General features: G+C 33.4%; 33 protein-coding genes (2 of these 33 cut by a window edge). 23 read left to right on the top strand and 10 right to left on the bottom strand.

All coding sequences use genetic code 11. The features are described 5' to 3' along the window. From GQ47_RS20060 to GQ47_RS20035, 6 genes are all read right to left on the bottom strand, one after another. On the bottom strand, positions 1-515 hold the 5' portion of the coding sequence (locus GQ47_RS20060; protein ID WP_081909392.1) for an alpha/beta fold hydrolase. It extends 502 nt beyond the left edge of the window; only the first 515 of its 1,017 coding nucleotides appear in the window; its start codon is at positions 513-515; its stop codon lies off the left edge, out of view. 51 nt (positions 516-566) lie between these two features. Further along, complete coding sequence (locus tag GQ47_RS20055; protein WP_035652259.1) at positions 567-1,355, bottom strand: alpha/beta hydrolase; 789 nt, start codon at positions 1,353-1,355, stop codon at positions 567-569. A 319-nt stretch (positions 1,356-1,674) separates the two neighbouring features. Continuing rightward, on the bottom strand, positions 1,675-3,624 hold the full coding sequence (locus tag GQ47_RS20050; protein ID WP_035652256.1) for a sigma 54-interacting response regulator: 1,950 nt from the start codon (positions 3,622-3,624) through the stop codon (positions 1,675-1,677). Between the two features lie 14 nt (positions 3,625-3,638). Further along, positions 3,639-5,249 (bottom strand): sensor histidine kinase, encoded by a 1,611-nt coding sequence (locus GQ47_RS23010; RefSeq protein ID WP_051951677.1) that lies wholly within the window; start codon positions 5,247-5,249, stop codon positions 3,639-3,641. 210 nt (positions 5,250-5,459) lie between these two features. Further along, positions 5,460-6,026 carry a YciE/YciF ferroxidase family protein gene (locus GQ47_RS20040; protein ID WP_035652253.1) on the bottom strand — a complete coding sequence of 189 codons (567 nt, stop codon included), beginning with the start codon at positions 6,024-6,026 and terminating at the stop codon, positions 5,460-5,462. A 17-nt stretch (positions 6,027-6,043) separates the two neighbouring features. Continuing rightward, positions 6,044-8,185 (bottom strand): catalase, encoded by a 2,142-nt coding sequence (locus GQ47_RS20035; protein WP_035652251.1) that lies wholly within the window; start codon positions 8,183-8,185, stop codon positions 6,044-6,046. A gap of 501 nt (positions 8,186-8,686) precedes the next feature. Here GQ47_RS20035 and GQ47_RS20030 point away from each other — a divergent pair. Then, positions 8,687-9,709 (top strand): LLM class flavin-dependent oxidoreductase, encoded by a 1,023-nt coding sequence (locus GQ47_RS20030; RefSeq protein WP_035652249.1) that lies wholly within the window; start codon positions 8,687-8,689, stop codon positions 9,707-9,709. Between the two features lie 78 nt (positions 9,710-9,787). On the opposite strand, the gene GQ47_RS20025 is transcribed toward GQ47_RS20030, so the two are convergent. Continuing rightward, complete coding sequence (locus GQ47_RS20025) at positions 9,788-10,690, bottom strand: AraC family transcriptional regulator (protein WP_035652246.1); 903 nt, start codon at positions 10,688-10,690, stop codon at positions 9,788-9,790. A gap of 756 nt (positions 10,691-11,446) precedes the next feature. Between GQ47_RS20025 and GQ47_RS20020 the strand changes: the two genes are divergently transcribed. The 3 genes from GQ47_RS20020 to GQ47_RS20010 all read left to right on the top strand — a co-directional run bounded on the left by GQ47_RS20020 (position 11,447) and on the right by GQ47_RS20010 (position 15,140). Further along, the gene (locus GQ47_RS20020) at positions 11,447-12,433 is read left to right on the top strand and encodes a BstXI family restriction endonuclease (RefSeq protein ID WP_035652245.1); all 987 of its coding nucleotides are present in this window, start codon (positions 11,447-11,449) and stop codon (positions 12,431-12,433) included. 268 nt (positions 12,434-12,701) lie between these two features. Next, positions 12,702-13,973: an MFS transporter gene (locus GQ47_RS20015; protein ID WP_035652363.1), complete on the top strand. Its 1,272-nt coding sequence runs from the start codon at positions 12,702-12,704 to the stop codon at positions 13,971-13,973. Positions 13,974-14,063: 90 nt separating this feature from the next. After that, positions 14,064-15,140, top strand: coding sequence for a Ppx/GppA phosphatase family protein (locus tag GQ47_RS20010; RefSeq protein ID WP_035652243.1), 1,077 nt, complete (start codon positions 14,064-14,066; stop codon positions 15,138-15,140). Positions 15,141-15,325: 185 nt separating this feature from the next. On the opposite strand, the gene GQ47_RS20005 is transcribed toward GQ47_RS20010, so the two are convergent. The 3 genes from GQ47_RS20005 to GQ47_RS19995 form a co-directional block, all read right to left on the bottom strand. Further along, the gene (locus tag GQ47_RS20005) at positions 15,326-16,606 is read right to left on the bottom strand and encodes a hypothetical protein (RefSeq protein WP_035652240.1); all 1,281 of its coding nucleotides are present in this window, start codon (positions 16,604-16,606) and stop codon (positions 15,326-15,328) included. Positions 16,607-16,688: 82 nt separating this feature from the next. Further along, entirely contained in the window at positions 16,689-17,066 is a 378-nt protein-coding gene (locus tag GQ47_RS20000; RefSeq protein WP_035652237.1) for a hypothetical protein, read from the bottom strand. A 602-nt stretch (positions 17,067-17,668) separates the two neighbouring features. Beyond that, a complete protein-coding gene (locus tag GQ47_RS19995) occupies positions 17,669-18,133 on the bottom strand; it encodes a hypothetical protein (RefSeq protein ID WP_035652235.1) in 465 nt (154 codons plus the stop codon). Positions 18,134-18,342: 209 nt separating this feature from the next. Between GQ47_RS19995 and GQ47_RS19990 the strand changes: the two genes are divergently transcribed. The 19 genes from GQ47_RS19990 to GQ47_RS19905 all read left to right on the top strand — a co-directional run. Next, positions 18,343-19,680, top strand: coding sequence for a DUF6734 family protein (locus GQ47_RS19990; RefSeq protein ID WP_035652233.1), 1,338 nt, complete (start codon positions 18,343-18,345; stop codon positions 19,678-19,680). A gap of 352 nt (positions 19,681-20,032) precedes the next feature. Then, on the top strand, positions 20,033-21,601 hold the full coding sequence (locus GQ47_RS19985) for a vitamin K epoxide reductase family protein (protein ID WP_035652230.1): 1,569 nt from the start codon (positions 20,033-20,035) through the stop codon (positions 21,599-21,601). A gap of 88 nt (positions 21,602-21,689) precedes the next feature. Further along, entirely contained in the window at positions 21,690-21,839 is a 150-nt protein-coding gene (locus tag GQ47_RS23500) for a bacteriocin (RefSeq protein ID WP_152561060.1), read from the top strand. A 493-nt stretch (positions 21,840-22,332) separates the two neighbouring features. After that, positions 22,333-22,926: a phage tail protein gene (locus tag GQ47_RS19980; RefSeq protein ID WP_035652228.1), complete on the top strand. Its 594-nt coding sequence runs from the start codon at positions 22,333-22,335 to the stop codon at positions 22,924-22,926. A 54-nt stretch (positions 22,927-22,980) separates the two neighbouring features. Beyond that, complete coding sequence (locus GQ47_RS19975) at positions 22,981-24,114, top strand: ABC transporter substrate-binding protein (protein ID WP_035652225.1); 1,134 nt, start codon at positions 22,981-22,983, stop codon at positions 24,112-24,114. A 15-nt stretch (positions 24,115-24,129) separates the two neighbouring features. Then, on the top strand, positions 24,130-30,339 hold the full coding sequence (locus GQ47_RS23490) for a T9SS type A sorting domain-containing protein (RefSeq protein ID WP_051951675.1): 6,210 nt from the start codon (positions 24,130-24,132) through the stop codon (positions 30,337-30,339). A gap of 52 nt (positions 30,340-30,391) precedes the next feature. After that, positions 30,392-31,231 carry a porin family protein gene (locus GQ47_RS19965; protein ID WP_035652223.1) on the top strand — a complete coding sequence of 280 codons (840 nt, stop codon included), beginning with the start codon at positions 30,392-30,394 and terminating at the stop codon, positions 31,229-31,231. A 232-nt stretch (positions 31,232-31,463) separates the two neighbouring features. Further along, on the top strand, positions 31,464-32,414 hold the full coding sequence (locus GQ47_RS19960; protein WP_035652221.1) for an aldo/keto reductase: 951 nt from the start codon (positions 31,464-31,466) through the stop codon (positions 32,412-32,414). A 790-nt stretch (positions 32,415-33,204) separates the two neighbouring features. Beyond that, positions 33,205-34,878, top strand: a complete 1,674-nt coding sequence (locus tag GQ47_RS19955) for a glycoside hydrolase family 43 protein (protein ID WP_238568016.1) — start codon at positions 33,205-33,207, stop codon at positions 34,876-34,878. Between the two features lie 81 nt (positions 34,879-34,959). After that, positions 34,960-37,677: an alpha/beta hydrolase-fold protein gene (locus GQ47_RS19950; protein ID WP_035652216.1), complete on the top strand. Its 2,718-nt coding sequence runs from the start codon at positions 34,960-34,962 to the stop codon at positions 37,675-37,677. A gap of 42 nt (positions 37,678-37,719) precedes the next feature. Next, positions 37,720-40,185, top strand: coding sequence for a glycoside hydrolase family 95 protein (locus GQ47_RS19945; RefSeq protein ID WP_035652213.1), 2,466 nt, complete (start codon positions 37,720-37,722; stop codon positions 40,183-40,185). A gap of 85 nt (positions 40,186-40,270) precedes the next feature. Further along, on the top strand, positions 40,271-42,865 hold the full coding sequence (gene xyl3A / locus GQ47_RS19940) for a xylan 1,4-beta-xylosidase (RefSeq protein ID WP_035652211.1): 2,595 nt from the start codon (positions 40,271-40,273) through the stop codon (positions 42,863-42,865). 142 nt (positions 42,866-43,007) lie between these two features. Then, positions 43,008-47,147 carry a hybrid sensor histidine kinase/response regulator transcription factor gene (locus GQ47_RS19935; RefSeq protein ID WP_035652209.1) on the top strand — a complete coding sequence of 1,380 codons (4,140 nt, stop codon included), beginning with the start codon at positions 43,008-43,010 and terminating at the stop codon, positions 47,145-47,147. 620 nt (positions 47,148-47,767) lie between these two features. After that, entirely contained in the window at positions 47,768-50,776 is a 3,009-nt protein-coding gene (locus GQ47_RS19930) for a SusC/RagA family TonB-linked outer membrane protein (protein ID WP_035652207.1), read from the top strand. 9 nt (positions 50,777-50,785) lie between these two features. Then, positions 50,786-52,273: a RagB/SusD family nutrient uptake outer membrane protein gene (locus GQ47_RS19925; protein WP_035652204.1), complete on the top strand. Its 1,488-nt coding sequence runs from the start codon at positions 50,786-50,788 to the stop codon at positions 52,271-52,273. A gap of 178 nt (positions 52,274-52,451) precedes the next feature. Further along, positions 52,452-52,997 (top strand): hypothetical protein, encoded by a 546-nt coding sequence (locus tag GQ47_RS19920; protein WP_035652202.1) that lies wholly within the window; start codon positions 52,452-52,454, stop codon positions 52,995-52,997. A gap of 165 nt (positions 52,998-53,162) precedes the next feature. Further along, positions 53,163-54,659 (top strand): vanadium-dependent haloperoxidase, encoded by a 1,497-nt coding sequence (locus tag GQ47_RS19915; RefSeq protein WP_035652201.1) that lies wholly within the window; start codon positions 53,163-53,165, stop codon positions 54,657-54,659. Positions 54,660-54,708: 49 nt separating this feature from the next. Continuing rightward, on the top strand, positions 54,709-56,919 hold the full coding sequence (locus tag GQ47_RS19910) for a CRTAC1 family protein (protein ID WP_051951673.1): 2,211 nt from the start codon (positions 54,709-54,711) through the stop codon (positions 56,917-56,919). A 63-nt stretch (positions 56,920-56,982) separates the two neighbouring features. Next, positions 56,983-57,671, top strand: the 5' portion of a protein-coding gene (locus GQ47_RS19905) for a VCBS repeat-containing protein (RefSeq protein ID WP_035652200.1). The gene runs 2,605 nt beyond the window's last position; only the first 689 of its 3,294 coding nucleotides appear in the window; it begins with the start codon at positions 56,983-56,985; its stop codon lies off the right edge, out of view.

Genomic DNA, 57,671 nt, shown 5'->3' with positions numbered 1-57,671 from the left:
TCACCATATTGCGCTGCATAAGCATACGCCACCATAAGTCCGATGTCATGTCCGGCCAAATTGATTTTTTTATACCCAAGCTGATTCACTAATTCATGAATATCAGATGCCATTGTTTTTTTATCATAACCGCCTTCTGGTTTGTCAGATTCTCCGACACCTCTTAAATCAGGAGCGATTACAGTAAAATGTTTAGAAAGTTCTGGCAATAAACGATTCCACATGTACCAGTTTTGCCCAAAACCGTGAACCAAAACCAAAGGATCGCCTTGTCCGCCAATCACGTAATGAATTTTGATTCCGTTTACAGTTGCTGTTGCATGTTTAAAATTGGATGGTGGGTTTGCAGGAGCAACTTCGGGAGTTTCTGTTGTTGGTGTAGATGCTACGGCAGGAGTTTCTTCTGCTTTTTTGTTGCATGAAATTAAAGTCAATAGTGTAAATCCTAAAAGTAAAAACTGTGTAGTTTTACTTTTGAAGTTTAAATAAGTGCTGTTTACTAAATTCGTTTTCATAATCTTAAATTTTATTGGAATAATTGGTTAATAAATAATTGGTTTTAAATTTTATGGATGTTGTTTTGCAATCCAGTCTTGTATGTAAACTGCAATTTCCTGCCAGCCAGGCTGATTCAGAACAAAATGGTTTCTGTCTGGAAAAACCTTGAAGTCTGTAACAGAATCTTTATCAGTGTATTTTTTATAATTGGAATAATTGAGCGATTCGGGAATAGTATGATCTGCAGATCCTGCAATTAGTAATAATGGTTTGTGAGGCGCTTTAAAATCTACTTTTGCAGCTGAGGTTATAGTATCGCGAACAATTAATTTAGATTCCGGAATTACAGATTCGCAATAGGCTTTATCTTGCCATTCTTCGGGCATTCCGTTTGTAAAGGCGTATTGCCATTGCGGAAAACTCATTAAGAAAGTTTTTTTTGTTGAGGTGAAAAAACCAAGAGGTCCCCAACCAGCTTTCAAAAAAGAAAATTTAAAAGTCATAATTCCTTGAGGAGGAACAGAATGTATAGCAATTGCAGCCGATGCTAAGTTGCGCTGTAAAAGTATCTGTGCTACCAGTCCGCCAATAGAATGGCCAATTATAATAGGTTTGTGCGGCAGATTTTTAGCAATATTTTCAAAATGTTCAATAAGATGCGTTAATCGTAATCCCGCAATTTGAGGATCAGGATGACGATCACGTAAAACACTCGCAGGAGCATCTTTATAGGGCCACGCCGGTGCAAGAGTTTTAAAGCCTTTACTTTCAAAAAAGTCTTTCCACTCATCCCAACATTTATTACTGACAAAAGCGCCCGTGATAAAAAGAATTGTAGTAGGGTTTTCAGTTAGCATAATACATTGTTTTAATGTTATGCCAAGCTATAAACTAAAACCGAACCTTTTATTTAAGTTATTGATTTTTAGTTATTTATATATTTTAAAGAAAGCTATACCAAACTATATATCGTTGAAAAACGGAAAACGAGTAACTTAATATCGTTTTTTTAATTATTAATTGTTAATGGTGAATTGTAAATTATTGATAGTGTAAAAAGAGAAATGAATTGAAATGTCTAATTGATTTTCATTAAAAGTAAAATCAATAGATATTTCACAATATCAGTAAAATTAATAATTCACCATTAACAATTAACCATTAACAATTAACAATTTAAAAGTGACTTCTCTTAATACCCAATTTCTGCATTCTTGAAGCCAAAGTAGTAGGAGGAAGGCCTAATATTTCAGATGCTCCGCCTGCGCCTCTGATTCTTCCGTTGCATTTTTCTAAAACATTAATAATATGCTCTCTTTCGTTTTCCTGAATAGTTTTAAAATACCATTCATTTGCCGAATTGCTTATTTTAATTTCATCAAAAGCAGGAAGTGGAATATGTTCAATGGTATTCGTTTTTGCCAAAAGAATACTTCTTTCGATAAGATTTTCGAGTTCGCGAATATTTCCGGGCCATTGATATGATAAAAGGCTTTTTAAAGCATTTTCAGCTATTTCGGTTACATTTTTTCCCGTTTTAACGCTATACACAGCAATAAAATGACGAGCTAAAAGACCGATATCTTCTTTGCGTTCTCTAAGTGGTGGCAATTGAATTGGAAAAACATTTAATCGATAATATAAATCAAGTCGGAAGCGACCATCTGCGACTTCTTTTTCAAGATTACAATTTGTTGCAGCAATTATTCTAACGTTTACTTTTATGGGAACATTTCCGCCAACACGTTCAATTTCTTTTTCCTGAATGGCGCGAAGTAATTTTGCCTGCATTTCAAGCGGCATATCTCCAATTTCATCTAAAAATAATGTTCCGTTGTTGGCTTGTTCAAACTTGCCAATTCGTTTTTCTGTGGCTCCTGTAAAAGATCCTTTTTCATGACCAAATAGTTCAGATTCTATTAAACTTGGAGGTAATGCAGAGCAATTAATTTTTACAAAAGGCTGATTTTTTCTATCCGATAATTGCTGAATGCTATTAGCAATACTTTCTTTTCCCGTTCCGCTTTCTCCGGTAATTAAAACAGTTGTATCTGCCGGAGCGACTTGTAAAATATGATCAAATAATTTTAATAAAGCCGGACTTTTACCCACAATGGATTCAAAGCCAGATATTTTTACATTTTTGCCTGTATTTGTACTTACGGCTGAATTTGTTTTTTGGACTAATTTTTTGTCGGCATTGATTAAATTTTCAATAGCATAAATTAAAGGTTCCTGAAGTCTGTCGCATAATGTAAGATGGTTTTTGTTGTAATTATCAGCTTGTTTGCTGAAAAATGACAAATATAATCCGCCATTTTCATGCAGTGTCAAAGGAACTGGCAGCATTAGATTGGATTTCATATTCATAGAATTCGCAATCATTTTTTTGATAGGCGTTTTATCGCATATTTTTGTAAAATCCTGATTGTTATAAAAAGTGGCTACAGTTTCTACTTGGCTTCTGTTTCTTAAATCATTTATTTCAGATTCTTTTAAAGCGGTAATATTCTGCAACTCTTCAATTCCAATTTTTTGATATTCATGCAAACCTGTTCGGGCGTAGCCTAAAACTCTGTTGGATAATTTGCTATCGACATAAAAAACAGCCATTACAAGATCAAACGAAATGAGCGATTGTAAAGAAGTGACAATATTAAGAACTCTGTCATCCCAAGTACCGCTTTTTTTGACAATCGCTTTGAGTTGTTTCTGAAATAAAAGCTCTCTGCGAATAGAAGATTCTATTCCGTGTTCCTGATGATATTTGGCAATTTCAATTGTAACCAATAAATCCTGTTCTCTAAAAGGCTTTACCAAAAAACCATACGGATGCGTTAATTTTGCTTTACTAAGCACTTGTTCATTTGAATTTGCAGAAAGATAAATAAATGGAATATTATCATCTTTTAATATTTCGGCAAGGTCAATACCTGTTTCTTTTCCTGATAGAAAAATATCCAATAAAACCAATTCTGGTCTTTCCTGGGCAATATAATATTTGGCATCTGCCACTGAACGCGCCATTCCGGTAACAGAATGACCTGCTTTTTTCAGCATCAATCGCAAATGATTTGCTTCTACAAATTGATCTTCAACAATAAGAATTTTTAATGATTTTGACATTTTATAGATTTAAATTAATGAAGATTATTTTCTTTGAAAGTAAATTCCAATGATATTTTAGTACCATTTGAATTCGTAATTAAAAACTTTCCTTCGATATCTGCAGATAATCCATGCATTAATTTTATACCTAAAGAAGGATTGTTGTAAGGATCAAAATCGGGTGGAAGCCCAATACCATTGTCGTGAACAATTAATTTATAGTTTTCGTCGTCAGTTACTTTAAGCGAAATTGTAATAATATTATTTGTGCGATTTGGAAAGGCATATTTTATAGCATTCGTAACAGCTTCATTAAAAATAAGTCCAATTGGAATTGAATGTGACAGCGGCAGACTGAAACTATCAATATCAAGAATGAAACGAATGTTGTTTCTAATTTCGAAAGAATCTTTTAGATATTCCGTTAATTCAAAAATATAAGAAGGCATATCAATAATAGATAAATTTTCCGATTGATATAATTTTTGATGAATCAAAGACATGGCCTGAATTCTGTTATGACTACTGTTGATAGCCTGAATCGCTTCTTCATTTTTTAGAAATTCAGCCTGACTCGCCAATAAACCAACAACCATATGCAGATTGTTTTTTACGCGATGATGAATTTCTCGCAACAGCCATTCCTTTTCGACAACCAGATTTTGTAGTGTATTATTTTTTTTATTTATTTCATCTTGTTGTGTTTCCAGAATTATATTTGTTTTTTTCTTGAACCTATAGCTTTTGTAAAGCAATCCAAGAATTATAAGTAAGAGTACCACAAAAGTTATCATCGAATTACGCAAAAACACCTCATTTTTAAGTCTGCTTTCCTGCAAAAGTGTTGTGTTTTTAAGTCTTATAATATCCCGATTTCTTTTATCGGCTTCGTAAATAATATTCAGTCTGGAAGAAATAGGTAAAATTTCGTCTTCTTTTAGATGCGCTGCTTTATAAAAAAATACGGCTTTATTTAGAAAATTTAGCGATTTATTAAAATCCGAATAAGAAAAATAGAGTTCGCTAATTTCTCGATAGCAATCACCAATTCTTTGATTGTTTCCTGATTTTTCAAATATGGCTGCAGCTTTGAAAATAGGAACCAATCTTTCAGGTATTGGTTTTCTTGTTCTCATTTTTGCCGACCAAACCATGACCCAGGATTCTGCCAAATCATCTAACTGATTTGTTTTGCTCAATGCCGCGATTGCTTTTCTGGCGGTAACTTCAATCATCGAATCCTTATTTCTCAACTGATACACCATTGAAAGTTGCAGATAACATTTTCCAATATAAATATTAGAATGCAAGGCTTGACTTATTCTAAGGGCATCTTCGGCATAGTGAAATGCTTTTTCTAATGTTTTAGGATTGTCGTAAGAAGCTTCATACCAGTCGCTTATTTGCAACAGGATTTTGACTTTATCGATGTTTTCGTGAAGCCTATTTAATGATTTTTCGGCTTTTTTTACTTGTTGTTCTGTATAAGCAGGTTCTTCATCAATATTATTCTCAGGAACAAGCAACGTCATTTCAGACGTTTCAACTTGCTTTAAATCTTTTAAAAAAGGCGAGGCATTTAAGTCTCCAATTGCAAATAATACAAGGAGGAACAAAATTATTTTTGTTTGATTAGAGAACATTTTTCGTAGAATTAAACTGGTTATACGAAGGTATTGATAATAATGTACTTAAGATTGAATTATCATAAAAACAATAGCCAACGATATTTCGTTGGCTATTGTTTTGTTAAATGCTCTAATAGAACTTCGGCAGTTCGATTAATTACATGAGATTCGCTGCATTTATTATAATTTCTGATGGCATAAATGGTGATTCATTTATTTTAGATATTATTCGGCAGCCATTACGTTTACTGTATTTAATGCAATATCATTTAACAGACAATCAGCTTCTTTTTCTTCTGCCAATGTTTGGGTCAATAATTTTGCAGCATCATTTTCGCCTAATGTTTTTGCAAAGGCGCACAAAGTTCCATAAGTAGCAATTTCATAATGTTCGATTTTTTGTGATGCTGCAATAATTCCTGCATCTCTTACTGGGCCAGGTGTTGTTTCAACTAAAATATTATCACCTTCTTTGAGTAAACCGGCCATAGCTTCACATTTTTTTCCTTCAGCTTTTTCTTTTAAAAGATCAAATACCTGATCAAGCCTTGCTATTTGATTTTTTGTGACCAAATGATGCTCCAAAATACTTTTTGAAAGTACTGGAGATGTTGCATTTTCAGCCATTTTAGGAAGCGCATTTACAAGTGCGTTTTCAGCCCAGTAAATATCTTTCAGATTATCAATAAAGAATTCTCTTAACTCTTTGGCGGCGTCTGCGGCTGGCGAAACTACGTTATTAGTTTTGGATTTAGGAGCTTTATTTTCAGTTGGTTTTTCAAGATTTTTCATGTTCAAAATTTTTTAGATTAGTTGTATAAGTTTTCTTCTCGTTGCCAAAAACGATGCATGGTCATTGCTGTTATAAAATCCTGCGTAAATTCTGCGGTAGCAATTTCACTTGAAATTATAATACCCGGATCATAATCAGTAATTTGAGAAACGAAAGCGGCCGAGCTTACTATTTTTGAAGCATCACCATCTGCTCCAATTACTTTACAATGTTTGTAAGCATCATTTAAAAATTCGATAACATCTTTGTTTTCTGAAAGAGTCTTTACATCAAGTCCGTGGGGAATATAAACGGCATCAAATAAAACGGAGGAAACAGTAAGAAGACTGAAATCTACCGGAATTTCACTATTAGAATCGGTCGAAATCGAGCCTAAATGCGACGCAATAACGCAACCTTTGGCATCTTCTTTTTTGAGTGCATTTTTCATATTTGCAACAGCAGTTTCTGAAACTCCATCTGAACAAATAATAGCGACTTTTCGTGAAGCAATTGTGGGTGAATTAGTTGGATTATTAATCATGCTCAATGCATCAGATGTTTTTATTGTTTGGTTTCTGGTTTGTGGTTCATGTTTTCCTCCTTCATTTTCTGGTGAAACGCCATGGTTAATTGGGATTTCAAGAATAGGAGGAACTTTTGCACCAAGTCCAATCGCTACTTTTTCGGCTAATTGTTGGTCAATTTGCGATAACAAACCGAGCATTCTGTTTCGTATAGCCGTTGTCTGTACTTTTCCAAGTTCAAAACGCAAAGCTTTAACAATATGGCTTTTCTCTTCGGAGGTTTGACTATTGAAGAATAATTTGGCCTGACCAAAATGATCATTGAAACTTTCGCTTCTTTCTCGAATTTTATGCGCGTCAATACGTTCATTAAAACTTGAAAAGCCACCTTCAGCAATTTTTGCCTGATACGGACAGCCTCCGCCAAGTGAATTAGGATGATAACTTACACGTCCTTTATTAATTTCCTGACGCATATGTCCGTCACGCTGATTGTTGTGAACCGGTGCAATACTTCTGTTAATTGGAATTTCATGAAAGTTTGGACTTCCTAATCTGGAAAGTTGCGTATCGGTATAGGAGAATAATCTTCCCTGAAGCAACGGATCATTTGTAAAATCAATTCCAGGGACAACATGTCCGGGATGAAAAGCAATTTGTTCGGTTTCTGCAAAGAAATTATCAGGGTTTTTGTTGAGAACCATTCGACCGACGATAGTAACTGGAACAAGTTCTTCTGGAACAAGTTTTGTTGGATCGAGCAAATCAAACTCGTAATTATTTTCATCTGCTGATGGAATAATTTGAACACCTAATTCCCATTCAGGAAAATTTCCCATTTCTATGGCTTCCCATAAATCTTCTCTGTGAAAGTCAGCATTTTTTCCTGATATTTTTTGCGCTTCATCCCAAGCAACGGCATGCGTTCCTAGTTTAGGTTTCCAATGAAATTTTACAAAAACTGATTCTTCTTCAGCATTAACTAATCGGAAAGTATGAACTCCAAATCCTTCCATCATTCTATAGCTTCTCGGAATAGCACGATCTGACATTACCCACATAATCATGTGCATAGACTCGGGCATTAGCGAAATGAAATCCCAAAAAGTATCGTGTGCCGACGCAGCTTGAGGCATTTCGTTGTGCGGTTCCGGTTTAACGGCGTGAACAAGATCTGGAAATTTTGATGCGTCCTGAATAAAAAATACGGGAATATTATTGGCAACTAAATCATAATTTCCTTCCTGAGTGTAGAATTTAACGGCAAATCCTCTTGCATCTCTAGCCAAATCTGTTGATCCTCTTGATCCTGCAACGGTTGAAAATCGGACAAAAACGGGAGTTTTTAAACCTTTTTCCTGTAAAAAGCCCGCTTTTGTAAGTTCTGGAATTGGATTGGTTACTTCAAAAAAACCATGTGCTCCAGATCCACGCGCATGAACAATTCTTTCTGGAATTCTTTCATGATCAAAATGCGTTATTTTTTCTCTTAAAATAAAGTCTTCCAGTAATGAAGGCCCTCTTTCGCCACTTTTGAGCGAATTGTTATCATCATTGATTTTAACGCCCTGATCAGTGGTTAAAAATTTATTTGTTCCGTCTGATTTGTTTGTGGATAAATCACGTTGTTTATCGTCTTGAAAATTTTTCATAAATATATTTTTTAGGTTAATTCCTGAATGCAGCAACTTGAAGAAACTGACTTTTTTGATAAGCTGTAAATTGTGGTTACCTTATTATGAAGTCATTTCAAAGCTAGTAAGAGAATATTTAAAATATTTATAGGTTTAATAGTGTTGTTTTATAGGATTACCATTTAATTGTTTTGTAAATCAGGTAGTTATTTTTGGAAGAATGATTTTGAAGATCAGTTAAATAATGAAAAAGAAATAAAAATTAAAAGCGAATAGATTTTGTTCGAGGCGCTTTTTTGATTTTCTGCTAGGGTTTTGTGAAATCAGTTGGAGAAATATGAAAAGTATCCCTCAAGTTAAAAATCTGATTTTATAATTTATATAGAATTGTTTTTATATTAATGCTAAGAAATTTTTTCAATCAAAAGACAAGGAAGTTAAGCACTTTCTATACATGGATTTTAGATTCCTTCAATAATGATGCTTATATTTGGGAGTATAATATTAATACTGCTATCAATGAAGAAAATTGGATTTTTATCTTTTGGGCATTGGGCAAATCATCCTTCATATAAAGCTCGTACAGCAAGCGACACATTGCTTCAATCCATTGATTTAGCCGTTGCGGCGGAAGAAATTGGTTTGGATGGCGCTTATTTCCGTGTGCATCATTTTGCACGACAGTTGGCATCGCCATTTCCTTTACTTTCTGCCATCGGTGCTAAAACAAGCAAAATTGAAATTGGGACAGGAGTTATCGATATGCGATATGAGAACCCATTGTATATGGTTGAAGATGCCAGTGCTGCTGATTTAATTTCAGAAGGACGTTTACAATTAGGAATAAGCAGAGGATCACCGGAACAAGTTATTGACGGTTGGCGCTCGTTCGGATATGAACCCGAACAAGGAGAAACAGATGCCGATATGGGACGAAAAAAAGCTTTAGAATTCCTAGATAAACTTAGTGGTGAGGGATTTGCAGAGCCAAATCCGTATCCTATGTTTCCAAATCCGCCTGGCTTGTTGCGTTTGGAACCCTATTCTGAAGGATTACGAGAAAGAATTTGGTGGGGAGCAGCATCTAATGCTACTGCTGTCTGGGCTGCTGAAAACGGAATGCATCTGCAAAGTTCTACTCTGAAATATGATGAAAACGGGAAACCTTTTCATATTCAGCAGGCAGAACAAATCAGACTGTATAAAGAAGCCTGGAAAAAAGCTGGACATGATCGTGAACCAAGAGTTTCTGTCAGCCGTTCCATTTTTGCGCTAGTCACAGATCAGGACAAATATTACTTTGGCGATCAAGGAAAAGGCTCAGATAGTTTTGGAAATATTGAAAGCGACAAACGAGCCATTTTCGGAAAGAGTTATGCAGCTGAACCGGATAAACTTATTGAAGAGTTAAAACAAGATGAGGCCATTCAGGAAGCTGATACACTGCTTTTAACAATCCCAAATACATTAGGCGTTGACTATAATGTACATATACTTTCTTCGATATTAAAATATATTGCTCCAGAGATGGGTTGGCGATAGTTTTTAAAATTCATGATTATTAAAATGCCCCAAAAAGTTAAATACTATTTTGGGGCATTTTAAAATCGCTATAAAATCTTATGATGACTTTGATTGCGGGGAAAAACGATATTGCAATGGAGACATTTTCATGTGTTTTTTAAATAGACGCGAAAAATAATAAGGATCATCATATCCCAAATCAGCGGCAATAATTTTTACTTTAACCTCAGAGGTTATTAATAATAAACAGGCCTGTTGTAATTTTAAGTGAATAAAATAATCCAACGGAGCCATTCCGGTGCTTTTTTTGAAAAGCAGTGAGAAATGTGAAGGCGATAAATTGTTTATTAGAGCCAAATCTTCTAAAGTGATTTTTCCGCCCAGATTGTTTCTCATGTAAGCAATAGTGTTGCTTATCGAGTCTTTTTCGTCCTGTTTTTTTTCATTGACATTGACATCAGGATATAAAAAAGAGGAAAGAAAATGATATAAGCATAAATTTGCCTTGGTAATATTTTCTTTTCCATAACCCATTTCAAGACTATGATACATGGTATTCCATAGTTCTATTCCTTTTTCGTTATAGGCGATTTGTCGCGGGCCGTCGAATAAACCAATATTGAAGCTTTTATTAAAAACGTCTATTTTCCGACTGCTAAAATGCACCCAATATATTGTCCAGGGATCGTCTTCATCGGCTCCATAAATTATATGTTGATTTGTTGCAGGAATTATAAAAAATTGATTTGGCCGAATTTCAAAACGAATGCCATTTACAATATGCCAGCCTTTTCCACGTACACAGTAAATTAGAATATTATCTGTGCATCCTTTTTTTCGTTCCCTGTAATAATAAGTGGCGTTAGGGAAATATCCAATATGAGTAATATACAAATTACCTAAGACAGGATTTTCTTCAATTGCTTTTTGCCAAATATTATTAGGCAAGGATATTAATTTTTCCGTCCGAAATTCATCGTGTTGTTTAAAACTTTCCATGATAATTTAATATGAACAAAAAAGCATTTACTGCTAAAATACGATTTTATTTTTTTCTGTTTTAATTTTAAAATGATTTTTGAATGAGCTGTAAATTATAATTTTAATCGTCTTAGTTATTTCTTCGGGCGTAAATGTTTTTAATCTAGTTTAGGTTTTATGGTATTGTAAATTAAGTTGTTACGCTGTATTTTTGGTAATTTATTTAAAAATTAAAAAGACTTTTTTATTTTCAGATTTTAAGAAATAATTTTTTGTATGAAAAATATTAGGTTATTTTTTTCTTTAATAACCTAATAATAAGATAATCCATTACGGTAATTTCTTGAACTCATCCTAGTAATTTTATAGACATATAAAAGTATTTTCTTAAAATAAGCAAATGAGATAATAATAAGATTGTCCATCATAATAATAAAATAGTCCATTTATTTTAACATGCGAATAAAATAGATTTGTTTATATTTAACAAGTGTTTAAGTGTAAGAAAAATGCTGAATTTTACACGTTTGCTTGAAAACTATTACTTTTTGAAAAATAACTTTATGTTAAATTATTGATATTTAGTTTTTTATAAAATTACAAAAATATATTGTCAAATATTTAAAAAGAACCCTGAATGAAAAAATAATACCTAAAAGTTAATCAAAAAAAAGCTCGACATTTTACTATGAATTTTTAAAGTTAAATTAAAGAATGTAAAGAAGATAATGCTGCCAAATCTATAATAAAACTAATCAACCAACTACTTAACCTATGGCAAAAAGACTACCCAAACTACCTCCTTTACTGCAAAGTAAAATTTACAAAACCGGACAAACAAGAAGCGCGAATGATGATGTGATTTTTCAAAATAGAGCCAATAGAAATGGCACCGTTTTGATTCCTTTTGAATCCATTGATTTATTCGATATTTCCGTTCTAACTTCTCAAAAATTTGAAAGCGGATTTATTGTAATTATGAGTCCTGAAGATTACTACTCAAATCCGGATGCATTAATTACAATGAAAGCCAAGAAACTAAAACTTGGTGTGAATACTATTTTATTTTATGAGACAAGATCTCAATGGAATAATTTTAATCCTTATAAAAATAAGCTCTCTGTAGCTGAGAAAAGGGCAGTTCCTATTGATGGTCATTTTGTTGCAAGAATAGTATCATCAGGAATAAAAGGCGAGGAGAAAATTATTCTCGGTTTTAATACCAGTAACTGCAAAGGTGCCGGAATTAGAGTTGCAGAATATGCTCCACTTTCAACAATCAAATCCTGTCATTTGCAATTAGAATATTTATTCTGGCTTTGCTACGATTCTGATGAAGTAGCGCTCAACGCTGGCATGACGGAAAGTGATATTGAAAATCGAAAGGCCGCTATTATTACAGCCTGTAATAATCAAAAACTATCCAATACCGACCGACTTTACAAGACGCGAATTATTGACAATGTAAAAAACACGATTTGCCCTCTTTGTTTAAAAAAATTAAGCGCAGGGGCTTTTATGATCAATTTTTTTGAATCATCTGAGAAATCATCAGATATTGACAAAGAAATTAGTCAGATCAACCTTTTTTACATTAATCAGTTGAAAATCGGAGAATTTAACCATTCGCCATATAATTTGGCTTGGGGACACCAAAGCTGCAACATGATTTGTAAAGAAACCGGGGTAATTGAAACTATTAAATGGATGAAAGAAGTGGTAGTAAATACCATTATTTTCAATAAAGATTCATCCAATTAAAAGTATAGAATATGCTGAGATATATTTTATTGAAAATATATACTCTAAAAACAGCATAATTCTATAAAATCATAAATCCACTATTTAATAAAAAGAAAGGCCATTTGTCAAAATGCTAGCCATGCTCATTTGCAGTAATTGCGGTTTATATTTTTGTGTCTAAAGTCAAAAAAATATAAACCTTGATTAGTGATTTGCAAAGCTTCCCTTTGAATTTATTTAAAAAGTGGTATCAAAAAAAATTAAAAATCATCAAAAAAGTAAAGAAATGATCAGCGACTTAAGAAAAAAATACATGGAAAATTATAGTGGTTTTCCAAAAGAAATTTGGATTTTGACATTAATAACCTTTATAAACAGAACAGGAACAATGGTAATTCCGTTCCTCTCAAAATATATGCGAGAGAATCTGCATTTTGAATATAATCAGATTGGATGGGTTATGGTTTGTTTTGGTGTGGGTTCTTTTATTGGAACTTGGCTAAGCGGTATTTTGTCTGATAAAATAGGATTTTATAAAGTAATGATAGGCAGCCTTTTTGGAAGCGGTATCATCTTTTTTATGTTGCAGTATATAACATCATTCGAAGGATTTTGTTTTTCAATTTTGCTTTTAACAACTATAGCAGATATGTTCAGGCCTGCAATGTTGGTATCCTTAAATACCTATACTCGTAAAGAAAATAAAACAAGGGCACTGGCTTTGGTAAGATCAGCAACAAGTCTGGGCTTTTTATTTGGTCCTCCTTTAGGCGGTGTTATAATTATGCTTATTGGATATAAATATCTGTTTTATGTAGATTCAGCTACTTGTATACTTGCGGTTTTAGTTTTTGTTCTTTTAGTGAAAGAAAGAAAACTGCCTTTTAAACTCAAAAAAAACAATATTGGAGTAGACAAATATGCGATATTAAAAGATAGAGCTTTTTTAACACATATGTTCATTTCGCTGATTACTGGAATTATGTATTTTCAAGTATTTACGACATTGACTCTGTATCACAGAGAACAATTTAATTTATCAGAAGTAAACAGTGGTTTAATTTTAAGTTTTAGCGGAATATTGACATTGCTGTTTGAATTGCCGATTGTTAATTATGTAGAAAGAAACAGAATTAATAAGCTGAATGTCATTATGGTAGGTTTGGGCTTTATGGTGCTTAGCTATATCCTTTTATTGATGAATGACAAATGGTACGGAATATTGTATGTAATGATGTTTTTTATGACGCTTGGGGTAATGTTGACTTTTCCTTTTGCAAATTCGTTTGCAATGACGAGATCACATAATAATCAAGAGGGGAGATATATGTCTGTTTTTACAATGAGTTTCAGTCTTGCACATATTTTAAGTGCTAAGACAGGTATGGAAATTGTCGCCTATGCGAGTTATAGAGCAGATTTCATATTTATGAGTTTAATCGGCTTATTTGCTATTTCGCTTTGTTATTGGCTGGTAAAAACGGTTGAAAAAGAAACAATAGAAACTAAAATAAAAATAGTGCAATCCATTTTTGTTGATAAAAACAAGAAGCTATAACCGGCTTTGATTTGAAAATGAACCTATAATTCCTTTTCAATGTTTGAATAAAAATGAGCTTTTCATATTATTAAAAAACACTCAATTAAGATGAAAAAAAATATTGCATTCATAGCCATAATTATTTTTATTTTTTTGATTCCTTCGAACTTGATTTCTCAAGAACTTTATGCAGGAATTGAAATAGGAAGCAAGGGAATAAAAATGTCGGTAATAAATGTCCAAAACATTAAAAAAGGAAAATACGAAGTAGTTGATTTTTGGACAGAAAATATTGCTATCGCGAAAGGAATTTCGATAGACGGAAAATTAGCCGAAAATGATATTGAAACGGCCTTTAATGTGACAGTGAAAAATTACACCAAACTACTAAAGGAATTCAAAATTGAAGAAAAAAACATATTTATAGTTGTATCTTCAGGTGTAGGAATGGCCAAAAATGTAGACGTATTGCTTCAAAAACTATATGTTTTTACAAATATTAATGTAGCCATAATTACTTCCGATACGGAAGCAAAATTATTGCTAAAAGGATGCATTCCACCAAAAGAATATTCTGATTCTTTAATTCTTGATATTGGAGGAGGCAACACTAAGGGCGGATATGTAGAAGAATTTAATGAGGATGATATTTTGGTGTTTTATCCTGTGACTTTAGATTTAGGCACAGTAACTTTTACGGAGAAAATAAATAAAAATGCAAAAACCAATTCAGTTGATGAGTTTAATGAATTGCTCGTTAATGCATTACCTGAATTAAAAGAACAGACCGATCATTTATATCAACAAAGTCCTAAAATCAATAACAAAAAAAATGTATACATGTCTGGAGGCGCAGTTTGGGCATTCTACACATTGTATAAGGGGAAAAGTGCAACAGAAAATTTTAGTCCGTTTGAAATTAAGGAAGTTGCAGATTACAACAATATGATAAAAACAGATTATGCAAAATTTGAAGCATTAGCATCGCAAAATAAGGATGTTGAGAAGGTATTAAAAACGTATTCTCAAAAATACTTAATTGCAGCAAATTCAATATTGCTGACTGTATTAGAGAAAATTCCTGATGTCAAATCTAAAAAAATCTATTTTACGAAACAGGGACAAATGGCATGGTTGCTTTCTTATATCGCTGATTCTGCAAAAAGAGCAAAAAATATTCGCTAAAGATAACTTTTAAACTATAATTCTTTATATAGGTTGAAAACGAGGGATTTTGAAGCTTAGTTTTTAATATTGTGATTTATAAATCAAGCTCCAAATAAGTAGTTTTATAAATATGTGAAGAGAAAGTGAAATGATATAAAAAAGCCAGTAATCTAAAAGATTACTGGCTTTTTTATTGATATTTTTTAATTAGTTAAGTTTTGGCTTTTAATTCTAAAATCAGGCTTTTTTCTCATGGATGAACTGGCAAATAATTCATCGTTTTTGAGTTTTATAAAATCGATTCCGAATTCTTTTCCTTGATACCAATTACTAATGAAGGCATTGGTAGCAGTATTTTGCGTTGTTCCAATAATCTTGGTATCATTAATAAGCAGATCTTTTAAAATTATTTTCCCTAAAAATTCATCAGAAATTGTAACGGTATCTGAAAATATAATGAGGTGGCTAAATCCTGATATTACAGAATTGGTCAATGTTAAAAAAGTATTTTCTCTAATTAATATCGCTTCGTGTTTTAGTCCTTGAATTTCAGTTCCAATATCCTCTGTATGCATCATCGTGATATTGGTAGCATTTACTCGGGTCATTTCTTTTTTGCTGTCTAAAACTTCTCCTTTTCGGGTATCAACCGTTTCCATTTCAAAACAACGAGATCCGTAGCTATCAGATAGAAACGGACTTCGAATGGCAATACTGTTAGAGAGATTGCATTGGACACCTTGTGTAAAATCAAAATCATCATCTGCGGAGCGCAGAGATACTAAATTGTTGGCATTTACATATCCGCCATAGAATTGAAAAGAATCCTCATCGGATGAAGTAACCTGGATATATTCTAATTTTGTTTTACTTCCAACCCCAGCTAGCGATAGGCCATTTATTGGTCTATTACCAGATGTTTTTTTCCCTGAAAACTCAATCCGGACATATTTTAAAATTCCAGAATCAGATTCTTTGTTATCACCACCATATTGTGCTTTTTGTGGATCAAGATCGAAATCCAAAATACCAACTCCTCCAGTTTTGTTTATTGGCGCATCTCCAAAAACAATAATGCCTCCCCAATCACCCGGATTTCGATCTCCTGAGTTCTTGTTAGAGGTAAAAACGATTGGGTCAGTTTCGGTACCTTCAGCGATAATTTTGGCGCCTTTTGTAATTACTAATGTAGTTAAAGTATCAGTATCACACCTTATAAGCGTACCAGGCTGAATGGTCAAAGTTACATTTGGAGCAACATAAACAGTGCCGACTAATACATAAACATTTTCTTTTTTTAATGTCATGTCTGCACTAATAGTACCATTTAGTATTATAGAGGCTTCATTATAATTGGTTGTTTTGGGATTAAAATTTGTCCACATGTTCAGCCAATTGGTATCGCCGTTAATACCTTTGATGTTTTGTGCATTAATTAGGATTGTGAAAGCAAAAAATACAAGCAATATTAATTTATTCTTCATAACGTCTCACTTTTTTAAATTAATTAATATTTTAAAAAAGGCCGACTTTAAAAAAAGTCAGCCATTTCACAATTTCAAATCATTATAATTTAGAAGCAATCTCTTTTTTGTATTTGTTCAGAATTGCTTTTGTCATTCCTAAGTTTGCTTTAGTGGAATCAACTGCAAGATAGATCATATATAAGTTGTTCTCAGAAACATCAATAATATGAATTTGGGAGGTTAACGTAATCATGATATCTGAAACAACCTGATTTTTAAGCCCTAAAGCACTAACAGCGTTCATTTTTGCTTTTACAACTTCAAGGTTAAAAGCAGATGCTAATTCTGGATCAAATTCTGGAACTACTGAAAGTGAAAAGTAGGACATTCCTGTTTGAATTTCTGCAATTGAAACTGCGATAAATCCTGGTACATTTTTTTCTAGATCGTCTCCGAATTGTTTTAAAAAGTCTGACATAATTGGGTGTATTTAATTGGTTAATATTTGTTTTTTTCTTTAGCTGTTGTCGACTTTACAAATATATTTTTAAAAATATCCAGCTATCAATTTTCGATAAATTGATTTCTTCTTTTTTCCTACTTTTTTTTGGAGTTCTAACTTTTTCTTGGAATGTTTTCTAAAAAAATACTGACAATGAGGCGTTTATATTTTATTTTTTTATCACCATTTAGTGGTTGTTTTTTAGAATATTGTAATTTTCATTATTTTAGGCTTAAGTGTCTGATAATTAGCTATTTGTGCTTTTTATTTTTTACCATATGATGGTGGAAGAATTTTAATTTTGTTTTTCTTGTTTTTTGTAAGGTTTTGTTTTTGTGGTAATTATAGTTTTAAGCTTATAATTTTAGCCTTTACATGGTATTGGAATTATAAAAAAACTTTTTTGAGAATTAAAATTGTAGGAAAAATTAAAAATAAGCTTAACAAACCAAGTATATTTACGTAAGGTAAAATAGTGGCTTATTCTTGGTTTTATCTATTTTTTGAAATCAGAAGGAAAAAAACTAAAATTTAGGTATCAAAATCTTATCGGTAAATCATTAATTTGATGGATATATTTATTCTTTTGAATTCTCAAGTTGTACTTTAAATTTACCCCAATACGGATTATCTGCCATTTGTGAATGTCCAACTATAATAATATGATTTCCTTTTTGAGTGAGTTGTATTTGCAAGTCTTTTCCAAAAGGGCCGTCTGAAGAGTTATCTGGAAAAATAATTTGGTTAAAACGTATGTTTCCATTGTCTGTTGCCAAAATAATCTTTCCGTTCAATTCACCCAGAATTTCATTTTTGAATTTTATAAATACGCGAGGGTGAATTGAATCTAATTGACCTTCGGCTGTGTATAAACCTTTGGCATTTTTAAAATTCATGAAAATAGTGTCATCAATTTGTTTGTTTTCCTTTCTGTTTTTTTGGATTGTGATTGTATCTTGAACCTTTGCAGAATTGTTTTTGATTTCTTTTTGTTGACATGAATAAAAGAAAACTGAGATCATAATAAATATAACATTTTTCATAATCTATTTTTTAAGTTAAGTATCTCAAATTTAAATTTCTTTGGAAAATTTTGGTTATAAAATAATGTATTAGATTTTATAGGATTTAGATCTAAATCTAATACTGAAATAAATACCTTATTTATAGTATTGTTAAATGCGGAAACCCGTAACAAATATTCTAATTCCTTTTGTTTATTTGAGTGTCATTAATTTAGCAAGATTTTTAAATGAAAATAGTACAAAGTTTTTGGTCAGGAAATTTGACAGATTTTAGAAACAGTTATGGATGGCTTTCATATAAATATAATTGGATGAGCTGGCTATTAAGCTGCCATCAATTAGTTAAATATCATAAAGAGGTTGAACTTTATACAGATCGTTTTGGATATGAAATATTAATTACAAAATTACAATTGCCATATACTAAAGTTCATGTGATTTTAGATGATTTAAATGATTACCATAAAGATCTTTGGGCAATTTCAAAGATTAAGGTTTATGAAATGCAAAATGAACCGTTTTTGCATATCGACGGCGATGTTTTTGTATGGGAATCTTTAGAAAACAAATTTAAAGATGCTGCTTTAATCACTCAAAATTTAGAAATTACAGCAGATTGTTATATTAAAATGTGGAATGAAATTTCGCCGAATCTTTCATACATGCCAATTGAAATTGAAAACTATCATAAGCACACAAAAAATTTTGCTTGTAATATGGGAGTTGTTGGCGGAAATGATATTGACTTTTTTAAAGAATACACAAAAAGAAGCATTGACTTTGTAGATAAAAATAGAAGCTCTTTACCTGAAAATAATTTCCATAATTTTAATCTTTTCTTTGAACAGGTATTGTTTTATCAATTTGCTAAAATTCAGAATAAGGAGATAAATTTTTTGTTTGATGAAGTATTCGACGATGGTGAATATATAGGTTTTGCTGAATTTCAGGAAGTACCCGATAAAACGTATTTACATTTATTAGGAGTTTATAAAAGAAATCCTCATGTATGTAAAGCCATGGAAGTATATATAATGAAGAATTATCCGGAAAGTTATTCAAAAATCACCCGATTAATTAATGAAGCTGAAGGCAATCAAAATGAAATTGAGTTTCTAACAAAAAAGAAGGTTGATGAATTGATTTCAGATTTTGATTTAGAGTTGAGAAATAATGTGTCTACATCTGACAATTATTTATTGAAAAGAGACTTATATACAGAAGGCTTGCCACGTTATCTACAGAGACTGCTGCTTAATAAAGAAGATTTTAATATAGTATTGCTCGATGGTTTTGAGCAAGTATTTACTACTCTCGATGATCAGGAACTTTCCTTTTTAGAAATTAAAGAACTCAATTCTGTATCCAGAAAATACGATTTAGATGATTTAGATGAAGTCATTTTATCTGAAATATCAGAGGGAATTGGATATTTTGATCTTATAGCTAAAATGTACACTCATTTTGACGATGATTCTCAAGAGGCAAAAAATGACTTTTTAATGCTAATCAATAGAATGTTAACAAATTATATCGTTTTTAAAATAATTGCCATCTATAAATAATTTTGAAAATTCTAAAACCTACATTGACTAAAAACGCCTAATCATAAATTAAAATTAGCAGTTAATATCAGAGGTTGCTGTATTTAGTATAGATTAAGATTTGTGTTTTTCTTGAGTTAAATTTTCATCAATTAATAGTGTTGTTTAACATATTTGTTCGCATTTGTTTTAAATGAATTATGTTAAAGTTTTAAAATATGCGGTTTCCCGTAATAAAATGTTGGTATAAAAAATCATATTTGTAAGTAGAATTTTGCTTTTGTAAACTCAGAATGTGACTTTCTAATTACAAAATATTGGATAATTTTTCTTGTATACTTATAAAAAGTATAATTAACGGATTGGAAATTCTATGGTACATTTAGTTCAAAAGTATTTAAGCATAAACAATTTTGCAGATCAAAAATTTGCATTCAAAGATTTGTTTGAATCTCATCCTGACTTTCCTAGTTTATTTGCAATTACAGATAGTTTAGAGTTACTGGATATAGAAAATTCAGCACTTAAAATTTCAAAAGATGAGCTGTCCGAATTACCAGATTCTTTTTTGGCAATTTATAATAAAGATTTAGTTTTAGTTACAAAGAGCAAAACTTCAATAAAAATTGAATTTGAAAAAACAGGAGGGAAGAGTTTGTCGTTTGATGATTTTATCAAAGGCTGGAATGGAATTATTTTAGTTATTGAATCCAATCCTACTTCTATAGGCAAAACTTTAAAAACTGCTTTAAAATGGTTCTTTTTTAGTTTGCCAGTTTTTGCCTTATTAATTATTTCAATTTTTAATAATAATTATGATGAGAATGGAATTATTTTCTTTTCAACTTCGGCGGTGGGATTAGTTTTCAGCATTCTAATTGTTAAAGAAAAATTAGGGTTAAAAAATGAAATCGTTTCTCAGTTATGTAATAGAAGTTCAAACACATCATGCGAATCTGTTATTAGCTCAGATAAAGCTAAAATTAACGAATGGCTTAGTTTTTCAGATTTGCCAATCCTCTTTTTTGGAATCAATCTGATATCATTGTTACTTAATCCATCTTACTCAAATAATATAATAGGTTTAGTGAGCTTGCTTTCTTTACCAATAATTGGATATTCAATTTGGATTCAAAAAATGCAATTGAAAAAATGGTGTTTGCTATGTTTAGGAGTATCTTTTCTAATTATGTTTCAAGGTGCTGTATGGGTTTTTATGAAAGATTCATTTATTCCTATTACATTTTCCAATTTGTTTTTTTATCTGTTTTCAATGGTATTGATTAGTTCTTTCTGGTTGATTCAGAGCAAAACATTGGAAAATAAAATTAAAGCAGAAAAAGAAGTAAGTAAATTAAAGAAGTTTAAAAGAAATTATAAAATAGTAAACTTCTTATCTAATGATATACCTGTTTTAAAAGGGCTTGATGAATTAAAAGCTTTAAAATTTGGTGACAACAATGCAGCTGTTCGTATAATTCTTATAGTAAGTCCGAAGTGTAAATATTGCTATAAAGTTTTTGCAGAAGCTTTCGAATTGATTACGAAATATCCTGAAAAAATTTCTCTAAATATTATATTCAACATCAATCCAGATAATAATGATAATCCTTATAAGGTTGTTGCAGAGCATTTGTTGGAAATCAATTTTTTAAACGAAGATTTGGCAAAAGAAGCGATCATAGATTGGTATATGCAGGAAATCAGTTTGAAAAAATGGATAGAAAAGTGGAAAGTGGATTTTATTAGTCCAAAAGTGTACCAACAAATTGAACAGCAATATAATTGGTGTACTGCAAATGAATTCAATTATACACCAGTGAAAATTGTGAATAATAAATTGTTTCCTAACGAATATGAAATTTCTGAACTGAAATATTTTCTAAATGATTATGCTGAGGATAAAGAAGTGTTTAAAAAAAATGATTTAGTTCAAATATAAAAATATATAAAAAATTCTTGCGCAGGATAGACATAAATTCCAAGTGTCTCTAAATGATTGGAATATAAATTAACCCAAATAACATATTATGAAATTTTTAAAAACAAAAGAAGTTAAAAAATTTATTGCTAAAGATGTTCAGAAATTGAATGAAAAACAATTGAAAACAATTGTTGGTGGATATCGTGAAGATGAAATTTGCGAAGACCCAATTAGAGATAGATGGGTTCCTTGTTAATAGGAGCTTTTGATTAAGTCATTATTAATAGTGATTTGACTCAAAAATTAAACTGTCTGCAATTTTATTTGCAGACAGTTTTTTTTATATTAATAGTTTAGGGATAAACAATTTTTTGCATAAAATCTTCCCCATAATGCATACATAAAATCAGCTTTCTCTTTGCTGATATCGGCACAAAATCCTACATGATATTTTGCCTGATGATAATAAACAATTCCTTTGATTATTAGTTTTTTTAGTACCAAATTTCCTGTGTTTTTGTCTCCATTTTAGGTTTTTCTCAATTAATTTAAGATAAGTACAATTTTCAAAGCATTATTGTTCAAATGTTTATGTGTATGTTCTGTAAAAAACAGGTATAAACACCTGTTCCAAAACTCTTTATATAAATTAATTTAGCGATGTAATAAAAAACTGTCAGAACTATTTTTTTATCTGACAAATTATTTACAAATCAAAAAACAAATATTAACCAATTAATTAAAAAATTATGAATGACATTTTTTTAGGATCAATTATGGCTTTTGGTTTTGATTTTGCACCAAGAGGTTGGGCAACATGCAGTGGACAATTAATATCTATAGCTCAAAATACTGCGCTTTTTTCATTACTAGGAACTACTTACGGTGGAAATGGACAAACTACATTTGCTTTACCAGATTTAAGAAGCCGCAGCATGGTAGGTGTTGGTCAGGGACCTGGTTTAAGTCTTATTACTTTGGGAGAAGTTAGCGGAACAGAAAGTGTTACGTTAACAATCAACAATATGCCTATGCACAATCACCAAATCAATGCTGGAACTGGTGCTAATCAGGTAAATTTAGCTACTAGCGCACTTGCTTATAGTGGTGGAACAAATTCTAATGAAACGGATAGTGGTTCTAATTATTTAGGGGCAGCTGGTGCTACACCAAATATTTATTGTGAGCCTACTGGAACTACAGTTAAGGTTGGAGGTATAACTTCTAGTATAGCTGGTTCTACATCTATAGCTGGAGGCAGTCAGCCATTTGGACTTAGAAATCCATATTTGGGTACTAATTTTTGTATTGCTATGGAAGGAGTTTTTCCTCCACGTAGCTAATATTAAGTATAAAACAGAGGTAAAATATTTGCCTCTGTTTTTTAATCTTATTTTATGGATAACGAAATCAAAATAGGAATTTTAATTCCAAAGTCACAACAGTATCCCGGTTTAGATAAAGATTTTATGAGAGGATTAAAGCTTAATGCTCTTAATGTAAAGTTCTTTGTTGAAAGCATTGGTATTGGTGCAGACGAGAACATGATAATTGAGAAAATTCAAAAAATGAATTTTCAGGAAGATATCTCAATTATTATCGGCTTTTTTGGACATTATAATATAACGGAAGTATATAATTATGCTTCAAAAAGTGATATTTTATTACTAGCCGCAGACCTTGGGGCAACTGTACCTTATGAAGCCAAAGCTCAAAAAGGAGTATACATTAATTCATTTGGGCTAAGTGAATCGTGCTTTCATTTAGGTATCTATTTTTCAAACAAGAATTATCAAAAAATTGTTACTTCAACTTCTTTTTATGATTCCGGTTATGGTATGCTTACCGCTATTGAGCAAGCATTAACAGAAAAATCTAATTTTTCAGGGCATTATATAACTCCTTTTTTGCCAAGAGAAAACGAAGCTTTATATATGGATTATACCATTAGCAATCACAAACCCGATGCTGTTTTTGCATTTTACAGTGGTTTATATGCCGAAGAGAATGCCAATTTTATAACTCAAAATAAAATTACCCAAAAATATCCTTTTTATGTTACTCCGTTTTTTATTAATGATAAAATTCTGGAAGAGTATAAAAGCAATCCTTACAATCTTTACGTAGTCAGTTCATGGATGCAAAATGATACTGAAACATTAGATTTTACAAACGAATATTTCAATACTTATTCAGAGAATCCATCTGTTTTTTCGATCCTAGGATATGAAAACGGACTGATATTAAAGAGCATACTTCATAACGCAAGTAATTTTACTAAAAACTCTTTAATTGATGCTATTACAGAATTAAATATTGCCGGACCCAGAGGAACTATTCGCTTTGACAAGGAAACAAACAGAACAATATTTAATCATCATATCTATGAAATAAATCTGGACTCTCCTGATACTATAAGCTTTAGAAAAATTGAAACATTGATAAATGACGGACATTTTATTAAGGCTTTTACCTCAACTACAAAACCTGAAAAATTAGGCGGTTGGCAGAATGCTTATCTGTGTCATTAAACTAAATTGTATGTTATGAAAAAAAAATTACTCTTATTTATTATGCTTTTGTGTTCGTTTTTTGTAGAGCAAAAAATAAATGCACAAGTCAGCGCTGGAGATATTGCCTTTATAGGTTATCAAACCGGAGCGCCTGCCCAAGATGGTTTTACTTTTATTACCTTAAAAGCAATACCAGCCGGTACCACTATCTATTTTACTGATCGTGGTTGGAATCGAACTACTTCGACATGGGTAACAGGAAGTACTGAAATGCATTTGCAATGGAATGTACCAGGTACAGTTCCCGCCGGAACTATTGTTTCGGTAATAGAAACAACAACAGCTGACGTGCTTACTGTTACCGGTACAACAGGTCTTGGTTTAGCATCTGGTTTTACTGGTTTTAACCTGAGCGGGGGAGATCAAATGCTTGCCTATTTATCTTCTGCTGGTGTACAGCCTGTTTCTCCAAACGCACCTACATTTATTGCAGGTGTACATGCAGATTATAATTCTTCAGATTATGATCCTGTTACAACTTGGAATACTGACAATACAAGTGGAGGGAATTCAAGTGCTCTTCCTATGGGATTAACTAATGGTGTAAATTGTATTTCATTATATCCCGGAGTAACTGAAATGGCAAATGCTAAATATACAGGCACCTTAACCGGCACTTCTGCTGATTTATTGGCAAGTATTAATAATCAAGCAAACTGGAGTAAGAGCAATACTGTAGATTTAGGAATTTTACCATCAAACTTTTCTGTTCCTAATGTATCTACGGCTGTAGTGGCAACAGTAAGTTCTGCTGCAGCATCAAATATAAAATCAGTTTCAGCTACGCTCGGAGGTTCCGTATCTGCTGATGGAGGTGATTCATCTGTGGTTAGAGGAATTGTTTGGTCTACATCAGCAAATCCGGTTGTTACCACTAATGCAACAGTTCCAATTGGCAGCGGCACTGGTACATATAGTGCAATAATAACCGGACTTCCAGCAGCTACAACAATACATTTTAGAGCCTATGCCACAAATAGCGCAGGAACGAGTTATGGTAATGATTTAACGTTTACTACTGGAGCAGCATTAACTGCGCCTACTCCTTCAAAAATTGATGTAAGTTGTAATGGAGGCACTACTGGTTCAGCTACAGTATCACCAACAGGAGGAACAACTCCTTATACTTATTCCTGGTCTCCTTCTGGCGGAACTGGTGCAACAGCATCTAATCTTCTTGCTGGAACTTACACCGTGACCGTTACAGATGGTGAATCAACACAAATAACAAGAAGCGTTACTATTAATCAGCCAAATGTATTATCAGGCATAGTTTCTAAAGTTTCGGTTTCATGTAACGGAGATACAAATGGTTCTGCAACCGTTGCTCCATCTGGAGGTACAACTCCATATACTTATTTATGGTCAAATGGTGTTATAACCGCAACCGCATCAAATCTTGTAGCTGGAACATATAGTGTAACAATTACTGATGCGAATTCTTGCACTAAAACAATCAATAATATTGTAATTGATCAGCCACCTGTATTATCGGGTACAGCTAGTACAACTTCAGTTTCATGTTTTGGAGGAACAAATGGTACGGCAACTGTTACAGCTTCTGGTGGTATAGCTCCTTATACCTATTCATGGTCGCCTTCTGGAGGAACGGCTGCAACTGCAAGTGGATTAGCTGCCGGAACTTATAGTATAACAATCACAGATGCTAATTCGTGTTCAACAACGGTAAGCAATATTGTTGTGGGAGGCCCAACGAATGCTTTAGTAGCTTCAGCTGGAGCTCAAACCAATATTTTATGTAATGGATCTGCAACAGGGTCTGCAACAGTAAATGTTACAGGAGGAACTGGCGCTTACACTTATTCTTGGTCACCTTCTGGTGGAACTGCAGCTACAGCTACAGGATTAACAGCTGGAACATACACTGTTACTGTCACTGATGCAAACTCTTGTCAAACTACTCAAAGTTTTACTATTAGCGAGCCGAGTGCTTTAATTGCTTCACCTGTAGCCCAAACAAATATTGCATGCTACGGTGATGCTACTGGATCTGCAACTATTTCAGCTAGTGGAGGAACTGGCTCATATACCTATTCATGGGCACCATCCGGCGGAACTGCAGCTACAGCTACAGGATTAGCGGCTGGAACATATATAGTTACTGTTACGGATGCAAATTTATGTCAATCAACTCAAGCCTTTACGATCACTCAACCTGCTGCTGCGCTATCAGCAACAACTGCGGCAATAGGCGTAAGTTGTTATGGAGGAAGTAATGGCTCTGCAAGTGTAACAGTATCTGGTGGTACTCCGGGATATACTTATCTTTGGGCTCCATTGGGGGGTACAACAAGCTCAGTTAATGGCAGACCAGCAGGAAATTATACTTGTACTATTACAGATGCTAACGGTTGTACTCTTATAAAAAATCTTACAATTAATACTCCCGCAGCATTATCACCAACAATTACAAAAACTGATGTTTCTTGCAATGGAGGAGCGAATGGAACTGCAACAGTAGCCGTAACAGGCGGAACAGGTGCCTATACTTACTCATGGTCTCCTACCGGAGGAACTGCTGCTACTGCTAGTGGGCTTGTAGCTGGTACTTATACCGTAACAATCGCAGATGCTAATATATGTCAGGTTGTTCAAAGCGTTACTATAAATCAACCTGCTCTTCTTACAGCAACACAATCACAAACAAATGTCCTTTGTAATGGTGGTGCTACAGGTACAGCTACAGTAAATGTTTCTGGTGGATCCGGTTCTTATACTTATCTATGGTCGCCTTCTGGTGGAACTGCTGCTACAGCTACAGGGCTAACAATTGGTAATTACAGCTGCTTAGTTACTGATGCTAATGGATGTACCATAACACAAAATTTTACAATTACTCAACCATCACTTTTATCAGCAACAACAAGTCAAATCAATGCAACTTGTTCAACTGGTGGTCAAGCAGCGGTGTCTGTTAGTGGAGGAACTACTCCATATACCTATCTATGGTCGCCATCTGGCGCTACAACTTCAAATGTAACTGGATTGTCAGCTGGTAATTATAGTGTCTTGATTACTGATGCCAATGGTTGTACATTAACTAAAAACTTTGTTGTCACTTCTACAAATACTTTAGTCGCTAGTACTTCGCAAACTAATATATTATGTAATGGATCTGCAACAGGATCAGCTTCTGTCGTACCAAGTGGTGCTCCGGGGCCTTTTACATATGTGTGGTCACCATCTGGAGGAAATACCGATACCGCATCTAATCTTAGTGCAGGCAATTATTCCGTAACAATTACTTCTTCTAATGGTTGTTCGATTGTGAAAAACTTTACAATCACGGAACCTTCGGCGCTTGTGGTTACTCCAAATTCTCAAACAAATGTTTCTTGTAATAGTGGAGCTAATGGTTCTGCAAGCGTTACAGTAACAGGCGGAACAGGTGGTTATACTTATTCATGGGCTCCTTCTGGTGGAACTGCTGCAACAGCTTCAGGGCTTTCTGCAGGAACTTATACCGTTACAGTAAAAGATGCCAACTTATGTACAAAAACACAAAGTTTTACTATTACAGAACCTGCTGCACTTGTTGCAACAACAACTCAAGTAAATGTTTCTTGTAATAGTGGTTCAAACGGATCTGCAACAGTTAATGTAACTGGTGGAACTGGAGCTTACACTTATTCATGGTCTCCTTCTGGCGGAACTGCAGCAACTGCAACAGGATTATTAGCCGGAACTTATACAGTAACCGTTAATGATGCAAATTTATGCCAAACAACTGCCAGCGTTACTATTACACAACCTACAGCTCTTGCGGCTACAACATCTAAAACAAATGTTACTTGTAACGGCTCAAATGACGGAACGGCTACTGTAAATGTAACGGGCGGAACCGGCGCTTATACTTATTCCTGGTCACCTTCTGGCGGAACAGCAGCTACGGCTTCTGGCCTTGCGCCGGGGATTTATGTAGTAACGATTAAAGATGCAAATCTATGTCAAACTACTGCTAGCGTTACTATTACAGAACCTACCTTGCTTACTTCAACTGTTACGTCTACAAATATATCTTGTAATGGTGCAAATAACGGATCAGCAACTGTAACTACAACAGGAGGTACAGGTTCTTACACTTACTTATGGTCTCCTTCTGGTGGAACAGCTGCAACGGCAACTGGTCTTGCACCGGGAAATTATAGTATAAAGGTTACAGACGCTAATTTATGTGTGACTTTAACAACCGTAATTATAACTGAACCTGCAGCACTTGTTGCGACAGCAACTCAAGTAAATGTTTCTTGTAATGGTGGTTCAAACGGATCAGCAACAGTAAATGCGACTGGAGGAACTGCTCCTTATACTTATGCATGGTCACCAACTGGCGGAACTGCAGCAACAGCAACAGGATTATTAGCCGGAACATACACAGTTACTGTTACTGACGCAAATGCATGTCAAACAACCGTAAATGTTGTTATAACTCAACCTGCATTACTAACTGCAACAACTTCTAAAACAGATGTTTCTTGTAATGGTGCAAATGACGGAACCGCAACAGTAAATGCAACTGGTGGAACTGGAGCTTACACTTATTCTTGGGCACCATCTGGCGGAACTGCAGCAACTGCAACAGGATTAAGTCCAAACACTTATACCGTAACAATTACTGATGCCAATGGATGTTTTATTACTAAAACAATAAACATAATCACAACTCCAGATGTAACTGCTCCGGTACCGAACGTTGCCAATCTTCCGGTGATTACTAACTATTGTTCTGTTTTAACATCCGAAATTGCTATTCCAACTGCAACAGATAATTGCTCAGGAGTTATTAATGGAACTACAACTGATCCTTTGACTTATAATGTCGTAGGAACTTATGTTATAACATGGAAATATGCAGATGCAAGTGGAAACAATACTACACAAACGCAAACTATAAAAGTACTTGATTCTCCAATTAGTTTGGTTACTCTAAGTGATGCTGAATTTACATATGATGGAAATCCGCATTCTCTTCAGGTTGCGAATTTGCCAACTGGAGCTACTGTGGTTTATTCTGCAAATAATATTTCGACAAATGCCGGAACTTATGTTGTTACTGCTACAATTACACCATCAGTTAGTTCACCAAATTGTTCACCAATAGTACTAACAGCTAATCTTGTAATCAAGAAAGCTTCACAACAAATTACATTCAGTGCTATTCCGGTTAAGACACTTGGAGCAAATAATAATTTTAATCTCGTAGCAACTTCAAGTGCTGGTTTACCAATAACTTTTACATCTACATACAGTTCAGCATTGCCACCAGCTACAGTTTCAACAACTGGTGCTGTTACTATGCTAAGATCTGGTCAAGTCTTAATTACTGCTCAACAAGCTGGAAATAGTAATTATCTTGCTGCAACAGATGTTTCGCAATTATTAGTAATTCTTAACAACAATATCGACGTTAAGAGCATTACAATAGGATCTAAAGTTTTTGTAAACCCAGGAAAAACAATAAACTATTTATTGCCTTGCGGTGACAATAATCCAACAGTTTCAATTGTCAACGAATCAAATGCGACAATTACGCCTTCTGTAAACTTTACTTTGCAAACTCCAAAACCTGGAATTTATACTCAAAACGCAACGATTACATCCGAAGATGGAAGTACATCTGCCACTTATTCTATTACAGTTGAAAAACCATTTGGTTTCTACGATATAGTACATCAAAAGTTCAACAATGTATTGCTTGTAAACAATAATCCACAAACAAACGGAGGTTATGAATTTGTATCGTACCAATGGTTTAAAAACGGACAATTAGTTGGAACTGGTCAATATTATTCAGCAGGTAATGATACAAGTTCAACTTTAGATGCTAATGCCGATTATATGGTAAAAATGACTACCAAAGATGGAAAAGTTTTACAAACGTGTTCAACAAAAATCAAACTTACAAATTCGCTTCAGGCAAAACTTTATCCTAACCCTGTTGAGGTTGGAAAAGTACTTACAGTAGAAGCGGATTTCCCTAAAGAAGAATTAGAGAAAATGCAAATTAGTCTTTATTCTGTCTCAGGCAAATTAATCAAAACTGTACAATCATCTGCAGTCGTTACCGAAATACAATTACCTGAAACAACTGAAAGCAATATGTATCTTGTAGTTCTGGAAACTCCAAATGCAAAAAAATCTTTCAAAGTAATTGTAAAATAAATAAACCCTGCCAATGCTTGATACAAAGGGCATTGGCATAAATTAAGTTAAGATGAAAAAATATATAAAATCACTTCTTGTAATTGTTGCATTTTTAGCGGCATGTTTTAACAATTATGGTCAGGATAAAAAACACGAGTTCTCAATATCAATAGGAGGTCCATTTTCATTTGTAAAAGCTACTACAATTGGTCAGTCTGTTGAAGGAAATGGAATGAACGCGGGTCTTCGTTATTCTTATTATTTAAATAAAGGATTAAGTATTGGTATTGGTGTGGAATATCAGACATATAATTCTGACTTTAAATTTGGCTCACTAGGAGGTCAATATAATGCTGTTGATGCTGAAAATGAGTCATTTGAATTTAGATACAAAGCAGCAAATTATAGAGAGGAACAAAAATTAGGATATATTAATGTTCCTATTGGTATTCAGTTTGAAACTCCCGGTACATCAAAATTATATGTTGCGGCTGCAGCAAAAATTGGTTTCGCATCAAGCGGAAGTTATCAATCGACAATTTCAAATCTAACAACAAGCGGATATTATCCTCAATACAATGTAGAATTATTTGGCCCTGCATTTGCCGGCTTCGCAAGCACAAATAATGTAGAAACGCCAGAACAGGATCTTAATAACAAAGTTTCATATTCAGTAACTTTTGAAACCGGTTTAAAACAGGTAATCAGTACTAGAAATTCGATATATATTGGAGCCTATTTAGATTATGGATTGAATGATATCTATGATAATAACGAAGCTAAAAACCTTGTACAATATAATCCTGAAATACCTGTTGTTTTGCAATATAACAGTGTGTCTAGTTCAGGTTTTGCTACAAATGGAAGATTAGTCTCTTACGGACTTAAATTAAGATTCGCACTACAATAAATTAAATAAAAATCTATTCTAAGAGCTGTTTCAACTAACAGCTCTTTTTTTTGTTCAGTAAACAGAAGGTTTTAAATAAAACAGAAGGAAAAATTTATTCATAATTTTATTGAATAATAGCTTTTTTTACTCTCTTTTAATAATTACGTTATATTAAAAAATTAAGCATTTTATTTAAAATATAATATATACTTTTATTAACTGATATGAATTGACTAATACAAAAAACAACATGAATTCTCAAAACCAAAAAAATGAAATAAACCGACGCAGATTTTTACAAAGCGGTGTAAAACTGGCAGCTGCCGGCATTTACTTAGGCATGTTTGGTATGCCCAATTTATTCGGAAATGTTTTAATGGATAAAGATTCTGCCAACATCCCAGATGTTAAGCTGAATAATGGCGTAAAAATGCCTATGCTTGGATTTGGAACTTATGGACTTAGAGGAGAAGTATGTCAGCAATCTGTAGCCGATGCTATATCAGTAGGATACCGTCTTATTGATACCGCAAAAGTGTATGGAAATGAAGAAGCGGTAGGTAAAGCAATAAAGCAAAGTGGAATTGATAGAAAACAACTTTTTGTTACTTCGAAACTATGGGTTGATGATGCTGGTTATGAGAATGCTAAAAAAGGTTTTGAAGAGACACTTACAAAATTAGGACTCGAATATCTTGATCTGTATCTTATTCATCGTCCAAGAGGTGATGTAAAAGGATCCTGGAAAGCAATGGAAGAACTTTACGCGGCTGGAAAAATCAGAGCTATAGGAATAAGTAACTTCGATTCAGAACAGCTGGCCGATCTTTTGTCTTATGCTCAGGTAAAACCGGTAGTGAATCAGATTGAGACACATGCTTATTTTCAGCAAGGCAATTCATATAATTTGCTGAAGAAACATAATGTTCAGATGGAAGCATGGGCACCTTTTGCTGAAGGTCGAAATGGACTTTTTACAGATGAAGTATTTGCTCAAATTGCGAAAAAGTACAACAAAACAGTTGCTCAGGTCAATTTGAGATGGCATTATCAGCGTGGTATTGTTGCGATTCCAAGATCTTCCCAAAAGGCACATATTGTAGAAAATCTGAATATATTTGATTTCAAACTTAATCATGAAGACATAAGTGCAATTGAAAAGCTGGATTTAAATAAAACCCAGTTTCCGGAATGGAGCTAAAGCAGCGCTGCTAAAACAAGTATGTTGCTATATTTTTATTGTAAAAAAGCCTCTTTTATTGGAGGCTTTTTCTTTTTGCTATTTAGCCTGAAATGAATAATTTTTTATTGAAGAGAGTGGAGGAGTTTTTTTTCAATAGGATAAATAGAATATAATAGTCTTTTTTTATAAAACTAGTTGATTTTACTTTTCCCATTCATTTTCATAGTACAAAAGGTCTTCTTCATATGAAGTAGTATCGGTTCCAAATCCTTCGGGCGCATAATATTGTTTTTCGTATTCCATAAGAGTGTTTGATTTTAATTGTTTCTGACCTTTCTATTATCCAATAGAATAATTTAAAACTAAGTTTTTACCAGAAGAGAAATTTATATGATTTTGATTTAGTGTTTTAAAATTTGCATTCGTCAACCTTCTAATGAAAATCATTTTTTATTATGATAGAATGAGAAAATTGCAACTATTAGGAAGTAAAAGCTTTTGCCGGAATTTTTAATTTTTCTTATATCTTTTTGGCATATTAAATTTAAAACTTTAGTAGTGTTATTGCGTTATGTGTTTTTTATCTGTTATATTTTTATTGATTTAAAAAAATAAATGATAAAACAACCGGTTGTGTATTAAAATGTTTTTCTATATTTGTAAAATATACACTTATTAATTAGAAAGAAATTTGAGGTAAGTGCTCTAATTCAATTGATTTTTTTAATAATTAAGATTTAACAAGATGAACCAAAAACAAATTTATTGCCTGTCGGTATTACTATTTTTTCTTTTCTCTTTTAATGTAATGACAGTTAAAAACAGCTTTAAAAATGGGTCAATTAAAGAAATGCCTATTTTTTCAAATGTCATTTATCAGGGAGATGATCTTATATATAAAAATAACCCTTTAAAACCAGATGAATTTTATACTCCAATTTTACAAGGATGTTATCCTGATCCGGCTTTAACTCGAAAAGGAGATGACTATTATATGGTTTGTTCTTCATTTGCTATGTTTCCCGGAGTGCCAATTTTCCATTCTAAAGATTTAGTGAATTGGACCGACTTGGGTGGAGTATTAAATAAAGTTTCAGAATTTAATCCGCACGATACCGGAATTAGTCAGGGCGTATATGCACCAGGTATAACTTATAATCCACATAATGATACTTTTTATATGATTGTAACCGCCTTTACAGGAGGAATGGGTAACATTATAGTAAAAACTAAAGATCCTATGAAAGGGTGGGGAAGTCCAATAAAATTAGGTTTTGATGGAATTGACCCGTGTATTTTCTTTGATGATAACGGAAAAGGATATATCGTACACAACGATGCTCCAGACAAAGGAAAAGCATTGTACGAAGGTCATCGCGTAATTAAAGTTTGGGAATATGATCTTGTAAATGATAAAGTAATCCCAGGTTCTGATAAAATTATTGTAGACGGAGGTGTAGATCTTTCTAAAAAACCAATTTGGATTGAAGCACCACATTTGTATAAAAAAGACGGACGTTATTATTTAATGTGTGCCGAAGGAGGAACTGGAGATAATCATAGTGAAGTTATTTTTATCAGCGATAATCCAAAAGGGACATTCAAACCCGCATCTAATAATCCAATCTTGACACAACGTTATTTTCCACAAAACAGGACTGATAAAGTGGATTGGGCAGGACATGCCGATTTAGTTCTTGGACCTGATAATAAATATTACGGTGTGTTTCTGGGTATTCGTCCAAATGATAAAAACAGAGTGAACACGGGCCGTGAAACGTTTATGTTGCCTGTAGATTGGTCTGGAATTTTTCCTGTTTTTGAAAACGGATTAGTTCCTCTTGAGCCAAAAATAAAAATGCCGAAAGGAGTTACTGAAAACAAAACAGGCAAAGACGGATTTTTTCCTAATGGAAATTTTACGTTCACTGAAAATTTCACATCTGAAAAATTAGATTACAGATGGATAGGACTTAGAGGGCCTCGAGAAAGTTTTAGTACAGTAACTAAAAAAGGACTACAAATCAAGCCTTTTGAAGTTAATATTAAAGAAGTAAAACCAACTTCGACACTTTTTTACAGACAGCAGCACAATACTTTTTCTTTTGCATCAACAATAGATTATAAACCTGCATCTGAAAAGGATTTGGCAGGAATTGTTTGCCTCCAGAGCGAACGCTTTAACTATGTTTTTGGTATAACCAAAAAAGGAAAAGATACCTATGTAGTATTACAAAGAACAGAAAAGGGGCAATCAAAAATTATTGCAAGCACTAAAATTGAAATCAAAAAGAATATCCGTCTGCAGGTTAAGGCAACAGGTGACAGTTACCAATTTAGCTATGCTCTAAATGGTGTTGATTTTGAAAATTTGGGAGGAAGCGTTTCTGGAGATATTCTTTCAACAAATGTGGCTGGAGGTTTTACAGGAGCTTTGGTAGGTTTATACGCGACCGCAGCAAATGATGCTCATGCTGAGTAAAAAGAGAGATCTTTAAAAACAATTGAATTTTATAATTCAGGCATTTAAATAATAATTTTTGACACTAAATACCACCATATAATGACATCAATAATTAGATTTTTTGCATTTACTGTTCTTTTATTACTAGGACAAAAAGGATATTCCCAAGACCCAAATTTTCATGTCTACTTAAGCTTTGGCCAATCAAATATGGAAGGTTATGCCAAAATTGAGTCTCAGGACATCACTGCAGTTGATGATCGATTTCAGGTCTTGGAAACAGTAGATTGTCCTGAAATTGGACGTTCAAAGGGGAATTGGTACACTGCTGTTCCTCCATTATGCCGATGTACTACCGGGTTGACTCCAGTGGATTATTTTGGGAGAACTTTAATTGCCAATCTGCCAAAGAATATAAAAGTTGGTGTTATAAATGTAGCTGTCGGAGGTTGTAAAATCGAGCTTTTTGATAAGGATAAAACATCAGAATATGTTGCAACGGCACCAGACTGGATGAAAGGTATTCTAAAACAATACAACGACAATCCATATCAAAGATTGGTTGAAATGGCTAAGATTGCTCAAAAAAAAGGTGTAATTAAAGGAATTTTACTGCATCAAGGAGAGTCTAATACTGGTGATACGCTTTGGCCGAAAAAGGTAAAAATCGTTTACGATAATTTGATGAAAGATTTGAATCTCGACCCTAATAAAGTTCCATTGCTTTCGGGAGAAACGGTAAATGAAGACCAAAATGGCAAATGCGGAAGTATGAATAAAATCATAGCCACACTTCCTAAAACAATACCTAATTCCTATGTTATTTCTTCAAGCGGATGTAAAGCTGAAGCCGATAATTTGCATTTTAACGCAGCAGGTTATCGCGATTTAGGAAATCGTTATGGCGAGAAAATGTTATCGTTGTTAGGGTATAAATTGTATAATGGAAAAGATTTTTTCAGGGTTAGCGCGCCAATTGGTTTTGATCAGGTAAATTCAAACGTAGCGACCGGTAAAGTAGAAATGATTAGTTATGAATCTAAAACAGTTGGATCCATAAGAAAAGCCAATGTATATACGCCGCCGGGCTTTAATACAAAGAAAAAATACGCTGTTTTGTATCTTTTGCATGGAATAGGCGGTGATGAAAATGAATGGCTAAAAGGAGGAAATCCACAAATTATATTAGATAATCTTTATGCTGAAGGAAAATTAGAACCTATGATCGTTGTGATGCCAAACGGAAGAGCGATGAAAGATGATAGTGCTTCAGGAAATATAATGGCTCCGGATAAAGTACAAGCCTTTTCAACCTTTGAAAAAGATTTACTGACCGATTTAATTCCATTTATCGAAAAAAAATACCCTGTTTATAAAGACAGAGAGCACCGCGCAATTGCCGGTTTATCAATGGGCGGAGGACAATCTTTGAATTTCGGTTTAGGAAACCTGGATAAATTTGCATGGGTTGGTGCATTTTCAGCTGCACCAAATACCAAAATGCCTGAAGAATTGCTTCCGAATCCCGAAGAAGCAAAAAAGAAATTAAAACTACTTTGGATTTCCTGTGGTGATAATGATTGGCTGATCATGAACAGCAAGCGCACACATGATTATTTATATAAAAATGATGTGCCTCATATTTACTATTTAGAACCTGGTGTGCATGATTTTAAAGTTTGGAAAAACGGATTATATATGTTTTCGCAGTTTTTATTTAAACCTGTAGATCAGTCCATTTTTTCAGAATATACGATTTTAGGCGATCAGGCTCAGACCAACATCCGTAATGCTAAGTATCCTCAAATATTGCCGGATAATCGTGTGGTTTTTAAAATAAAAGCGCCAGAAGCTTCGAAAGTACAGATTGATTTAGGCAAAAAATATGATATGTCGAGAGATTCAGATGGATTATGGACTACCACAACGAGCGTAATCAATAAAGGTTTTAATTATTACTCGTTACTAATTGATGGTGTGGCCGTTGCTGATCCGTCAAGCGAAACCTTTTATGGTATGGGACGTATGGCAAGCGGTATTGAAATTCCGAATAAAGAAGGCGATTTTTATGCCTTAAAAATGGTTCCGCATGGCGATGTCAGAATTAAAAAATACTTTTCAAAAGCAACTAATTCTTGGCGTGAAATGTATGTTTATACTCCTCCAGGTTATGAAAATTCGACCGAAAAATATCCTGTTTTATATCTGTTGCATGGAGGAGGCGAGGACCAAACCGGATGGGCCACTCAAGGTAAGGCGAATTTAATCTTAGACAATTTAATAGCCGAAAAGAAAGCAAAACCTATGGTAATCGTTATGCTGGATGGCAATATGGGAAATACAGGAGGAGTTGCCGGTTTTAATGAAAATGCTTTGAAAGCTTTTGAAAATGAATTAAAAAATGGCGCAATTCCTTTTGTTGAAAGTAATTTTAAAGTTGCAACAGATGCTAAAAACAGAGCTTTAGCTGGATTGTCGATGGGAGGCTTGCAGACACTTTATGCAGGTATTAAAAACTCAGATATGTTTTCCAGTATAGGCTTATTTAGCTCTGGCTGGTGGGCAAATAATGACACATTATCAGGACCTCAATATGAGTTTATGAAAAATAATACTGCAACCATTAATTCAAATATTAAAAATTTTTGGATTTCAATGGGCGGTAAGGAAGATATCGCTTATGAAAATTGCAAAATAATGATGAGCAAGTTTGACCAAATGGGTATTAAATATCAATATAGTGAGTATTCGGGAGGTCATACCTGGCCGGTATGGAGACATGATTTATTTATGTTTGCTCCTTTGTTATTTAATTAATTCAAATGCGTCAATGAATCCCAAAAGACAACAAAAAAAGTTATGAAAACATATTTAATTGCCATAGTACTGTTTTTTGGAATTTCATTATCTGCACAACAGACAAATGATTTAAAGCTTTGGTATAAAAATCCTGCCGGTACAGTTTGGGAAAATGCCTTGCCAATTGGAAATGGTTTTCAAGGCGCTATGGTATATGGGAATGTAGAAAAAGAAATTTTTCAATTAAATGAAGCAAGCGTATGGAGTGGAAGTCCGAACAGAAATGACAATCCTGATGCAAAAAATGCATTGAGTGAAATTCGAAGACTTATTTTTCAGAAGGAATATAAAAAAGCTGAAAAACTCATTAATGAAAATATAATCACTAAAAAATCCCACGGGCAAATGTTTCAGCCCGTAGGAAACTTAGAACTGGATTTTTCGAATCATCAAAACTTTACCGATTATTACCGAGAACTTAATATAGAGAATGCTATTGCAAAAACAGTTTATAAAGTACAAGGCATTATTTATACCCGAGAAGCATTTATGTCTTTTCTTGATCGGGTTTTAGTGATAAAACTCTCTGCTGATAAACCGGGTAAAATATCATTTACAGCAGCTTTCACTTCTGAACATAAAAAACAGGAAATTAAAGTTGAAAACAAGAATGAAATTTCACTTTCGGGAACAACAAGTGATCATGAAGGTGTAGATGGAAAAGTCAATTTTAACGCATTAGCGAGGTTTAAAGTTAACGGTGGAATTACAAAAACTTCTGGCAATTCTATAAAAATTGAAGGCGCAGATTCCGTTTTGATTTATGTGTCAATTGTGAGTAATTTTATTAATTACAACGATATCAGCGGTAATGAAAAGGAATTTGCAAAATCTTTTTTAGACAAGGCATTTGATAAGAAATATGATATAATGAAGAAAGCTCATATTGCTTATTATCAAAAGTATTTTAAAAAAGTAAAACTTGATTTGGGCGTAACTACCGCATCTAAGTTTCCAACAGATGAAAGACTGGCGAATTTCAGGAATGTTTCAGATCCATCTTTTGTAACGCTTTATTTTCAATACGGACGATATTTATTGATTTCATCTTCACAACCAGGTGGTCAGCCTGCCAATTTGCAAGGTATTTGGAATCACAGCATGAATCCAGCGTGGGACAGTAAATATACGATCAATATAAATACCGAAATGAATTACTGGCCAGCTGAGAAAACCAATTTATCAGAAATGCATGAGCCTCTTTTAAAAATGATTCAGGAATTAGCTCAAACCGGAAAAGAAACGGCAAAAGTAATGTACGGAGCCCGTGGCTGGATGGCGCATCATAATACGGATATATGGAGAATTAACGGTGCTGTTGATGGCGCAACTTGGGGTGTTTGGAATGCTGGTGGAGGGTGGCTGAGTCAACATCTTTGGGAGCATTATCTTTATACTGGGGATAAGGACTATCTTCAATCAGTATATGAAGTGCTTAAAGGAGCTGCCGATTTTTATGCTGATTTCCTTGTAAAAGATCCTGAAAATGGTTGGCTGGTCGTTGCTCCAGGAAATTCGCCGGAAAATAGTCCGGAAGCGCATCAAGGTTCAGCAGTCACTGCAGGATCAACGATGGATAATCAAATTGTTTTTGATGTTTTTAGCACTGCAATAAAAGCGTCCGAAGCATTAGGAAAAGATAAACAATATGCCGATAGTTTGAGAACGTTGCGAAGCATGCTTCCGCCAATGCAAATAGGAAAACATAATCAGCTTCAGGAATGGATGGATGATGTAGATGATCCCAAAGATAATCATCGTCATATTTCACATTTGTACGGTTTGTATCCTTCTAATCAGATTTCGGCTTATAAAACGCCTGAACTTTTTGCAGCAGCAAAGAATACATTGTTGCAAAGAGGCGATATTTCTACAGGATGGAGTATGGGCTGGAAAGTAAACTGGTGGGCAAAAATGCAGGATGGAAACCACGCTTATAGTTTAATTAAAAACCAATTAACTCCGCTTGGTGTAAATACTGGCGGAGGCGGTACTTATAATAATCTTTTTGATGCACATCCACCTTTTCAAATTGATGGGAATTTTGGATGCACATCGGGAATTACAGAAATGTTGATGCAAAGTTCAGATGAGGCCATTCATTTACTTCCCGCTCTTCCAGATGCTTTGAAAGAATATGGAGAAATAACAGGTTTGAAAGCAAGAGGAGGATTTGAAATTAAAGATATGAAATGGAAAAATGGAAAATTAATTGCTGTCAGTATTCAGTCCAATCTTGGAGGAAACCTTAGATTGAGAACTCCAAATCAAATCATTGCCAAAAATAAAATGAATTTTAAAACTGCTTCGGGAGTTAATTCAAATGTTTTTTACCAAACAAACGAGGTCAAAAAGCCCATTATAGCTAAAGAAGCTTCTATTAAACCTTTGGAGATTCAACCAACATTTTTATATGATATTGGTACTGAAAAAGGTAAAATATACAATTTCTCAATTAAGGAATAAATAATTCAATTGTATTTATTTCATTAAAAGCAGCGAAGATTAAAAGACGAATTTTAAAAATGTTCACATTAAATTCAAAGAAAACATGAAAAATCAGTTTGTATTTATAATAAGTTTACTATCGTTTTTTTGTGCCAATGCACAGCAATATCCTTTTAAGAATCCTTCTCTTAGTTCGGCAGAACGTGCAAAAGATCTAATTTCACGATTGACACTCGAAGAAAAAGCAGCATTAATGTGCGATCAAAGTGATGCCATACCACGATTAGGAATCAAAAAATTCAATTGGTGGAGTGAAGCTTTACACGGTTATGCTAATAATGATAATGTAACGGTTTTTCCTGAGCCTATTGGGATGGCAGCATCATTTGATGATCAGTTGCTATATCATGTTTTTGACGCTGTTTCAGATGAAGCTCGTGCTAAATACAATCAGTGGATTAAAAACGGTAATGAAAATAAGCGTTTTTTAAGTCTTTCGGTTTGGACTCCGAATGTAAATATATTTAGAGATCCGCGCTGGGGTCGTGGCCAGGAAACTTATGGAGAAGACCCATATCTTACTTCGCGAATGGGAATCTCTGTTGTTAAAGGATTGCAAGGTCCTGCGGATGCTAAATACCGAAAACTTTTGGCTTGTGCGAAACATTTTGCGGTTCATTCTGGACCTGAGTGGAGCAGGCACGAATTGAATCTTAATAATGTTAATCCGCGAGAATTGTACGAAACGTATCTGCCAGCATTTAAATCATTGGTTCAGGATGCCGATGTTCGTCAGGTAATGTGTGCTTATCAGCGTTTAGATGATGAACCATGTTGTAGTAATACTCGTTTATTGCAAGGCATTCTTCGTGACGAATGGGGTTATAAATATATGGTAGTATCGGATTGCGGAGCGGTTACTGATTTTTATACCACTCATAAAGTTTCGTCTGATGCTACACATGCGGCATCTAAAGCCGTACTTGCAGGAACTGATGTCGAATGCGTTTGGGAAAAATATCCTTTTAAAAATTTGCCAGAAGCAGTAGAGAAAGATTTAATAAAAGAATCTGATATTAACAAAAGCTTACTTCGCGTTTTAATTGGGCGTTTTGATTTGGGTGAAATGGATGATGATGCCACTGTTCCGTGGACTCAAATTCCAGCAACCGTACTTAATAGTAAAGAGCATCAAAAGTTAGCGCTTGAAATGGCTCAGGAGTCAATGACACTTTTGCAAAATAAAAATAATATTCTTCCTTTAAATAAAACAATTCACAAAGTGGCAGTTATTGGTCCAAATGCCGACGATGAACCAATGTTATGGGGAAATTATAACGGTACGCCCGTAAAAACGACAACTATTAAAAACGGAATAGAATCAAAAATTACGGCTAATAAAATCTTTTATGATAAAGGTTGTGATTTAGTAGAAGATAAAGTAAATCAAAGTTATTTCAGTCAAATTTCATTTGAAGGAAAAAAAGGGATGAAGGCAACTTTCTGGAATAACCCGAATAGGGAAGGTATTCCAGTTGTCTCACAACAGATTTTAAATCCTATAAAAATGACAACTGCCGGTCAGCATGAATTTGCTTCTGGAGTTAAATTAGAAGGATTTTCGGCAAAATATGAGACAGAATTTTTAGCCACGTCAAATGATACACTTGTATTTAAAACAGGAGCTTGCGGCGTTTTCGAATTACTAGTTGACGGAATTTCAAAAGCAAAATATACTACTTGGAGAACGTTGCCAGGAAAAATTCCATTTGTAGTTGAAGCGGGTAAAAAATATAAAATCGAAATTCTGTATGCTCAGTCAAACAATTGGCAGGCGAATCTTGAATTTGATTTCGGAAAAGAGTTTGATATAGATTTCGGAGGATTAATCCAGAAATTAAAAGGCATTGATACTGTGGTTTTTGTAGGTGGACTTTCGACTTTGCTTGAGGGCGAAGAAATGCCGGTTTCTTATCCGGGTTTTAAAGGCGGTGACAGAACGAATATAGAACTTCCTGCAGTTCAAAGAAAATGTTTGCAAGAATTAAAAGCTGCTGGTAAAAAAGTGGTTTTTGTAAACTGCTCAGGTTCTGCAATTGCTTTAACGCCAGAGACATCAAGTTGCGATGCCATTTTACAAGCATGGTATCCAGGAGAATTGGGAGGTCAGGCTGTCGCCGATGTACTTTTTGGAGATTATAATCCTGGCGGAAAACTTCCGGTTTCATTTTATAAAAACTCAGACATTTTAGGCGATTTTGAAGACTATTCAATGAAAGGACGCACATACAGATATACAACAGATGTTTTGTTCCCTTTTGGTTTTGGTTTGAGTTATTCTAAATTCAATATAAGTACAGCAAAACTGTCCAAGACAAAAATAAAATCAAATGAAAGTACACAATTGAATTTTTCAATAAAAAATGTCAGTAAACTTCCAGGAACAGAGATTGTTCAGGTATACATCAAAAAATTAAATGATACAGATGGTCCATTAAAAACCTTAAAAGCTTTTAAACGAATCAATTTAAAAGCGGGAGAAAGTCAAAATGTAACTATTGATTTGCCGTCGTCTTCATTTGAATTTTATGATCAAAATATTAAAAATATGAAGGTAATTCCAGGTGAGTATGAGGTGTATTATGGTAATAGTTCAGCCACTGAAGATCTAAAAATGACTAAAGTAATTGTTCAGTAATTTACAGGGATTCGGCGCCTGCTTTGAGAAGTACTGTTTTTCGAAGTAAGCTTAAAATTCTAATACTATTTTTAATTAACATGTTAATAATTGCATTTTCAATTAAAAAGTATATATTTAATTTAAATTTCCTCAATAATTTATGGCTCCAAAAAATTGTGTTAGAGCGATAGTTATTTTATTTTTTGTAGTAAACAATTTGTTTTCTCAAGATAAATTTGAAAACTATCAATTTCGATTAGTAGATAAAGAAGCTTCGAAAAGTGGCATTTATACTATTTCACAGGATCAGTCTGGTTTTTTGTGGATGGGTACAAATGGCGCTGGTTTATTTAAATACGATGGAGTTAATTATGTTGCGTATGAGCAAAATTCCAAGAAAAGTAATTCTATTAATAGCAATTTGATTTATGCTACTTATGTAGATACTCGCAACCGGTTGTGGATAGGGACAGATGAAGGATTGTGTCTTTATAATCGAAACTTAGATAATTTTGAGAGTATTGATATTCAAAAGAAAATTAAAAAGGAAACTGTAATTTCTATTAAAAGCATTATTGAAGATAATAATGGAAATCTAATGTTAGGAACAGTTAATAACGGTTTACTAAAATTAAATACTACGACGCGGGAAATTACCAAAGTTAATTCTGATGTAGCAAATAACTCAAATTATCTTATCAATAGTCTTGTAAAAGATAAAAAAGGAACAATTTACTTGGGGACAAACTTAGGTTTGAAAGTATTCGACCCTATAAAAAATGAGACTAAAAAGGTTAACATTGGTAATGACAATCGGATACTATCGGCAAGCATCGTGTCAATGTGTTTAGACAGTAATCAAAATTTATGGATTGGCGACGGATTTAAAGGTTTAATAAAAGTAGATTTACATTCTAAGGTTAAACAGGCTTTTTTCTATCCAATTACCAAAAAAAGGATCATGTCAATTTTGGCAAGAGATTCTAAAACAATTCTTTGCGCGACCGAAAATGACGGTTTAATCATTGTAGACGATCAGGGTGCTGTTCAAAAAAAATATGTAAACAGCAAATTCAATACGCGCAGTTTAAGCTCAAATTCGGTTTGGTCTTTATTATTAGACAAAGAGAATAGAATTTGGCTTGGTTATTATAATAAAGGCTTAGGTGTTTTTGATAAAATAAACAGTAAAGTCAATATCATAGAAAGTTTGCCGGGAAATCCACAATCCTTACAAACAAATTGTGTAACTGGAATTGCCAAAGACCATCAGGGACAATTATGGATTTCCATGGAAGGTGGCGGAGTGGATGTTTATAATCCCACAACCAAAGACTTTAAACATATTACCAAATCAGATCCTAGTCTATATTCTGGATTAACCAATGATAATATCACAAAGGTATTTATTGACAAAAAACAAAATATCTGGTTGTCAAGCTGGAATGAGGGAATTTTTCTTTTAAAGAAAGGAAGCAGGAGTTTTATTAATTATAATACCAAAAATACTCCTAATCTGGCCTCAGATAATATTATGAGCATTACTGAAGATTCCAGAGGTGTAATTTGGATTGGAACTTTTGCTAAAGGACTGCATTATTATACCCCGTCAGACGGACAATTTCACCATTGCAATGCGAAGCCATTTTTGACAAATGCAATAACAAATATTGACATTAGAAATGTAATGGTTGATTCAGATGATGCCGTTTGGGTTGGTTCAACAACTGGACTTTATAAAGTGGTTACGAATGATTTTATCACTTTTTCTGTGACTTCTTTTAGAGATAAAATGTCGGAGAAACTTAAAAATCATAAAAGTACTCATACAATCAATGCTTTATATCAGGCTAAAAACAAAGAAATCTGGATTGGTACTGATGGTGCAGGATTGTTCAGTTACAATAAAAAAACAGATCTTCTAAAGTGGTACATAAACTTTAAAGGACTGCATGAAAAATCTATTTCGGCGATTACAGAATCTAATGATGGATGCATTTGGTTAAGCGGAAAGAAAGGAATCACCAAACTGAATTTAAAAAACAATACTACAGTCAACTATTCTACGTATGATGGTTTGCTAGGGAATGACTTCAATAACAATGCAGTTTTAAGAGATGAAGATGGAATGCTTTATTTTGGGAGCTATGAGGGTTTAAACTATTTTAATCCTTCTAATTTAGTTAGAAGCAAAAAACAATTGCCTGTTTATTTTACTGATTTAAAGCTTTTTAATAAATCGGTCGGGCCACTTGAAAAAAATTCGCCACTAATAAAAGTACTTTCTGAAACAAAAAAAATAATTCTTAAACACGATCAGTCTGTATTTACAATTGATTTTATTGCGGTAAATTATTCTTTTCCGGCCCGAAATGAATTTGCCTATTATTTAGAAGGTTTTGATGATTCGTGGAATTATGTCGGAAACAAACGTTCGGCAACTTATACCAATTTAGCTCCCGGAAATTATACATTTAAAGTTAAAGCTTCAGAAAAAAATGGTGCTTGGAGCAAGGTGCCGCTGGAATTAAAAATCGAGATATTACCGCCTTGGTGGAAAACATCTTTTGCGTATTTATTTTATACTCTTTTATTAGGGGCAGCAATTCATTTTGCCAATCAATATTATCAAAATCGATTCAAACAAAAACAAATGATCGAGTTTGAAAAACAAAAAGCCATTCAGATTGAAAAATTAAACAATAAAAAATTACAGTTTTTTACCAATATTTCACATGAATTCAGAACGCCGCTTACATTGATATTAAATCCTTTAGGCGATATAATTAAAAATAATAGTCAACAGCTTCCAGAAGGTGTACTGAATAAATTGCAAACGATTCAAAAAAGTTCTGACAGACTTTCCCGACTGATTAATGAGTTAATGGATTTTAATAAACTTCAGTTTAATAAAATGAGCCTTCAACTACAATTGATTGAAGTGGTTGGTTTTACAAAAGAAGTTGTCAGTTATTTTAATGAAGAAGCATTAAGTCGCGGAATTCAGCTTCAATTCGAGTCAAATAAATCGGCATTAAAAGATTGGATCGACCCGAAAATGTTTGAAAAAATTATTTTTAATGTAGTTTCAAATGCTTTTAAAGTTACTCCGGATAACGGAAAAATTATGGTGAAAATCATCATTAATAATGAACCAATTCATTTCCCTTTAATAGATTCACCAGATGCTACTCCTTATTTTACCATAGTTGTTGAAGACACTGGTTCAGGTTTAGATAAAAAAGATATTAAAAGAATTTTTGACCGTTTCTATCAGGTGAACAATCTGAATAAGGCGTATTATGGAAGTACTGGTATTGGTCTGGAAGTTGTTCGCGGATTTGTAGAATTGCATAAAGGAATAATCGAAGTTGAAAGTGAATTGGGAGTAGGTACCGTTTTTAAACTGCTTTTTCCTGTTGGAAAAGAGTTTTTTGATGAAAACGAAATATTGTTTGAAGAATATAAAAAGGAAAACAAAATTAGCTTTAGGCCTATAGTAGAAAAAGAAGAAACTCAATTGACAGAGGAGGAAGAACATCAGGATCGAACGTATACGATTTTGATTGTTGAAGACAACGTTGAACTTCGGAATTATTTAAAAAATGAGCTCAAAAAAGAGTACAAAGTCATCGTTGCCGAAAATGGGCAAGTTGGCCTGGACTTAGCTTTGCAAAAACTACCTGATTTAATTTTAACCGACGTGATTATGCCTGTTATGAATGGTTTGGAATTATGTAAAAATATAAAAGCCAATTTAAAAACGAGCCATATTCCGTTAATGATGTTGTCTGCAAAAGCTTTGGTTAAAGATAGATTGGAAGGAATTGATTCTGGCGCTGATATCTATTTGAGTAAGCCGTTTGACATGGATATTTTGAGATCCAGTTTAGTACAATTGATTAATAGCAGGCAAATTATGTTCAATAAATTCTATAACGGAATTACTTCAACAGCTAAAGAAAAAACTACGACTTTAGACAATGAATTCATAAAAAATGTTCTGAAATACATCAATGAAAATATTCGTGAGACCGAATTAAGTGTCGAAGTTTTGGCTTCAAATGTATTTTTGAGCAGAAGCCAGCTGTATCGAAAAGTTAAAACATTAACAGGTGTATCAGTCAATGAATTTATTCGGAATGTTCGTTTAGAAAAGGCTAAAGAATTAATAGAATTAGGAAATGATAATATAACGGAAATCAGTTATAAAGTAGGTTTTAGTTCACCTTCTTATTTTACTAAATGTTATAAAGAAAAGTTTGGATGTCTGCCAACACAAAAAGTAAACAATAATTAATTACGGCAATTTTTTTACTAAAAAAAGACGAAGTATTTCGTCTTTTTTTTTGCTTTGAAATGGGTCTGACAGGTTTTTATAAACCGCTTATTATGTTGTTTTTAGCCTTTTTTTATTTTTTTTAAAAAAGAAATATAAGGCTCGATTTCATCTCTTGTTGATTGCGAAATAGAAATTTATAAGTCATTTATTTTTTTCATATCAAAAAAATAAGATGCTAAAATTAGTAATAATATATTTTTCATTTCAATTGATTAAGCGCTGTAAAACCCTGAATTTCCTATTTTTTTAACTACGATGCTACAAATTTGATAGATTATGCATCAAATGTAGTATGTGAAATTTATGTTAACAATCTACTTTTGGTATAATCAAAATTAAAATAAACATGAAATAAATTACTAACAATCTTAAACCAACTAGAAAATGAATTAAAACCATATTTATGTATCATGAGCGACTTTTTAAAATCAAAATTTAAGGATAGAATTTATCAATTGCGAAAAAAATAAAATGCGTTCCATAATTAGTTTCTGAAATTAAAAAGAAAGCGTCAATACAATAAATAACAAACAAAACTTTACAACCAACAATTATTTAACTAAAACAAAAAACCAATTATGAAGTTAAAATTAAAATTTGCAATAATCGCATTGCTGATGATAAGCTATCAGAATATGATGGCACAATCCAAGACCGTACAAGGTGTGGTTACAGATCCTTCGGGATTTCCATTACCTGGTGCCAGTATTACAGTACAAGGTTCAAACAATAGTGCATCGACAGATTTTGACGGTAAGTATTCTTTAAAAGGAGTTAATCCAACAGACAAAATAATATATTCTTATGTTGGCTTAGTTACGCAAACGGTTGCAGTAGGAACTCGTAGCACAATTGATGTTACACTTGTTGAATCAGCACAAAACTTGCAGGAAGTTGTTGTTGCCTACGGTACGCAAAAAAGAACTAAGGTAACTGGAGCAATTTCAACCGTTACCTCAAAAGATATTACAGCAGTTCCTATTACTAATGCAGAGTCAGCTTTGCAAGGTAGAGCAGCAGGTGTTACTGTTGTAAATGGTGCACCGGGTACTAGTCCAACGGTTAGTATTCGTGGTTTAGCTACAATGGGAAATAGTACACCTTTATATGTAATCGATGGAGTTTTAACAGGTAACTTATCAGGATTAAATCCTAGTGATATTGAGAGTATTTCCGTTTTAAAAGATGCTTCAACAACTGCATTATATGGTTCTAAAGCCTATAATGGTGTAGTTATGGTAACAACTAAAAAAGGAAAAAAAGGTGCAGGAACATTAAATTTTAGTTCTTATGCAGGTTTTCAAAGAATTACTAAACGATATGATGTTCTGAATACACAGCAATACCTAAAATATGCAAAAGATTTAGGAAGTGACTTAACAGCCAGAGCAGCTGAATTTGGAAACATAAATACAAATTGGCAAGACGAAATCTTTCAGGATGGTGTAATGCAGGATTATAATTTAAGCTTCTCAAACGGAACAGATAATTCTACAGGTCGCTATTCTGCTGGATATTTAAAACAAGAAGGAGCTGTTATAAATACTGGTTTTGAACGTTACTCTTTCAGAGCAAACAATACACAAACTATTGGCAGGTTAACAGTTGGAAGTAATATTGGAGTATCTTTTAGCAAGACTAATCCAGAACGTGCATCAGGTGGTAGAACATTATTAGAACATGCTATTAAAATGGCACCTTATTTACCTGTTTACAATCCAAATAATTTAGGAGGTTATCAAGGTCCTTCTACTGCTGATGGGCAGGATGCAGAAAACCCAGTTCGTGTGGCAAATTTAGGATATCAATACATTAAGGGTTTATCTATAATTGGAAACATTTATGCTGAAGTAGAAATCATTAAAGGATTAAAATTCAGATCACAAGTTGCTTTGGATTATTTTACAAATGAAGACCATACTTTTATCCCAAGTTATGCTGATGGTTCAGCTCATAAACAAGCTTACTCATCAACTGCAGAAACAAATTCTCAAGGTCAAACTATTGTTTTCGATAATAGTTTAACTTACAAAACTACTATTGCAGAAAAACATCACGTAGAAGCAGTAGGAGTAATTACTAAAATAGAGAATAAATTTCAGAATCTTGTAGCAAGTAGCCGTTATTATATTTCAGATGAAATTGATCAATTGAGACTTCAAGATGCAAATTTAGCATCAACAAGCAGTGAAACAAATAATTTGGGTTATGTAGCTCGTATTAATTACGACTATGATGATAAATACCTATTCGCAATTTCAGGACGTAGAGATGCATCTTCTCGTTTTGGTTCTAATAATCGCTATGGTAATTTTTACTCTGTTGCTTTAGGTTGGAATATTGCAAAAGAAAGTTTTATGGCAAATTCTATATTCAGCACATTGAAACTTAGAGCCAGTACTGGAACAACAGGTAATGACCTTATCGACAATTATCAGTACAGTGGAACTTTAGCAGCAAATTATATTTATCCAATTAACGGAGCAGCTGCTTCAGGTGTTACAGCTGGTAGAGCTTCTAATCCAGATTTGAAATGGGAGTCTAAAACAGATAGAAATATAGGTTTGGATTTTGGTTTATTTGATGAAAAATTTACTGGAAGCTTTGAATATTTTAACAATAAAGGTAGTGATATCCTTTTCGCAGTACCACTACCTGCTTCTGTAGGTTCAGCTGGTGGAGGAACTCAAACTCAAAATATTGCTAATACAAAAGTACATGGATTTGAACTTTCACTTGGCTACAACGACAGAAAAGGTGATTTTACATGGTCAGCTGTTGCGAACTTAGGAACAAGTAAAAACGAGGTAACAAGTTTAGCGCCGGGTGTAACTAGCGTATTAGGCGGGCCGTCAGGAAGAGCCGGTCTGGAAAGCTTTTCAAGATTAGAAGTTGGTCAGCCATTATTTTACTTCTGGGGTTATCAAACGAATGGAATTTATCAAAATCAAGCAGAAGTAGATGCTGCTTTAGGTGCAGGACAAACTACTGTACAACCTGGTGATATTAGATTTGTTGACAGAAACGGTGATAAAGTTATCAACTCAGAAGATAAAACAAATATTGGAAATCCATATCCAGATTTTACGTATGGTTTAAATCTTACAGCAGCCTATAAAAAATTCGATTTCAACTGTTTTATAACTGGAGTTAGCGGAAATGACGTCTTCAATTCAAATAAATTTGATCTAGAAGCTATGCAGCGTTTATTTAATGCTAGTACAGATGTTTTAGACAGATCAATTGTTCAAAATGGAGTAGTTACCAATCCTTCGGCTACATTACCTAGAGCACTTGGAGCGGGGCAAAACTGGTCATCTGCAAGTCAAAGATATGTTGAAGATGGTTCTTATACTAGGTTAAAAAATGTGACTCTTGGATATACTTTATCTGGAGATGCTTTTGACAACCATTTTTCAAATATCCGATTCTATGTAAGTGCGCAAAATCTTGTTACAATTACAAAGTACTCTGGTTTAGATCCTGAAATTGCTCGTGTAGATGCTAATGCAAATTCTGCCGGAATTGATATAGGAAGATATCCACAACCTAAATCAATAATTTTTGGACTTGATGTTACATTTTAATTTATAAAGATGATGAGAAAAATAAAATATACAGTTGCAATATTGTTAGGGATTTTTACAATAAATTCATGCAACGACAATGATTTAGAATTGAGTAATCCAAATGAGTTATCGCCAGAAACGTACTTTAAAAGTGAAACTCAGGTGCAAGCTTCAGTAAATGCTGCATATGCAAACTTGCAGACAAGAGGATTATACGCAAGACATATTTTCTTTGCTTTAGACAATATGGCTCAGGAAAATAAGGGAAATCCTCAATTGGAAGGAAATAAAAAGCCTTTTCTTGATTTCTCTTTTGATGCAAGTAGTGATATCATCCAATTTTACTGGGAGACTTGTTATTTAGGAATTTCCAAAGCTAATTTTGTTTTGGATAATGAAGATAAGATTAATGCTTTGCCAAATTCAATTTTATCACAAGAGAAAAAGAATAAGTTTTTAGGCGAAGCTCATTTTTTAAGAGCATACTATTACTTTTTATTAGTACCTCGTTTTGGAGATCTGCCAATTTATACAAAACAGACCATCGTTGGTAATCCAAGAAGCCCTAAAGATGAAGTTTATAAATTGATTGTTTCTGATTTTGACTTTGCTTCGAAAAATCTATTAAGCAAAAATGTTGAAGACAAAGGAAGAGCAACAAAAGAAGCCGCTTTTGCTTATTTAGGAAAAGCATTGTTGTACCAAAAGAAATATGATGAAGCTCTAGCTGCTTTTAGCAAAGTGACAGGATTTAGTTTAGAAGCTAATTTCTACAACAATTTTATGGATGAAACAGAACATGGTCCTGAATCAATCTTTGAAATTGAATATGATGAAAAATTAGGAGTAGCTGATAAATGGGGTAGTGATACTGCCGGAGATGGTGTTGCTGAATCTACGCTTAGAGGTCAGGAATATGGTAATCTTGGTTGGTACAATGTATATCCGTCTGATAATTTGTTAGATGAATATGAGGCAAACGACAAACGTTTTGGAGATACTTTTTACGTTCCGGGATCTAAATATAATAACGGAAACAACACGATGACAGCTGCTAATTTTTCTTCATCAGAAGGTTTAAGAAGAGCAGGCTGGAAAAAATATCAAAACTATTATAAACGTACTGATGAAAATCTTGATTCAAGTATCAACTTTAAAGTTATGCGTTATTCAGATGTATTGCTTATGATGGCTGAATGTGAAAGCTTAAGATCTGGCGGTGTACAAGCAACAGCTATTGGTTACATTAATCAGGTTCGCGCAAGAGCTGGTGTACCATTGTTGGCAACAACACTTACAAAAGATCAGGTTTTTACTGCTCTTATTCACGAACGCAAAGTAGAATTGGCTGGTGAGCAAGTTCGTTTTGATGATATAATTAGATGGGGCATTGCTAGTACTCAATTAGCAGGAACTGGTTTTAAAGCTGGTAAAAGCGAATTATGGCCAATACCAAATAGAGAAACATCTTCAAATCCAAATATTAAGCCTAGTAATAATAATCCGGGCTATTAATTGAACGAAGTTAGTTAGTTTAAGTTAGAGTTAGTTAGTAGTTTGACAAACAGCGCATGCAAGTGCGCTGTTTATCACTATTTTATATTCTGAAAAACCATTAAAAATTAGATACTTATAATTTTCTGTTTTACTATTAAAATACATTTTTAAATACCACAGACCAGTTTTATTCAAGATGAAAAAAATTGCATCACTTTTTTTAATCGTAACATTGTTTTACAATGTTTTAGGATTTTATATGATGTTTGCTGAACAACAAGAGCAAATATGGGTGACTGCTATGGAAAAAACTGAGGATTCAAATTTTGAAGTTATTGAAGTTCAAATTGATCCTTATGCCTATGTCGTAGATTCTGGTTTTGAGGAAGTTAATGAAGATTTTACAATTGAAAATAAAACCTATCATGTTTTTAAGAAGAGAATAGTAAACAATGTCTTAAAGTTATATTGTCTAAAAAATTCTTATACCAAAGTTTTTAGCAAGGATTTGAAAAAAATTGTTGACAGTCAGATATTTGATACCTCTTCTAACAAAGAAAATCCAAGTAAAAAATTAATGAAATCCTTCATTACGGATTACATTCCTAATAATGATACAATTGATTTGGTTGTTACTGCATCCAAAGTATTTTTCCCTGAAAAATTGTGTCCGTATACTCCAAAAAGAGACCTTCTTTCAGGGTATTTTACTACCATTTGTCCTCCTCCCGATATGGTATAATATTTCTTTCACGTTAAAAATTTAAAAAGTCTTGACTATCAATCAAGTCCTCAATTCAATCTTTGGTGTTGCCATAAGATGAATTCTGATTATTTAAATTTTTCACTTAATCAATTAGAATAATTGATTTAAGAAACTATTACATAACCATATAAACCTAACCAAATGAAAATTTATAAATTTTTGTTTAAAGTGCTACTGTTTAGTGCTTTAAGCCTATCTGCGTTTGCCCAAAACAAAGACAATAAAAAACAACCTGAACCAACAGGAGCAAGCAATATGGCTTATAAATGGAGCGAAATTGCTATTCGTGCAACAGCAAATGATACGGATAAATTTAAGCCGAGACCAACCGTAACTTCCCGTTTTTTAGGATTAACTTTTGTTGCTGTTTTTGATGCCTGGAGCCGTTATGATCAAAAGGCAATTCCGGTATATTTAAAAGATGCAGAAAGAAGACCTCAAAAAGAACAAACACTCAAAAACAAGGAGATTGCTATTAGTTATGCTGCTTATGGTGCCTTAAGTGAATATTATTTTTCGGATAAAGAAATGTTTAAGGCTTATATGATTGAATTAGGATTGGATTCTAATGATAAATCTCTTGATCCTAAAACACCAGTAGGAATAGGAAATTTAGCAGCTAAAGCGGTTATCGAAGCTAGAAAACATGACGGTTCAAATCAATATGGAGAAGAAGATGGATCAAACGGAACTCCCTATTTTAATTATGTAAATTATAAGCCAGTAAATACTGCAGATGAAATGGTTGATGTAAATCACTGGCAACCAAAATATTTTTCAGACGGAAAAGGCGGTAAGTTCGCGCCAGGTTGTATGACACCATTTTGGGGCAAAGTAAAGCCTGTTGGTTTAAAATCTGGAGATCAGTTTCGTGCAATGCCTCCGCCTTCTTTAGATTCAGAACAACTTAAAAATGAAGTTAAAGAATTAATCGACTTGCAACATAATCTTACTAACGAACAAAAAGCATTAGTAGAATTTATGCGTGATGGTCCAAAATCAGTACAACAAGCTGGACACTGGCTAAAATTTGCTCAGGATGTTTCAAGACGTGATAAGCACACGCTTGATCAGGATGTGAAAATGTTTTTCTACAATCAAGTGACGGCTATGGATTGTTTTATAGCCTGTTGGGATACAAAAATGTTTTACGATTTTGCTCGTCCTTATGCTTTAGTACATTATTATTTTAAAGACAAGACTATAAATGCCTGGGGCGGACCTGGTTTTGGAAATATAGATATGAAAGGACAAGACTGGAGACCGTATTCACCAGATATTTTTTTATGCCCAGCTTTTCCAGGTTATGTTTCCGGACATAGTACAATTAGTGGTGGCTGCGGTGAAGCATTAAAATTATGGACAGGAAATGACACTTTTGGAGAATCTGCAACTGTGAGTACGCCAGGATCAATGACAGAACCAAATAACATCGGAAAACCTGTTGTTCTAAAATTCCCAACGTTTACAGAAACAGCAAATATGGCTGGAATTTCCAGAGTTATGGGAGGCTATCATATTCAGGCAGATAATGTTGAAGGACTAAAACTGGGTAGAAATGTAGCTCACGAGGTTTGGAAATTCTACAATTTTCATATCGGAAACAAAACGATCGATAAAATCACTTCAATTGAATAAGTTTTCTAATATTCAAAAGGGATTTTGCTATTCTAAAAATGTTTTAATTATGAAAATTAAGCCACTAATATTTTTATCTATAGTATCTGTTTTGACGGTTTCATGCGATTATTTTTCTAATCCTAATGATAAAATGATCAAGATTTTAGGTGCCAGAAAGAAGATGTATAATGTGAAAAATAATCCATTCGCAGCTCAGGCAGAAGTGGCTTATTACGATTCAATAATTAAAAGTTCTGATGAAGGTTTTTTTAAATTATTCAACGAATTAAACAAAGGGAATGCATTATTGAAATTCGGGAAAGAAGCTGAATCTGTATCAATTATGGAAAATGCCATCAAAAGAAAAAAAGCGATTGATGGAAAAGATGATCCGCAAGCGTTAAAATGCCTTGCAATTGCTTATATGAGACTTGGTGAAAAACAAAATTGCGTGAATTACCACAATCCGGAATCGTGTATTATGCCCATTCAAAAAAACGGTATTCATACCGTACGTCAAGGATCTCAAAATGCAATTGAAATTTATAAGAAGTTATTGGATTTAGATGCTAACGATTATGAATCAAGATGGTTGCTTAATATCGCTTACATGACATTAGGGGGCTATCCGTCAGAAGTTCCTCAAAAATGGCTGATACCCAATCTTAATAAAGACGCTTCGGAATACCATGTAAAACCATTTTTAGATGTCGCTCCAAATGTTGGCATAAAGAGCAGAAATATGTCAGGAGGAGTGATTGTTGATGATTTCAATAATGACGACTATTTGGATATTGTAACCTCAGACTGGAGTCTGGACGGCGTTATGCATTACTATCAAAATGATCTGAAAGGAAAATTTTCGGATTTATCTAAAAGTTCAGAAATAGGAAGATTTAAAGGCGGTTTGAACATGATTCAGGCGGATTATGATAATGACGGTAATGTTGATATTTTCGTTTTAAGAGGTGCCTGGATGCGTAAATACGGTAGACAACCCAACTCATTATTACGCAACAACGGCGATGGCACTTTTACAGATGTGACTATTAAAAGTGGTCTGTATTCTGAATTTCCTACTCAAGCCGGAAACTGGAACGATTTTAATAATGACGGTTATTTAGACTTATTTATTGGAAACGAGTCCTCAGATGATGGAGTTTATCCTTCTGAATTGTATCTCAATAATCAGGACGGAATATTTACTAATGTAGCCAAAGCGGCTAAATGCGATGTTGTTAGTTATATCAAAGGAGCAACATCAGCGGATTATGATAATGATGGCGATATCGATTTGTTTCTTTCCGGAATGAATAAAAAGAAAATATTATTAAAAAATACCGGACTTAAAAATGGCATTCCGCAATTTAAAGACGTTACAGACGAAGCTGGTTTAGCAGGAATTAATGTCATGACTTTTCCAACCTGGTTTTGGGATTATGACAATGATGGCTGGCAAGATATTTTTGTTTGCGGTTATCAGTTTAACGGATCAATTGCAGGTGAAATTGCAATGGAAGCATTAAATATTCCAAATGGTAGCAGCAAAATGTATTTGTATCACAATAATCATGACGGCACTTTTTCTGATGTTTCTGAAATATCGGGTCTGAGTAAAACTGTTTTTGCAATGGGTTCCAATTTTGGAGATCTTGATAACGATGGATTTCTGGATATGTACCTCGGCACTGGAAATCCAGATTATAAATCCTTATCTCCTAATAAATTATTCAGAAATATGGGCAACGGAAAATTCGCAGATGTCACAGTTTCAAGTCGTATGGGAAATCTTCAAAAAGGGCACGCCGTAGCTTTTAATGATTTAGATAATGATGGTGACAGCGATATTTTCATTGAAGTTGGAGGTGCTTATTTTGGAGATGCTTTCAATAATTCTTTATACCTGAATCCAGGCCAAAACAACAACCGTTGGATAAAGATGAAGTTAGAAGGCACAGAGAGCAATCGTTCTGCAATTGGTGCCAAAATAAAAGTAAGTTTCAAAGAAAAAGGTATTCCAAGATCGGTATACAGAATAGTAAATTCAGGTGGAAGTTTCGGAGCCTCGGCATTGCGAATGGAAATTGGAATTGGACAAACAAAAATCATTGATCAAATCGAAATTATCTGGCCAAAAAATCAGAAAAAGCAAGTGTTTAAAAATGTAAAGCCAAATCAATTCATCAAAATTATTGAAGGCGAAAAAGAATTTTCAAACATAAATCTTAAAAAACTTTCCTTTCCTACGGCCGGAGCGAGATCGCCTATCTGTATGTAATAAAATGCTAAGAGTTAATAGGTTAATCCATTAGACAAATTGATAAATTTTAGAAATATAAAAATGAAAAACATAAATACGATAGCAGGTTTTTTGAGCATTGTGAGCTTAGTATTACTTGCAAGCTGTTCTAAAGACTCTGATCAAAAGATCTTTACCACTTTAGACCGTTCTGATACCGGAATTGAGTTTAGTAATAACTTGAAAGAAAATGATTCTCTCAATTATTTTACCTACAACTATATTTATTTAGGAGGTGGAGTTGCAACAGGTGATATCAATAACGATGGTTTAGTTGATGTTTATTTTACTGGAAATCAGGTGTCCAATAAATTATACTTAAACAAAGGAAATTTAAAATTTGAAGATATTACAGAAAAAGCTGGTGTAGGAGGCGATAGCCGTTGGTATACAGGAGTTACCATGGCCGATGTAAACGGAGATGGTTTTCTAGATATTTATTGTAGTGTCGGAGGAAAATTTGGCCCTAAAAACAATGAGTTATATATTAATAACGGAAACGGCACTTTTACAGAAAAAGCCAAAGAATATGGTATTGACGACATAGGAAACAGCGTTCAGGGTACATTTTTCGATTATGATAAAGATGGCGACTTAGATTTGTTTGTAGCTAATTATCCGCCTACGAAATTTAATTCTGCAACGGGCGATTATGTGCAAATGATGCTTCATGTTAAAGACAATGAATCAGGGCATTTATACCGAAATGATGGAAATCGTTTCACGAATGT

The sequence above is a fragment of the Flavobacterium sp. ASV13 genome (genome assembly GCF_000745775.1).
Classification (GTDB): Bacteria; Bacteroidota; Bacteroidia; order Flavobacteriales; family Flavobacteriaceae; genus Flavobacterium.
The sequence above is the reverse complement of the archived record's forward strand: the minus strand, read 5'-3'. Positions and strand labels throughout refer to the sequence as shown.

Coding starts and splice junctions, on each gene's coding strand:
- GQ47_RS20000 (WP_035652237.1), bottom strand. CDS start 17,066: ATGTCAGACTTTTTAAAACAATTCGGAGACGATCTAGAAAAAAATGTA.
- GQ47_RS19955 (WP_238568016.1), top strand. CDS start 33,205: ATGACAGTTAAAAACAGCTTTAAAAATGGGTCAATTAAAGAAATGCCT.
- GQ47_RS20040 (WP_035652253.1), bottom strand. CDS start 6,026: ATGAAAAATCTTGAAAAACCAACTGAAAATAAAGCTCCTAAATCCAAA.
- GQ47_RS23500 (WP_152561060.1), top strand. CDS start 21,690: ATGAAATTTTTAAAAACAAAAGAAGTTAAAAAATTTATTGCTAAAGAT.
- GQ47_RS19915 (WP_035652201.1), top strand. CDS start 53,163: ATGAAAATTTATAAATTTTTGTTTAAAGTGCTACTGTTTAGTGCTTTA.
- GQ47_RS19985 (WP_035652230.1), top strand. CDS start 20,033: ATGGTACATTTAGTTCAAAAGTATTTAAGCATAAACAATTTTGCAGAT.
- GQ47_RS20035 (WP_035652251.1), bottom strand. CDS start 8,185: ATGAAAAATTTTCAAGACGATAAACAACGTGATTTATCCACAAACAAA.
- GQ47_RS19945 (WP_035652213.1), top strand. CDS start 37,720: ATGAAAACATATTTAATTGCCATAGTACTGTTTTTTGGAATTTCATTA.
- GQ47_RS19990 (WP_035652233.1), top strand. CDS start 18,343: ATGAAAATAGTACAAAGTTTTTGGTCAGGAAATTTGACAGATTTTAGA.
- GQ47_RS19960 (WP_035652221.1), top strand. CDS start 31,464: ATGAATTCTCAAAACCAAAAAAATGAAATAAACCGACGCAGATTTTTA.
- GQ47_RS19930 (WP_035652207.1), top strand. CDS start 47,768: ATGAAGTTAAAATTAAAATTTGCAATAATCGCATTGCTGATGATAAGC.
- GQ47_RS19980 (WP_035652228.1), top strand. CDS start 22,333: ATGAATGACATTTTTTTAGGATCAATTATGGCTTTTGGTTTTGATTTT.
- GQ47_RS20010 (WP_035652243.1), top strand. CDS start 14,064: ATGAAAAAAAATATTGCATTCATAGCCATAATTATTTTTATTTTTTTG.
- GQ47_RS23490 (WP_051951675.1), top strand. CDS start 24,130: ATGAAAAAAAAATTACTCTTATTTATTATGCTTTTGTGTTCGTTTTTT.
- GQ47_RS20020 (WP_035652245.1), top strand. CDS start 11,447: ATGGCAAAAAGACTACCCAAACTACCTCCTTTACTGCAAAGTAAAATT.
- GQ47_RS20055 (WP_035652259.1), bottom strand. CDS start 1,355: ATGCTAACTGAAAACCCTACTACAATTCTTTTTATCACGGGCGCTTTT.
- GQ47_RS19910 (WP_051951673.1), top strand. CDS start 54,709: ATGAAAATTAAGCCACTAATATTTTTATCTATAGTATCTGTTTTGACG.
- GQ47_RS20030 (WP_035652249.1), top strand. CDS start 8,687: ATGAAGAAAATTGGATTTTTATCTTTTGGGCATTGGGCAAATCATCCT.
- GQ47_RS20050 (WP_035652256.1), bottom strand. CDS start 3,624: ATGTCAAAATCATTAAAAATTCTTATTGTTGAAGATCAATTTGTAGAA.
- GQ47_RS19925 (WP_035652204.1), top strand. CDS start 50,786: ATGATGAGAAAAATAAAATATACAGTTGCAATATTGTTAGGGATTTTT.
- xyl3A (WP_035652211.1), top strand. CDS start 40,271: ATGAAAAATCAGTTTGTATTTATAATAAGTTTACTATCGTTTTTTTGT.
- GQ47_RS19965 (WP_035652223.1), top strand. CDS start 30,392: ATGAAAAAATATATAAAATCACTTCTTGTAATTGTTGCATTTTTAGCG.
- GQ47_RS20005 (WP_035652240.1), bottom strand. CDS start 16,606: ATGAAGAATAAATTAATATTGCTTGTATTTTTTGCTTTCACAATCCTA.
- GQ47_RS19935 (WP_035652209.1), top strand. CDS start 43,008: ATGGCTCCAAAAAATTGTGTTAGAGCGATAGTTATTTTATTTTTTGTA.
- GQ47_RS19920 (WP_035652202.1), top strand. CDS start 52,452: ATGAAAAAAATTGCATCACTTTTTTTAATCGTAACATTGTTTTACAAT.
- GQ47_RS19975 (WP_035652225.1), top strand. CDS start 22,981: ATGGATAACGAAATCAAAATAGGAATTTTAATTCCAAAGTCACAACAG.
- GQ47_RS23010 (WP_051951677.1), bottom strand. CDS start 5,249: ATGTTCTCTAATCAAACAAAAATAATTTTGTTCCTCCTTGTATTATTT.
- GQ47_RS19950 (WP_035652216.1), top strand. CDS start 34,960: ATGACATCAATAATTAGATTTTTTGCATTTACTGTTCTTTTATTACTA.
- GQ47_RS20015 (WP_035652363.1), top strand. CDS start 12,702: ATGATCAGCGACTTAAGAAAAAAATACATGGAAAATTATAGTGGTTTT.
- GQ47_RS19995 (WP_035652235.1), bottom strand. CDS start 18,133: ATGAAAAATGTTATATTTATTATGATCTCAGTTTTCTTTTATTCATGT.
- GQ47_RS20025 (WP_035652246.1), bottom strand. CDS start 10,690: ATGGAAAGTTTTAAACAACACGATGAATTTCGGACGGAAAAATTAATA.